Source organism: Mesorhizobium sp. B2-5-4, from assembly GCF_006441095.1.
Taxonomy (GTDB): Bacteria; Pseudomonadota; Alphaproteobacteria; order Rhizobiales; family Rhizobiaceae; genus Mesorhizobium; species Mesorhizobium salmacidum.
The window spans coordinates 110,972-168,058 of the sequence record NZ_VFUR01000010.1 but is presented as its reverse complement, the minus strand read 5'-3'; the positions used below and the strand labels follow the sequence as shown (position 1 = coordinate 168,058).

Below are 57,087 nucleotides of genomic sequence, written 5' to 3'. Positions count from 1 at the left end.
TGCACGCCGCCGGTGCCCCAGCCATAAGGCATCGGCATTTCGCGCGAGGCGAAGGGCACCTGGTAGCCGGGGATGGCGATGCCCTTGAGGATCGCGCGGCGGATCATCCGCTTGGTTTGTTCGTCGAGATAGGCGAAGTTGTAGGTGGCGATGTCGGTGGATTGCGCGGTCATTCCGCAGCCTCCTTCTTTTCTTCCGCCTTTGCTGGATTTTCGCGGGCCTCATATTCGGCGCGCATACGGCGCACGAGGTCGAGCTCGGCCTGGAAGTCGACATAGTGCGGCAGCTTCAGGTGCTCGACGAAGCCGGTGGCCTGGACATTGTCCGAGTGCGAGATGACGAACTCCTCGTCCTGCGCGGCGGCAACGACGTCCTCACCGAGTTCGGAGGCGCGCAGCGCCCGGTCGCAGAGCGCCATGGCCATCGCCTTGCGCTCGCTCTGGCCGAAGACGAGACCGTAGCCACGGGTGAATTGCGGCGGCGCCTTGGCCGAGCCCTTGAACTGGTTGACCATCTGGCATTCGGTGACGCGCACCGTGCCGAGCGGCACCGCGAAGGGCAGTTCGGGAACGTCGAGCTCCAGCTCGACCTCGCCGATGCGGATCTCGCCGACGAATGGATGGTTGCGGGCATAGCCGCGCTGGGTGGAATAGCCGAGCGCCAGCAGAAAACCCTCGTCGCCGCGCGACAGTGCCTGCAGGCGGATGTCGCGCGCCATCGGGAATTCCAGCGGCTCGCGGGTGATGTCGCCGGGGACATGATCCCCAGGCATGTCGCCATCGGGCTCGATCAGGCCTTCGCGGGCAAGGATCGCCGAGACACGCGGCATCGCCTGGGCTTCCGTCTCGCGCCGCAAGGGCTCGGCGACATCGGCACCGGCGGCGAGCTCAGGGTCGAGCAGGCGGTGCGTGTAGTCGAAGGTGGGACCAAGCAACTGGCCGCCGGGCAGGTCCTTGTAGGTCGCCGACACACGCCGCTCGACCAGCATTGTGCCGGTGTCGATCGGTCTGGAATAGCCGAAGCGCGGCAGCGTGGTGCGGTAGGCGCGCACCAGGAAGATCGCCTCGATCATGTCGCCCCGCGCCTGGACGATAGCGAGTGCCGCCAATTCACGGTCATAGAGCGAGCCTTCGCTCATCACCCGGTCGACGCCGAGCGCCAGCTGTTCGACGATCTGGTCGAGGCGCAATGCCGGCACCGAGCGGTCGCCACGCCGGCGGTCGGCAAGCAGGCTGTGAGCGTTGGCAATTGCGGCTTCGCCGCCTTTTACCGCGACATACATTCTTCAAGCCTCCCTAGTCTTGATGCGCGTCGTGCGCGGCAGGCAGGCTATGCCGTCCGATGTGGCGAGGATGATGTCGACGCCGCGCGGAAAGCGCTTGTTGTTTTGCTTCCACTGCTCGACGAAGTGACGCGGCATCTGCGCCGGCGCGATCGCGGCGCTGGTTTCGATGCCGGGGCCTTCGAGCAACAGCAGGGACCCTGAAGCGAGGTCGCCGACCTGCAGGATCAGCGTCGTCGAGCGGTCGGGATAATCCTGCGTGCCCTGCGAAAAACCGTCGAGCGCCATCATCTCGGCCGGTGTGGCAATAAACGCGAAATGCGCATCGGCCGATGTATTGGCCAGCGGCGCACCGGTGTGGAAGCCAAGCCAGGACCTGATCGCGGGGGACGCATGGAGGGCCGGGTCGAGCCAGAGCGGCGTGTCGTTGTCGCACAGCGCCAGTGCTACGGCGCCCGATGTCGCCGAGAGCGGCGCCGGCGGGCGGGCCAGGGCCGGTAAGGGCTGGACGCTGCCTGGCCGCGCCATGGCATCCATGACGGCCCGAAACACGGTCTGGGCGTTGAAGACCGGATCGGCGAAACCGCCCTCGATCGATTGTGCCGCGATATCCATCAATCTTCTCCGCGAACCATGGTGAAGAAATCCACTTTCGTCGCCGCCGTCTCGGCGCGGCGTTTTTCGTGGGCAGCGGTCAGAGCCGAGCGCAAGGGCGCAATGAGCCTGGTCTCGACCTCGGTGCGGCGGGCAGGGTCCTGCCAGAGCGCGTCGGCGATGGCTGCCAGCTTCGCCTTCTGCTTGTCGCGGCCAAGCGCGTAGCAATGGCCGACCTGCCCGGATGGCAGCCGGACGGTGGCACGCGTGACGGTCGCCTCGCCGACATTGAAGGGGGCGCCGCCGCCGCCGATGCGGCCACGCAGCGTGACCAGGCCGGTCTCGGGGCCGCGCAGCAGCTCGGCTTGCGAAGGCAGGCCGGCCTCGTTCCAGAGCCGCACGATGTCGTCGCCGCTCGATTGCGCCAAGGTGGCCATGGCGGCCTTGCGCTCGGCCTGGTCGCGGGCTTCCTGTCCTCGCATCGCCAACTTTCCTCTAAATTTGTCTATTGATATAGACAACTATACAAATTATACATATTACCTAGCGCGAGTCCATGACGGGTGCGTGACAGGCCGGGAGGCAAAAACATGACCGGGCAAGCGGCCGATACCATCGAGCGGCGCAGCGGCGTCTCACTTTGGCGCCAGATCGCCGACAGGATCCTGCAAGCGATTGCCATTGGCGATTTCGCCGAAAATGCCGCGCTGCCGCCCGAGGTCGCGCTGGCGGAGCGCTACGGCGTCAATCGTCACACCGTGCGTAGCGCCATATCGGCCCTCGTACAGGAGGGCGTATTGCGGGCCGAACAGGGGCGCGGCACGTTCGTCTTGTCGCGCAAGCGGCTGTCCTATCCGATCGGCGCGCGCACGCGCTTCTCTGCGGGGCTGCAGGGGCAGACCTCGGAACGGCACATCGTGCTGCTTGCTTTCTCGGTCGAGCCTGCCAGCCAGCGCGTTGCCGAGGGGCTTGGCCTTGCCCGGGGTGCCGAGGTAATCCGGCTGGAAACGCGCGGCGAGGCCGACGGACGGCCGGTGTCGCGCGCTGCCGCATGGTTCGAGGCGAAGCGCTTTGCCGGCATCGACAAGGCGATGGCGCAAACCGGTTCGATCACCGCGTCGCTCGCTCGTTTCGGTATCGACGACTATCTCAGGCAATCGACCTCGCTGTCCGCGCGCCATGCGGACGCCGCCGATCTCGCCGATCTCGATCTGCAGCCGGGCGCCATCGTGCTGGTGACAGTGGCGGTCAACGTCACGCCCGACGGCCAGCCAATCCAGTTTTCCGAATCGCGTTTTCCGGCCGAGCGAGTGGAGCTGAAGCTCTCGGCGCTATAACGCCCCGGCTATCCGATCTCGATCACGGCCTTTATCAGGCCCGACTTCTCGTGTGCCCAGCGTGCGAGATCCCCTGGCGTATCGGCCAGCGTGGTGCGGTGGGTGACGAGCTTGGCCAGCGGCACAGCACCATTGCGGATCGAGGCGGCGACATGATCGAAGTCGGCGCGCAACGCATTGCGGCTGCCGACCAATGTCATTTCGCGCTTGTGGAATTCAGGATCGGAAAAGACGATGTCGTCCTTGACGACACTGACCAGCACCAGCGCTCCGCCATGCGCGACATGGGCGAAGGCCGATTGCACCGATCGCGTGTTGCCGGTGGCGTCGAAGACCACGTCGAAGCCTTCGCCGCCGGTCGCATCACGCACCAGATCGGACACGGGTGTTTGCGAGCCGTCGAGAATCGAAAAGCCGAGCTCACTCGCCGCGAAGACCAGTCTTTCGGAGCTCATGTCGAGAAGTGTCACCTCGAGCCCGGCAATGCGTGCGAAGATGGCGGTGCCAAGCCCGATCGGGCCGGCGCCGATGACCAGCGTGCGTGCACCGGGCTCGGAACGCGCGCGGCGCACGGCATGCGCGCCGATGGCCAGGAATTCGACGGCGGCGGCGTCGGCGAGCGACAGACCATTTGTGGGATAGAGATTCTCAGCCGGCACCAGGATCTGTTCGCACATGGCGCCGTCGCGATGCACGCCGAGCACTTCGATCCTGACACAGCAATTTGGTTTGCCATGCCGGCAGGCGATGCATTTGCCGCAGGAGAGATACGGGTTGATGATGACCGGTTCGCCGACCGCAAGCCCGACTCCTTCGCCGACTTCGACGACGGTGCCAGACACCTCATGGCCCATGATGCGGGGGTAGGCGAGGAACGGGTGCTTGCCCTCGAAGATATGGTAGTCGGTGCCGCAGATGCCGACATGGCTGACCGCCACCAGCGCCCAGCCGGGAGGCGGCGAGCCGGGAGCCGGACGGTCTTCCAGAATGAGTTCGCCGGGCGAGCGGCAGACGACGGCTTTCATGTTTCAGTCCATTTTGGGTTTACGAAAACGCCGGCCCGTTTTGATACCGGGCCGGAGATCGTTTTTCGGCTCGTTGACTACTTGCCGCCGCGGCGGCGCAGGCCGTCGAAATAGACAATGACGATGATCAGCACGCCGGTGATGACACGCTGCCAGAAGGCGTTGACGTTGAGCAGGTTGGCGCCGTTGTTGATGGTGGCGAGAATGAAGGCGCCGAGCAGCGGCCCGTGCACCGAGCCGACCGCGCCGAACAGGGAGGTGCCGCCGATCACCGACGAGGCGATCGCCTGTAATTCCCAGCCTTCGGCCTGCGTCGGATTGCCGATGCCGATGCGCGAAGCCAAGAGCACGCCGACGAAGGCCGCGCAGAGACCCGACAGCGTGTAGGCCATGAAGATGGTGCGCTGGACGTTGACGCCGGACAGGCGCGAGGCCTCGGCGTTCGACCCGACCGAGAACAGGTACCGGCCCCAGCGGCTGTGATGCAGGAAGACATAGGCGGGTATGCCGACCAGCAGGACCATCCAGAACAGATTGGGAACGCCGAGGAAGGAGTTGCGCGAGAATTCCTGGAAAGCATCATTGTTGATCGAAATCGAATTGCCGTTGGTCATCAAGAGGCCAATGCCGCGCAGCGACGTCAGGGTCGCCAGCGTGATGATGAAGGGCGGCAGGCCCATCTTGACGATGCCAAAACCATGGAAGAGGCCGATGGCGACGCCGACCAGCAAGGTGAGCAGGATGGCGAGGAAGACCGGGACGCCGGCATTGATCAGCATCGCGGCGATGACGGTTGCGAAGCCGACCACCGCGCCGACGGACAGATCGATGCCGCCGGTGATGATGACGAAGGTCTGGCCGACAGCCAAAATGGCGATCATCGAACCCTGACGCAGCAGGTTCGAGATGTTGTTGGCCGACGCGAAGCTCGATGTGGACAACGACAGGATGACCCACAGCAGCACCAGCAGCGCCAGCAGCGTCAGTCCGAACAGGGCGTTGTAATTGCGCTTCGGTTTTTCGGCAGGAATCGCCTCGGTGCTCATGTCTTTCCTCCCAGCTTTTCTTGTTTCTCGGCGAGCGCCTGTGTGAGAATGTCCTCGTGATCGGCGGTGTGGAACCCGTGCGTGGCCACCAGCTTGCCGCGGCGGAACACGTGCAGCGTGTCGGCCAGTTCATAGACCTCCGGCAAATAGGACGAGATCAGGATGATGCCGGCGCCCTTCGACAAGAGCGCGCTGAACAGGCGGTAGATTTCGGCCTTGGTGCCGACATCGACGCCAACCGTCGGCTCGTCGAAGATGAACAGCTTGGCGCCGTGCGCCAGCCATTTGCCGATAACGATCTTCTGCTGGTTGCCGCCGGACAGGCTGGAAGCCAACGCATGGCGCGTCGGAGTCTTGATCCTGAGGCCAGCAATCTGGCGGTCGGCCTCGGCCTTCTCTTTCGCGTTCGAGATCAACAAATTGCTGGAGATGCGCTTGTAGATCGGCAGGTTGAGGTTGAGGCCAACCGGCAAATTGAGGCAGAGACCCTGGTCGCGGCGGCTTTCCGGCGCCAGCGCCATGCCGAGCTTGATCGCGTCATGCTCGGAGTTGATTTGGACATCCTTGCCTTGCCACAGGACCTGGCCGGCCGACTTCTTGTGCCGGCCGTAGAGCGTGGTGACGAATTCGCTGCGCCCGGCGCCGATCAGGCCGTAGAGCCCGACGATCTCGCCGGCACGGACCGTCATCGACACGTTTTCGAAGCCCTTGCCCGAGAGGTTCCTGGCCTCGATGATCGCCGCACCGGGAGTGAAATGCTCCTTGTGGTAGATTTGTTCGATCGAGCGGTTGATCATCAGCTTGACGAGTTCTGCATCGTTGGTCTCGCTGATGTTCCTGGTGCCGACCAGTGTGCCGTCGCGCAGCACCGAAACACGATCGGCGAGCTCGAACACTTCCTCCATGCGGTGGCTGATATAGATGATCGTCACGCCCTCGGTCTTCAGGCGGCGGATCAAGGTGAAGAGCTGGTCGGCCTCCTTGCGGGTCAGGTAGGCGGTCGGCTCGTCGAAGATCAGGAATTTGGTGCCACGCACGGTGGCGCGGGCGGCGGCGATCAACTGCTGCTGGCCGATGGTCAGATCGCCCAATGTGACATGCGCCGGCAAGTCGAAGCCGAGATCATCGATGATCTTCTGCGCTTCCTTGACCATGGCGCGCTGCTGCAGGATGCCGAAGCGCGAATTCTCCTCGCCGAGGAACATGTTGGCGGCGACCGTGAGGTGACGGCAGAGCACGACTTCCTGGTGGACGGCGTTGATGCCGAGCGCCATCGCCTCATGCGGGGTCGCCAGTGCAGCCGGTTGACCCTCCCAGATCACTTCTCCGGAGGTGCGCGGCATGACGCCGGTCAAAAGCTTGATGAGCGTGGATTTGCCGGCGCCGTTCTCGCCGACGATGGCGTGGATCTCGCTTGCCTTGAAGGCAAGGTCCACCGGCTTCAAGGCATGAGTGCCGGGATAACGCTTTTCCAGCCCACGCAATTCGAGGATGGTCCTGCCGGGCTCCAGCGCGGGAGCCGGATGCAGTTCGTGCGCCGTTGGCGTCATGGCGATCCTCCCAGATTGGCCCCGCGGCTGGCACCTGGCGAGGCTGTGATCGTCTTTTCAAACAGCCTAGCCGAAGCCGGCCGATTGCCAAGCCGCTCGTGGCGGCGGATGTTTCCGGGGCGCGACGCCCCGGAAACGGTTTTTGAACCCTGGCTGCTCAGAGCTTCGGATTGAGCAGCGCGTCGATCTTGGGATCCTTCATGTTATCCTTGGTCACGAGATTGGCACCGGTGTCGACATTTGCCTCCACCTTCTCGCCCTTCGAAGCGGCGAGCGCCGTCTTGATGCCGTCATAGCCCATCCGATACGGATCCTGGACGACGAGGCCCGAAATGACGCCGTCATTGAGGAACTTGATCAGCTTCTCGTCGCTGTCGAAGCCGATCAGTCCGACCTTGCCGGCAAGTTTGTTCTCGGCGATCGCCTGGCCGACGCCTTGCGCCATGATCAGGTTTGACGCGAAGATGCCCTTCAGGTCCGGATTGGCGGTGATCAGGTCGGTCGCGATGTTGAGGCCGGTGGTGGCCTGGCCGTCGGCGTATTTGTCGGCGATCAGTTCGAGGCCGGGATATTTGGCCTTGAGCTGTTCCTTGAAGCCTTGCGCGCGCTGTTCGAGCGAGCCAGCGCCAGGGAGCGCCGTGATAAGCGCAACCTTGCCTTCGACCTTGCCGCCGTTGGCGGCGCCGATCGCGGCGGCGAGACCGTCAGCGGCGACGCGGCCGCCCTGGACGTTGTCGGTGGTCAGGAACGAGGTGAAGGCCTTGGAGTCGGCGCCCGAGTCGATGCCGATGACCTTGACCTTGGCCGCGGCCTCGTCGATCGGCTTGCCGAGCGCCTTGGCTTCGGTCGGCGCGATGACGACGGCGGCCGGGTTGCCGGCGACGGCGTTCTCGAGGATCGAGATCTGGCCGTTGACGTCGGTCTCAGCCTGGGCGCCGAGTTCCGGCACATTGACGCCGAGATCCTTGCCGGCCTTGCGGGCGCCGGCCAGGACGATCTGCCAGTAGAAGGACGTGGTATCCTTGACGATGATCGGAATGGTCACGTCCGCCGCCGAAACCGGTGCGGTATGCATGACGCCGGTGAGCATCGAGGCTGCCGCCAGGGCCAGGACGGCGCGGCGGTTGAGAATGCTGGTCACGAATTTCATAGGATCCTCCCTAAGTCGCCTGGTGAAACGTTACGGAAGCCCGGTTCGGATAGGCGTGGCCCAAACAGAACTTTATCAATAAAAAACAGTTGCACTGTTTTGATAGTCCATCGATCCAGCCGATGCAAGCGGTGTTTCCGGCCAACTCTCCCAAAGGCCTGACAATGACTCCTACCGGCGTCGGCTCTCTCCAGTCTTGGTCGGGCGCTCCCGTTTCCGTTCTGAGGGAGTATGGAATATTAATTCCATACTCCAGTCAATATGGAATGTTCATTCTTCCAGATCGCGATATTGTGAAGCCGCCCGCGACCCTGTGGACATCGCGAAAGTGCGGGCTTCAAGGCAGTTCCTGCACCACGGTGTAGGGACGATACTTGGCATATTCTGTCTCCGGCACGTCGATATCGAGCAATTCGAGGTTGCGCGTCAGGTTCGCCAATTTTGCGGTGCCGGTCAGCACGGTGGCGACTGTTGGCTCGTGCAAAGGAAACTGGAACGCGGCCGCCGCCAGCGGATAACCGCCTTCACCGGCGATCTTCTCCATGGCGTCGACACGACCGAGCACATCGTGGCTGGCGGGTACGTAGTCGAAATGCGCGCCTTGCACCGGCCCGGTCGCCAATATGCCCGAGTTGAAAACACCACCGATCACCAGCGAGGTCTGTTGCGCGCGGCACAGCGGCAGCAGTTCGGCTTCCGCGCTGCGGTCGAGCAAGGAATAACGGCTGGCGAGCAGGGTGCAGTCGAGCGGCGCCCGGCGCATGACTTCGAGGCAGATCTGGACTTCGTTGACGCCGAGCCCATAGGCCGAAATCGTGCCGGCCCGCTTCAGCTCTTCGAGCGCCTTGAGCCCGCCGTCCATCAGCTGGCGAAAGTGCAGTTTGGTCTTCTCGACTCCGTGCGTGTAGACGCCGATGTCGTGCACATACAGGATGTCTATCCTGTTTAGCCCAAGGCGCGCATAGCTGAAGTCGACCGACCGCATGATACCGTCATAGGAATAGTCGTAGTCCAGCGCGAAGGGCAGCGGATCGACATAGGAGTGGTCGGGAACCTGGTCTTCCGGCACCGGGCGGAACAGGCGGCCGACCTTGGTCGACAGCACGTAGGAATCACGCGGCTTGTAGCGTAGAAAGTCGCCGAAGCGACGCTCCGACAGGCCGAAACCGTAGAAGGGCGCGGTATCGAAATAACGCAAGCCGGCTTCCCACGCGCCCTGCAATGTTTCCATAGCCGCCTCACGCGAACAGGCCCGGTATAGACCGCCGATCGCGGCGCCGCCGAAACTGACTTCGGTCACCTCCAGCGCTGTCTGGCCGATACGGCGTTTTTTCATCCACAACCTCCCTATTCCCGGCCACTTGTGCGGCCGGGCAGTCTACCAGATATCAGTCGAATTAGAGCGTTGCGCCGAGATGCCAGGGCACGAACTCGTTGTCGCCGTAGCCGAAATCCTCGCTTTTGGTCTTGCGGCCCGAAGCCGTCTCGACGATCAGTTCGAAGATCTCGCGGCCCATGCCGGCAATGGTCTTTTCGCCGGAGGCGATGACGCCGCAATTGACGTCCATGTCCTCTTCCATCTGGTTATACATGGTCGAGTTGGTGGCGACTTTGATCGAGGGTGTCGGCCGGCAGCCGAAGCAGGAACCGCGGCCGGTGGTGAAGACGATGACATTGGCGCCGCCCGCGACCTGTCCGGTGGCCGAGACCGGGTCGTAGCCGGGCGTGTCCATGAACACCAGCCCCTTGCCGGTGACCTTCTCTGCATAGCCGAACACGCCGTTGAGCGGCGTCTGGCCGCCCTTGGCGACCGCGCCGAGCGACTTTTCCAGGATCGTGGTGAGGCCGCCGCGCTTATTACCGGGCGAGGGGTTGTTGTCGATCGAGGCGCCATGCTTGGCGACGTGATCTTCCCACCATTTCACGTAGCCATCGAGTTTCTTGGCGATCTCGGGGCTTGCGGCGCGGTAGGCGAGCAGGTGTTCGGCGCCGTAGATTTCCGTCGTCTCGGAAAGGATGCCGATGCCGCCGACGCCGGCCAGGATGTCGACCGCCGCGCCCAGAGCCGGGTTGGCCGTGATGCCCGACATGCCGTCGGAGCCGCCGCATTGCAGGCCGACGACGATCTCGCTGACCGGAATCGGTTCGCGTTTCAACTGGCCGACTTCCTCGGCGATCTCGGCCAGCACGCCCATCGCCTTTTCCACCGATTTGCGCGACCCGCCGGCATCCTGGATGTTGAAGTGGCGCTTGCCGGCGGCGGCACCCTTTTGGCCGTAAAGCGTGAGCTGGTTGACCTCGCAGCCGAGGCCGACCATCAGCACGCCGCCGAAGTTCGGGTGGCGGGCATAGCCGGCCAAGGTCCGATGCAGCACCATCATGCCGTCGCCGGTGGCGCTCATGCCGCAACCCTGGCCATGGACGATCGGCACGAAGCCATCAATGCCGGGATATTTCGGCAGCAAGGTCCTGTTGGCGGTATCGGCGATCGAATGGCAGACGGTGGCCGAGCAATTGACGCTGGCGATGATGCCGATGAAGTTGCGGGTGCCGGCGCGGCCATCGGCGCGGCGATAGCCCATGAAGGTGCGGGCGCGGTCGGCCTCCGTCGCATGCTCGGCCTCGCTCGGCGGCACCACCGGCAGGCGGCCGGCCTCGAAGACCAGATTGTGCGAATGGACATGCTCGCCCGGTGCGATGTCCTGTGTGGCGCGGCCGATCGCCTGGGCGTATTTGACGACTGCTTCACCCGCGGCGATCGGCTTGATAGCCACCTTGTGGCCAGGCTCGATGACGGCGGCAGCGAGCGTGCCGCCCGGCAGCGTGGTGCCGATCTCGATACGGCCATTGGCAACGGCGACATTGTCGGCGGGGGACAGAAGAATGGTGTTCGAGACGTTCACGGGCGTTTCCTGGGTGATCCTGGGATGCGCGGATTGACACGCGCCTGTTAAGAGTTAATGTCTTTTATCGTGAAAAAACAGTTTTGCGTCAATTGTTTTTTCGCCGCAGTTCGCCCTAAGGCAAGTGGTGGTGCCGGAACAATGAACCGGACCCGGGGAAAGAGATTCCTGCTTTTCAGGGTCATTGGAACACATATTGCGCTTCAAGCCGGCCGCCGCAAGCGCGGGCATGAATGGATCAGGGGATGTCGAAGAGCAACAACGTCTATAAGGACGCCTATAACCGCTGCCTCAGGCTGCTCGACGAAACGCGCAGCCTGCCGTCGGAACCGGAGTTGGGCGCGGTGCTCGGCGTCAGCCGTACGACGGTGCGCAGCATCCTGGCGCGCATGGAAGAGACCGGACTGATCGCCTGGAACAAGCGCGCCAAGACGGTGCTGCGCGCTCCGCGTCCCGATGATTTCTTTCCCGAGGAAGAGACCGACACGCTGGCCGAGATTATCGAACGGTCGTTCATGCGCAGGCTGCTGGCCGGCGGCGCCGAGGCCGGCATGCAGATAAACGAGCTCGAACTGGCGCGCGAGATCGGCGTCGGCACCACCAGCGTGCGCGAGTTCCTGATCCGCTTCTCCCGCTTTGGCCTGATCGAAAAACGCCGCAACAGCCATTGGGTGCTGAAGGGCTTTACGCGGGCCTTCGCACTGGAACTGACCGAGATCCGCGAAATGTTCGAATTGCGCTCGGCCGCCGCCTTCACCGCGCTGCCGCAGGACAGTCCGGTCTGGGGCGATCTCGACCGGCTGGAGGGGGAACACCGCGTTCTGGCACGCGAGATCGCGACGCGCTTCAATGAGTTCTCGGAGCTGGACGAGCGCCTCCACCGGCTCATCCACCGCGCCTCGCGCAACCGCTTCATCGTCGATTTCTACGACGTCATCGCCATGATTTTCCACTACCACTACCAGTGGAACAAGGCGCAGGAACGCGAGCGCAACGAAGTCGCGATCGGCGAACATCTGGCCTATATCGAGGCACTCAAGTCGCGCGACCTCGGCAAGGTCGATGCCGCCTGCCGCAGGCACTTGAAGTCGGCACGCCAGACATTGCTGACCTCGATCCCGGAAAGCCGGTCATCCCAAAAGAGCTGATCCTGCCGTGTTGCCGCAGTGTCGATTTGGCGATTTTCGACCTGTCCCGGCCGTGGTAGGTATCGTCATCGATCGTTTGAAGAGGCAGATGGTTTGAGCCGCCGGGGGAGACAACGGTGCACGCCGGTCGCGCTTGTCGCGGCCTGTCTGCTGTTGCTCCAGTCGACACTTGGTGCGTTCGCCTTCAGCTCCGGGCCTGATACCGCGCAGCTCGATGCCTTCGGCAACGTCATCTGTACCCGCGACGGCGCCACCCAGCTTCCCGGCGGCGACCAGCACCCGTCACATTTACCGGCCTGCTGCACGCTCGGCTGCAGCATGTTTTCGCCGGCCTATGCGCCGCCGCCCGATGCGGGGCTCGCGCTTGCGTCCCTTTCCTTCGAGACCGTCGCCTTCGTCTTTCCGGCGACCACCCATCTCGACTTCGCCCGCGAACGCTCCCCATCGAACCCGCGTGCGCCGCCGCTTGCGGCCTGAGCCTGCTTGCTTGCGGAACCTTTCGCGAGCGTACTCATCCAAGATCAAAACCATTCGCGACCGGCGACGGCGCGATCATCACGTCATGGAGCAACCATGTCCCATTCTTTCCGTATGTCGGCGGGCACTGTGTTCGGCCGCATCCTGCCTCGGTTCAAAGCCGATCTCGGCATTGTCACGCTGGCCTTTGCCCTGTTGTTCGTCGGCGTCCAGGCCGTCCTGGCGCATGAATTCAAGGTGGGCGATCTCGAAATCGAACACCCCTGGTCGCGCGCCACCCCCGCCGGCGCCAAGGTGGCCGGCGGCTATTTCACCGTCATCAACAAGGGCAGCGCCGCGGACCGGCTGCTGTCGATTTCCTCCGACGTCTCTGAAAAAGCCGAGCTGCATCAAATGGGCGTCAAGGACGGCGTCATGACCATGCGGCCAGTTGACGGTGGCCTGGAGATTCCGGCCGGAGGCAAGGTGGCGCTGGCGCCCGGTGGCTATCACCTGATGTTCATCGGCCTGAAGCGGCAACCCAAGCAGGGTGAAAAATTCGCCGCCACGCTGATTTTCGAGAAGGCCGGCGCCGTCAGCGTCGAGTTCGCCGTCGAGGGCATGGGTGAAATGGGCGGCATGGACGACCACGCCAATTGATCGCGCCGATCCACCATTTTTTGAAATCAGAGGGACCATCATGATCAAGTATCTTTTGGCGGCCGGCGCGTTTCTCGTGCTGGGGACAAATGCCGCCTTGGCGCACATCACGCTCGAAACCCAGGAGGCGGCCGTCGGCTCGACCTACAAGGCTGTGCTGCGCGTGCCGCATGGCTGCGACGGCAAAGCGACGACCGCCGTGCGTGTGCAGATTCCGGAAGGGGTGATCGCGGTGAAGCCGATGCCGAAGCCCGGCTGGACGCTGCAGACCAAGAAGGGCAAATATGAAAAATCCTACCAGCTCTATGGCCAGGCGGTGGCCGACGGAGTCAAGGAAGTCGACTGGAGCGGCGGCAATCTGCCGGATGAATTCTACGACGAGTTCGTCTTCCGGGCGACGCTGACGGCCGATCTGCCCGCCGGCCAGAAGCTCTACTTCCCGGTGGTGCAGGAATGCGGCGATGCCGCCGCCCGCTGGATCGAGATTCCGGCGGCCAGACAGGATGAGGACGCGCTGGAGACCCCGGCGCCCGGCATCAAGCTCACGCCGAAGAAATGATTTTCTGGCGGCGCGCCCTGTCCGCAAGGTGCGCCGCCAATTCCATGGCGGCAGCATGAACCCAACATCCCCACTCCAAAGGACCGCAATGGCCGGCAAGCGATTCGGCCGGGCTGGTGGGCTCTTCGCGGTGCTCATGGCGCTCATCGTCATGGCCTCGACAAGCCAGGCCTTTGCCCATGCGGCGCTGATCAAGACCGACCCGGCCGACGGCGCCGTTCTGGCGCAGGCGCCGGCGCGGTTCTCGCTGACCTTCAGCGAGCCGGTCTCGCCGCTGGTGCTGACGCTGGTGACGCCCGGTGGTACGCCGATCCCGCTGACATCCTTCCGCCTCAGCGACCAGACGGTCGAGATCGACAATCCGCAAACACTCAAATCCGGCACGCATGTGCTCAGCTGGCGTGTCATCTCCGCCGATGGCCATCCGGTCGGCGGTTCGCTGCTGTTTTCCATCGGTGCGCCAAGCGAGCCTCCAGCGGTCTCCGAGGCAGTCGACTGGCCGTTGCGGTCGGCGATCTGGATCGGCAAGGTCGTTCTCTATGCCGGCCTTTTCCTCGGCACTGGCGGCGCTTTCGCCCTTGCCTGGCTGGCCGGGGATGGCCGCGCCGGTCAACGCTTTGTTGCCGGGACGATCCTGTGTGGGCTGGTGGCGGCACTCTTGTCGCTCGGCTTGCAAGGTCTCGATGCGCTCGGTGCGCCGCTCTCCCATCTGGCGCAGCCGGTGGTCTGGCGCACAGGGCTCGGCACCAGCTTCGGCTGGACGGTGCTGATCGCCCTGATCGCGCTGGGGCTTGGCCTGCTGTCGCTGGCCGGACCGCGCGCGGCCGCCAGGCAGCTTGCCCTTGCCGGGCTGGTCGGTGTGGGCGCAGCGCTTGCCGCCAGCGGCCATGCCAGTGCCGCCGAACCGCAATGGCTGACACGGCCGCTGGTCTTCGTCCATGGCGTCGGTATCGCCTTCTGGGCCGGCGCTCTGGTGCCGCTCGGCCTCTCGCTGAAGCGTCAAGCGGCCGGCGCCGTTGAATTCCTGCGCCGCTTCTCATGGGCAATCGTGCCTGTGGTCGCCTTGCTTGCCGTGGCAGGCATCGTGTTGGCCGTGATCCAGGTGCAGACGCCCTCGGCGCTGGTCGACACTGCCTATGGCCGGTTGCTGCTGATCAAGCTCGCGCTGCTGGTCTTCCTGTTCACGCTGGCCGCCGTCAATCGCTGGAAGCTCACCGCATCGGCCGAGGCGGGAGCGACCGAGGTGCAACGCAGGCTCACCCGCTCGGTCGGCGTCGAAGTGCTGATCGTGCTGGCGATCTTCGGGGTCGCCGCGGGCTGGCGCTTCACGCCGCCGCCACGGGCGCTGGCGATCGCTGCGGCCCAGCCGGTTTCGGTCCACGTCCACGCGCTGCAGGCGATGGCCGATCTCAGCATCACGCCTGGTCATGCCGGACCGGTCGCCGCCTCGATGATCATCATGAGCGGCGATTTCGGACCGCTCGACGCCAAGGAAGTGACGCTGGTGCTGTCGAAGCCCGATTCAGGCATCGAGCCGCTGAAGCGCGCGGCAACCAGGCCCGGCGATGGCAGCTGGCGTGTCGACAACCTCATCATCCCGGTTCCCGGCCGCTGGACGGTGCGCATAGACATACTGGTCTCGGACTTCGACATGGTGAAGATCGAGGCGCCGATCGACATCAGGCCGTAATGGCCGCGACAACACAATTGGGCGAGGCGGTTGACGCGGGCCTGAAGGCCCGTCAATCATCCAAGCAATAATGGGCATCGAGGCAAGAACGGGCTCGAGCTCGAAAACACCAGATCCGGAAACAGGGAAGAAACGATGGAAAAAGCCGAAATCGGCCTGATCGGCCTTGGCACGATGGGCTCCAACCTGGCGCTGAACATCGCCGAGCACGGGCACCGCATCGCCGTCTTCAACCGCACCAAGGCACGCACGGACGCTTTCGTCGAGAATGCCGGTGCGCTCAGGGACATGGTCATTCCTTGCTACAGTCTGGAGGAACTCGCCGCGGCGATCCGGCCGCCGCGCCCGATCATCATCATGGTGCTGGCCGGCAAGCCGGTCGACGAGCAGATCGAAGCCTTGCGCGGCGTGCTGTCCGACAACGACATCGTCATCGATGCCGGCAATGCCAATTTCCGCGATACGATGCGGCGCTTCTCGGAACTGTCCGGCTCGGGCTTGACCTTCATCGGCATGGGTGTCTCCGGCGGCGAGGAGGGCGCACGCCACGGACCGTCGATCATGGTCGGCGGCACCGAAGACTCCTGGAAGCGTGTCGAGAAGGTGCTGACCGCCATCTCCGCCAAGTTCAACGACGAGCCCTGTGCCGCCTGGCTCGGCACTGACGGCGCCGGACATTTCGTCAAGACCATCCACAACGGTATCGAATATGCCGACATGCAGATGATCGCCGAGATCTACGGCATCCTGCGCGATGGTCTGGGCATGGGGCCGAAAGAGATCGGCACGGTGTTTTCCAACTGGAACAAGGGCCGGCTCAATTCCTACCTGATCGAGATCACCGCCAAGGTGCTCGCCGCCGACGATCCGAAGACCGGCAAGCCGGTGGTCGACATCATCCTCGACCGCGCCGGCCAGAAGGGCACCGGCAAATGGTCCGTCATCGAGGCGCAGCAGCTCGGCATTCCGGCGACAGCGATCGAAGCGGCGGTGGCGGCGCGCGTGCTGTCGTCGATCAAGGACGAACGGCAGGCAGCCGAAAAAGCCTATGGCAATATCGGCGTGACGAAAATTTCCGGTGACAAGGACGCGCTGCTGAAGGACCTCGAACTGGCGCTGTTCGCCGGCAAGATCGCCGCTTACGCGCAGGGTTTTGCGGTGATGAGCGGCGCTTCGAAGGAGTTCAACTGGAACCTGCCGATGCCGACCATCGCCAAGATCTGGCGCGCCGGCTGCATCATCCGCTCGCAGATGCTCGACACGATGGCCGAAGCGTTCGGCAGCGGCGGCGCTTTGACCAATCTTTTGATGGCGCCGGCCTTTATCACCATGATGCAGGAGGCGCATCCGTCGCTGCGACGTGTCGTCGCGAGGGCTTCCGAGGCCGGTGCGCCGGTGCCGGCGCTGTCTTCGGCGCTTGCCTATTTCGACAGCTACCGCCAGGGCCGCGGTACCTCGAACCTGATCCAGGCGCAGCGCGACTTCTTCGGTGCGCATGGTTTCGAGCGCATTGGCGAGCAGGGTGCGTTCCACGGGCCGTGGGGCAGCGGCGCGGCTGGCTAGATCAATTCCAGGAGATTGCGTGGCGGTTTCCGTCCGGAATTGCGTAAAAAAGGAGTCTATTCGCCGAAGCGCCGATAGGCCACGACGCCCTTCGGCTCGCTCAGGCTCTGCAGCGAGCCGGGCGCGGCACCACCGATCCAGCCGAGCACCGAGCGGGCGAGTTCGGACCCGGCCAGCCGGAAGTCTTCGTTGACGACCAGCAATTCATGCCTGAACAGATGCAGCAGTTCCGACGATTGCTTCGACACAACGTCGACGTCGCGGCCGAGCTTCAGGCCGGCATCCTCGATGCCGGCGACGATAGCGAGCGTCGCGGCTGCAGCACTGCTGATGATGCCGTCCGGCCTGATGTCGCGCCGCATCAGCTGCGCCGTCCTCATCCTGATCTGCTCGATCGAGTGGTCGATAGAGACGGTGTTGAACGGCACCTCGCTGGCGCCGACTTCGCTCAGCGCGTCGGCAAAGCCGTCGACCGTATGACGGTAGTAGCTCAAACCGACCGGCGGCGTCACCAAAGCGAGCCGGCGGCGGCCCATGCCGGCGAGGTGGCGCACCGCCTCGGCCGCGAAGGCGTAGTTGTCGAAATCATGATAGGGATGCACCAGCCCCATATCGGTGCGGCCATGCGTGGCAAAGGGAATGCCGCGCTCCAGCATGTAGCGGGCCCGGGGATCGTTCGGCTGCGTGCGTGAAATGATGACGCCGTCGGCGGAGCCGGTCTCAACGAGATAGCGCACCGGATCCAGCGGATCCTGCGAGCGCGAATAGGGTGTGACGATCAGGTGGTAGGGCGTGTTGGCGATGACTTCCGTCACGCCATAGATGATGTCGGAGACAAAGCTCATGAGTTCGTGCTCGGTGTTGAGCACGAGGCTGATGACATTGGTCTTGCCGGTCCGCAGGCGCACGCCGGCGCGGTTCGGCCGATAGCCGATCTGCTTGGCCACGAGTTGGACACGACGCCTGGTCTCTGCGCCGATCTCGGGCGCGTCCTTCAAGGCGCGCGAGACGGTGGTGACGCCGAGGCCGGTCATGAAGGCAAGCGTCTTCAGCGTCGGCCGCTCCTGTGCCGTCGCCTCGTCATCCTTGTCCGTGCGTTGTCTGTCCATCCGTCCCGCCCATCAGGGCGCATAGCAGCCACCGGGCAGCCCGGCAATGTTGCGGGCCGCTTCCCATGGCGCGTCATCTGCATTGGAAGCAATATACTGAAACGTTACAGCTTGTCACGATCGGTGTAAAAGTGGGTGCTCGCGGACACGGAAAGACATCGTCAACCGCGTGGCGAAAAATCGTTGGATTCAGAGGGAAAGCATGCTCCTAGCAAGTTTCTTGCTGCTTTTGCTCATTGTGCGGCGCACTCTTGCTCATTGCGTAGCACAATAAGGCCGCAACGAAACGATTTTGTTCGCGGCTCGAAAAATATCAAACCGACTCTTGCCGGAAGGGGTTGCGCATAATCTTCAATTGCCGTATCGAAAATCTGTAACGTTTCAGATTTCTGGGAGGAAGCCGAAATGCGATATAGATTCCTGACCGCTGCGTTTGCAGCGACGGTTGCGCTCAACTTCGCCGGGCCGGCGGCCGCGACCGATCTGGAAGTCACCCATTGGTGGACTTCCGGCGGCGAGGCGGCAGCGGTCGCCGAACTCGCCAAGGCATTCGACGCCACCGGCAATCACTGGGTCGACGGCGCCATCGCCGGATCCGGCGGCACGGCGCGGCCGATCATGATCAGCCGCATCACCGGCGGCGATCCGATGGGGGCCACCCAATTCAACCATGGCCGGCAAGCGGAAGAGCTGGTGCAGGCCGGCCTGATGCGTGACCTCACCGATGTCGCCACCAAGGGCAAGTGGACGGAGGTGGTGCGGCCCAAGAGCCTGCTCGACTCGTGTACGATCGACGGCAAGATCTATTGTGTGCCGGTCAACATCCATTCCTGGCAGTGGCTGTGGCTGTCGAACGCGGCCTTCGAGAAGGCCGGCGTTCCGGTGCCGAAGAACTGGAATGAGTATGTGGCCGCGGCCCCGGCACTGGAGAAGGCAGGCGTCGTGCCGCTCGCGGTCGGCGGGCAGGCTTGGCAGGCATCGGGCGCCTTCGACGTGCTGCTTGCCGCGGTCGGTGGAACCGACGCCTTCCTCAAGGTCTACAAGGACAAGGACGCCAAGTTCGCCGCCGGTCCCGAAGTCGCCAAGGTCTTCAAGGCCGCGGACGACGCGCGCAAGATGGCCAAGAACACCAATGTGCAGGACTGGAACCAGGCCACCAATATGGTCATCACCGGCAAGGCCGGCGGCCAGATCATGGGCGACTGGGCGCAAGGCGAGTTCCAGGTCGCCGGCAAGACAGCCGGCAAGGACTATACTTGCCTTCCCGGCCTTGGCCTGAACGAGGTCATCGCCACGGGCGGCGACGCCTTCTACTTCCCGCTACTCAAGGACGCCGACAAGGCCAAGGCGCAGGAAGTGCTGGCCGAGACCCTGCTCGATCCCAAGACCCAGGTTGCCTTCAACCTCAAGAAGGGTTCGCTGCCGGTGCGCGGCGACGTCGACCTCAACGCGGCTAATGATTGCATGAAGAAGGGCCTCGCTATCCTGGCCAAGGGCGCGGTCATCCCATGGACGGACCAGCTGCTCTCGCAGGACAGCCAGAAGCAGAAGGAGGACCTTTTCTCCGAATTCTTCGCCAAGCCGGACATGAGCCTCGAAGATGCGCAGAAGCGCTTCGCCGACATCATCGCCTCGGCTGACTGACGACTGATGAGCCGCCTCGCTCCCGACCTTGCCAGGCAGGGCCGGGAGCCCAGGCGTGCTGACTTTCCGCCCTTATCCGATCCAGCACGACTGTACCGATGAGCAAGAGCGAACGCCCGAGCCAACTCTTCCGCAATCTCAATGCGAAGGTCGCTTCGATCCCGATGATCCTCACCGCAATGGTGGTCTTTGTCGGCGGCACCGCATGGACGGTGCTCTATTCCTTCACCAATTCGAAGCTCCTGCCGCGGCTGAATTTCGTCGGGCTCGACCAGTATTACCGGCTGTGGGCGACGCCGCGCTGGCTGATCTCGATCGAGAACCTTCTGATCTACGGCGTGATCTCACTGGTATTCTCGCTGGTGATCGGGTTTCTGCTGGCTGCCCTGCTCGACCAGAAGATCCGTTTCGAGGACACGTTCCGCACCATCTTTCTCTACCCCTTCGCACTCTCCTTCATCGTCACCGGCCTTGTCTGGCAATGGCTGCTCAATCCGGATTTCGGCGTCCAGGGCGTGGTACGAAGCCTCGGCTGGACCAGCTTCGACTTCAATCCGCTCTACAATTCCAGCATCGTCATCTATGGCATATCGATCGCGGCGCTCTGGCAAGGCACAGGGCTGATCATGTGCCTGATGCTGGCGGGCCTGCGCGGCATCGACGAGGACATCTGGAAGGCCGCACGGGTGGACGGGATACCCATGTGGAAGACCTATCTGTTCATCATCATCCCGATGATGCGGCCGGTGTTCATCACCACGCTAGTGATCATCGCGTCAGGCATCGTGAAGGTTTACGATCTCGTTGTCGCGCAGACCAGCGGCGGGCCGGGCATCGCCTCCGAAGTGCCGGCCAAATATGTCTACGACTACATGTTCTTCGCCCAGAACCTCGGCCAGGGTTTTGCCGCCTCGACCATGATGCTGCTGTCGGTGATGATCGTCATCGTGCCGTGGGCCTATCTCGAATTCGGAGGCCGCAAGCGTGTCTGACCATGCCGTCGCCTTGTCCGCCACGTCGTCAAACCCGCGGGATGATGCCGCCGGCCCGAGCGGGCCAAAGCCGCGGCACATGTTCTCGCGCCGCAACATTTTCCTCTACGGCACGCTTGTGGTGGTCGCGCTCTACTACCTTCTGCCGCTCTATGTGATGGTCGTCACCTCGCTCAAGGGCATGCCGGAGATCCGACTCGGCAACATCTTCTCGCCGCCGCTCGAGATCACCTTCGAGCCCTGGGTCAAGGCGTGGTCGCAGGCCTGCACCGGCCTGAATTGCGATGGGCTTTCCCGTGGTTTCTGGAACTCGGTGCGCATCACCGTTCCTTCAGTGATCCTGTCGATCGCCATCGCTTCGGTGAACGGCTATGCGCTGGCCAACTGGCGCTTCAAGGGCGCCGACACGTTCTTCGTCATCCTGATCGTCGGCGCCTTCATTCCCTATCAGGTGATGATCTATCCCATCGTCATCATCCTGCGCGAGATCGGCCTCTATGGCAGCCTTACCGGCCTGGTGATCGTGCACTCCATCTTCGGCATGCCGATCCTGACGCTTCTGTTCCGCAATTATTTCACCTCCATGCCGGAAGAGCTGTTCCGGGCGGCGCGCGTCGACGGTGCCGGCTTCTGGGGCATCTATCTGCGCATCATGCTGCCGATGTCGCTGCCGATCTTCGTCGTCGCCATCATCCTGCAGGTGACAGGCATCTGGAACGACTTCCTGTTCGGCGTCGTCTACACCCGCCCCGACACCTATCCGATGACGGTGCAGCTCAACAACATCGTCAACTCGGTGCAAGGCGTGAAAGAATACAACGTCAACATGGCCGCCACCATCCTGACTGGGCTGGTGCCGCTGATCGTCTACTTCATTTCCGGCAAATTGTTCGTGCGCGGCATCGCCGCCGGCGCGGTGAAAGGGTGACGGCGATGGCGGTGAACGGTACCAGTGTTTCGATCCAGGATCTGTCGCTGAACTTCGGCGCCATCTCGGTGCTGCAGACGCTCAACCTCGATGTCGCCGAAGGCGAGTTCATCGTGCTGCTCGGGCCCTCCGGCTGCGGCAAGTCGACCTTGCTCAACTGCATCGCCGGCCTGCTCGACATTTCCGAAGGCCGTATCTTCATCAAGGGCAAGAACGTCACCTGGGAAGAGCCCAAGGACCGGGGCATCGGCATGGTCTTCCAGTCCTATGCGCTCTATCCGCAGATGACGGTGGAGAAGAACTTGTCCTTCGGGCTGCGCGTCGCCGGCATCGCCAAGGCCGAGATCGCCAAGCGCATCGCGCGGGCCGCCGAGATCCTGCAGATCGAGCCGCTTTTGCAGCGCAAGCCGGCCGCACTCTCCGGCGGTCAGCGCCAGCGCGTAGCTATCGGGCGGGCGCTGGTGCGCGATGTCGACGTCTTCCTGTTCGACGAACCGCTGTCCAATCTCGATGCCAAGCTGCGTTCCGAACTGCGCGTCGAGATCAAACTTCTGCACCGTAAATTGCAGAACACGATGATCTACGTCACCCATGACCAGATCGAGGCGATGACGCTGGCCGATCGCATAGCGGTGATGAAGGGCGGTGTCATCCAGCAGCTCGACGCGCCGCAAACCATCTACAACCGTCCGGTCAACCGGTTCGTTGCCGGGTTCCTCGGCTCACCGGCGATGAACTTCGTCGAGGGGCAGTTGGAGACCGGCACGACGGCAGTGTTCAAGACCGGGGATTTGAACATACCGCTCGATCGCTACAGCTTCGACGGCACCGGCGACAAGAGCGGGCCTTGCGTGTTCGGGATCCGGCCGGAGCACGTTGTCTTTGGCGAGGTCGCGAATTCCATGCCCTTTGCCACCGATGCCGCCGTCGAGATCGTCGAGCCCATGGGCTCCGATACACTGGTGTGGACGAAGCTCGGCGGCCGCATTTTTTCCTTCCGTGTCGAGGCGGAAAAAACGCTGCGCAATGGCGATCCGATCCGAATCGGTTTCGATCCCGCCCGCGCCTCGCTGTTCGACACCCCATCCGGAAACCGCATGTAGCTCCCAAGAAAACCATCCTCCCAAAGACAATCCCAAGCAGAACGGACAGAGACGATGAACTGGTCATTCCAACTTTACAGCGCTCGCAATTTCTTGCCCTGGACCGATGTGCTCGAAATGCTCGGCAAGCTCGGTTACGCCGAGGTCGAAGGCTTCGGCGGCGTCTATGACGATCCCAAGGCCTTCCGCGCCGAACTCGACAAGAACGGCCTTTCGATGCCGACCGGGCATTTTTCCATCGATGCGCTGGAGAAGGATTTCGACGGCGTGCGCAGGATCGCCGAAACGCTCGGCGTCAAGCTTTTGATCTGCCCTTATCTGATGGCCGAGGACAGGCCATCCGACGCCGCCGGCTGGCGCGCCTTCGGCGAGCGTCTGGCCAAGGTCGGCGACGTGGCCTCGAAGGCCGGCTATGGCTTTGCCTGGCACAACCATGATTTCGAATTCAAGACGCTCGCCGACGGCTCGCTGCCGCAGGACCATATCCTGTCGTCCGCCCCCAATATTGGCTGGGAAATGGACGTTGCCTGGGTGGTGCGCGGCGGCGCCGACCCGCTACCCTGGATCGAGAAGCACGGCCAGCGCATCGTCGCCGTCCATGTCAAGGATATGGCGAAGCCTGGCGAGGGGCTGGATGAGGATGGCTGGTCGGATGTCGGGCATGGCACAATCGACTGGGCCGGCTTGATCAAGGTGTTGCGGGCCAAGAGCGCGGCAAAATACTTTGTCATGGAACAGGACAATCCCAACGACATCGAGCGCTTCGCCCGCCGCTCGATCGCAACCGTCAAGAGCTACTAGGAACAACCACCATGGCAAAGAAACTGGGTATTGGCGTCATCGGCTGCGGCAACATCTCGAAGGCCTATTTTTCGCTGGCGCCGCTGTTTCGCGGCATCGAGATGCGTGCCTGCGCCGACATCAACATGGATGTGGCCAGGGCGCGGGCGAAGGAATTCAAGCTCCGCGCCGAGACCGTCGAGGACCTGCTCAAGGCCGACGACATCGACATCATCGTCAACCTGACCATTCCGGCCGTGCACTACGAGGTGTCGAAGCAGGTGCTCGATGCCGGCAAACACGTCTATTCGGAAAAGCCGTTCGTGCTGTCGCTTAGGGAAGGCCAGGACCTCAAGGCGCGGGCCGAGAAGAAGGGGCTGCGCATCGGTTCGGCGCCGGACACGTTCCTGGGCGGCGCGCACCAGCTGGTGCGTGAACTGATCGACGAGGGGAGGCTGGGCAGGATCACCAGCGGCACCTGCCACGTCATGGGCCACGGCATGGAACACTGGCATCCGAATCCCGATTTCTTCTTCCAGCCGGGCGCCGGGCCGGTGCTCGACATCGGGCCGTATTACATCACCAATCTGATCCAGCTGATCGGGCCGGTGAAGCAGGTGGCGGCTTTCGCGACGACTCCGGCCAAGGAGCGGACCATCAGCTCAAAGCCTCGCGCGGGTGAAAAAATCCCGGTCAACACACCGACCACCATTCACGGCCTGCTCGAATTCGAGAACGGCGCCGTGGTGACGCTGAACACCAGCTGGGACGTCTGGGCTCACGGCCACGCGCCGATGGAACTCTATGGTGAGGCCGGGACGGTGTTCGTGCCGGATCCGAACTTCTTCGGTGGCGACGTGCGCTTCACCGAAGAAGGCAAGCCGGTCAAGAAGCTGCCGAAATGGAAGCACCCGCTCGGCATCCCCAATGAGATGCACGGCCAGGGCATGATGGCCAATTACCGCACATCAGGCCTCGCCGACATGGCGCTGGCGATCGCTGAAGGCCGGCCGCACCGCTGTTCGATGGAACTCGCGCTGCATGCCGTCGATGTCATGACCGGCCTCCTGCGCTCGGGCGAAACCGGCAAGTTCGTCGCCATGCAAACCACATGCGAGCGCCCGGCCGCGCTTGGCGTCAAGCAAGCCAAGGATCTTCTGGCCAAGAAGAAATAGGTCGCGAAGATTATCGATAATTTGCTTGCCCCTCTCCCCGTTCCTCCGGGGAGGGGGTAAAGGATGGGGTACGGGCATGCTCATCGCCTCTGCGATGACGGCGCCCTGTCCGTTCAGATTCGAGGATTTCCCATGACCTATGTCGCCGCTGAGAACCGCTACGAAAAAATGATCTACAACCGTTGCGGTCGGTCCGGCCTCAAGCTGCCGGCGATCTCGCTCGGGCTGTGGCACAATTTCGGCGACGATACGCCGCATCGGACCAAGCAGGCGATCGTGCGCAAGGCCTTCGACCTCGGCATCACCCATTTCGACTTGGCCAACAATTATGGGCCGCCGCCCGGCTCGGCCGAGGCGGCTTTCGGCGAGATCCTGCGCACCGATTTTTCCGCCTATCGCGACGAACTGATCATCTCGACCAAGGCTGGCTATGAAATGTGGGCGGGTCCCTACGGTGAATGGGGCGGGCGCAAATACATGCTGGCCAGTCTCGACCAGAGCCTGAAGCGGATGGGCCTCGACTATGTCGACATCTTCTATTCGCACCGCTTCGATCCCGACACGCCGCTCGAAGAAACCATGGGCGCGCTCGACCATGCGGTGCGTTCGGGCAAGGCACTCTATGCCGGCATCTCGTCCTACAATTCGCAGCGCACCCGCGAGGCCGCCGACATATTGAGGCAATTGGGCACGCCCTGCGTCATCCACCAGCCGAGCTATTCGATGTTGAACCGTTGGGTCGAGGAAGACGGCCTTCTCGATACGCTCGAAGGGCTCGGCGTCGGCTCCATCGTGTTCTCGCCGCTGGCGCAAGGCATGTTGACCGATAAATATCTCGGCGGCATTCCCGATGGCAGCCGGGCGTCCCAAGGCAAGTCGCTGAAGACAGCCTTCATCAACGACCGCACCATCGCCAACATCAAGGCGCTCAACGCGATCGCGGGCAAGCGCGGCCAGACGCTGGCGCAGATGGCGCTGGCCTGGGTGCTGCGCAGGGGCCGGGTTACTTCGGCGCTGATCGGCGCCAGCCGGCCCGAGCAGGTCGAGGACTGCGTCGGCGCGCTCAAGGTGCTCGATTTCAGCGATGCCGAACTGGCCGAGATCGATACGTACGCGCGCGAGTCCGACATCAATCTGTGGGCGGCCTCCGCCGAGCGCAAAGGCCCGCCGAGGAAATAGATGAAGCCGGCTAATAAAGGCTGGCGGAATTGCTCGCGCCGGCCTTTCACGGATGAAGTCCAGTCAGGGCGTGGCCGGCCTTCCTGAGGCGGCCTTGATCGCCGCGGGGGTCGGCCGGCCAATGGTGCCGGGCACACCCTTGGCTACCTTCGTCGAGATTTCCGCCAGTATCCTTGAACACCGTGGCGCTATCGATCCCGCCGTCACCAATGTGCCCGCGCGTCATCGACTGACCGGGACGGCAACAGAGGAGTAGCAAAGACGGCGGTTCGTCGCTATCTGAATGGGATCAGGCCGTTTGCACGAGCAAACAGCCTATGGATGGCGCAGGGCAGGTTGGAACAGAACCATGGCGGCAAGGGATGTGCTGACGAAAAACCAGTTGTGCGTGCTCGAGAAACTCGAGACCGCCAGCGGGCCGCTCAGCGCCTACACCTTGCTCGACCAGCTGCGCGAGCGCGGTTTTCGCGCGCCGCTACAGGTCTATCGCGCGCTCGACACGCTGGTGAAGTCGGGCTTCGTGCACCGGCTGGAAAGCATCAACTCCTTCGTCGCCTGTGCCGAGCCGCACGACCACAGCCACTCGATGACCGCTTTCGCCATTTGCGACGGCTGCGGGCAGGTGACCGAAATGTCCGACCACGATGTCGACCACCGGCTGAACGAATGGGTCAACTCGACCGGCTTCGCCGCCAAGAAGGCGGTGATCGAATTTCGCGGGACGTGCGCGAAGTGTTTGGCGCAGGCGGCCTGAGGGCATTCCGCAGAGCGGTTCAGCGATTGGTAGAATCGCCTAACCGCTCTAACTCTTTGTTTTAATGCAATTTCCAAGGAAAAGCGCTAAGCGCTTTTCCCGGGAAAACCGCTATACACTTCTCCTGAAATTGCTCTAGCGCGTCAGTGCGCCTCGTCCCAATTGTTGGCGGCCCGCGCGTCGACATGCAGCGGCACCGACATCGATACCGCCGGCATCGCCGCGTTTTCCATGACATGGCGCACGACCGGGATCGTCTCCTCGACTTCCGCCTCGACCGTTTCGAAGATCAGTTCGTCATGTACCTGGAGGAGCATGCGGGCGGACAGCTTGGCCTTGTCCAAGGCTTCCTCCATGCGGATCATGGCGCGGCGGATGATGTCAGCGGCGGTGCCTTGCAGGCGGGCGTTGATCGAGGCGCGCTCGTTGAACGCTCGTAGCGACGGGTTCGACGATCTGATGTCGGGATAGTGGATGCGGCGGCCGAAGATTGTTTCGACAAAGCCGTGCTCGCGGGCATAGGCCTTGGTCTCCTCGATATAGTCGCGGATGCCGGGAAAGCGCTCGAAGTACTTCTTGATGTAGGCGCTCGCCTCCTCGCGCGGGATAGACAGCTGGTTGGCGAGGCCGAAAGCCGAGATGCCATAGATGATGCCGAAATTGATCGCCTTGGCGCGGCGGCGCACTTCCGACGGCATGCCCTCCACGGGCACATTGAACATTTCAGAAGCGGTGATGGCGTGGATGTCAGCGCCATCCGCAAAGGCCTGCCGCAGTTGCGGGATTTCGGCGACATGGGCGAGCACGCGCAGTTCGATCTGGCTGTAGTCGGCTGACACCAGTCGGTGGCTCTTGTCGGTGATGAAGGCGGTCCTGATCTTGCGCCCTTCAGCCGTGCGCACCGGAATGTTCTGCAGGTTCGGGTCGGAAGACGACAGCCGCCCGGTCGTCGTCGCGGCCAGCGCGTAGGAGGTGTGGACGCGCTTGGTTTCGGGATTGACGAAGCCCGGCAGCGCATCGGTGTAGGTCGATTTCAGCTTGGTCAGCTGGCGCCAGTCGACGACTTTGCGCGGCAGTTCGTGACCTTCGGCGGCAAGGTCTTCGAGCAGCTGCGCCGAGGTCGACCACTGGCCGGTCTTGGTCTTGGAGCCGCCGGGCAGGCCCATGCGGCCAAACAGGATATCACCGAGCTGCTTGGGCGAGCCGATGTTGATGCGCTCGCCGATGAGCAGGTAGATTTCCTCTTCGAGCCGGGCTGCACCTTGCGCCAGCTCGCCCGAAAGCCGCGACAGGATCTGCCGGTCGACCGAAATACCGCGCTGTTCCATGCGCGCCAGCACCGGCACCAGCGGCCGCTCCAGGCGTTCATAGACCGAGACCAGGCCCTTGGCGGCAAGGCGGGGCTTCAGCACCAGCCACAGCCGCAACGTCACGTCGGCATCCTCGGCGGCGTGAGCCGTCGCCCTGTCGATGTCGACCTGATCGAAACCGACAGAGCTTTTGCCGGAACCGGTCACGTCCTTGAGCTGAAGGGGCCTATGGCCAAGCCATTTGTCGGCAAGGGCATCCATGCCGTGGCCGTGCGGAGTGCCGGCGTCGAGCACGTAGGAGATCAGCATGGTGTCGTCGAAGGGCGCGACATCGATGCCATAGCGGCTCATGATAACCACGTCATACTTCAGGTTGTGCGCGATCTTCAGCACCGACCTGTCCTCAAGCAGCGGTTTCAGGACCGCCAGCGCCTCGCGAAGCGGTATCTGGTTTTCGAGCGCGCCGCCGCCGAGCAAGTCACCATTGCCGCTCTTGTGGGCGAAGGGAATGTAGCCGGCGCAGCCGGGCGCTGTGGCCATTGCCATGCCGATCAGTTCGGCCTGCATCGGATCGGTCGACGTCGCCCTGACGTCGAAGGCAGCGATACCAGCCTCTCGCGCCTCGGCGACCCAGGCTTTCAGCGTCGCGATATCGCGGATGCACTGATAGGCCGAGGTATCGATCTTGCGTGTCGCCGCGCTCTCCAGCCGCAATGCGGCCAGGAGGGAAGGGGTGTCACCCTGTTTTGGCCTTTCCGTCGTCTCGGCTTCAGCAGCCTGGCCAGGTTCGGAGCCCGCCCCCTTTCGGGCAACGGGCGGTGTTCCGGCACCGACGTCGGGGCCATGTGCGTTATCGGCGCGTTCGACGGTCACAGTGACGGCCTGGACGTCGCCGGACTCGGTGCCGGTCGCTTCCGCGACGCGGCGGGTCAGCGAGGTGAATTCCATGGTCTTGAGAAAGCCGATCAGCTTCGGCCCGTCGGGCGCATGCAGCAGGAAATCGTCCAGCCCCTCGGCCACCGGCACGTCGTTCTTCAGCGTCACCAACTGGCGCGAGATGCGCGCCTTGTCGGCGTTGGCGATGATCGATTCCCGCCTTTTCTCCTGCTTGATCTCGCCGGCGCGGGCGAGCAATCCGTCGAGATCGCCGAACTGCTCGAGCAGTTGCGCCGCGGTCTTTGGCCCGATGCCGGGCACTCCAGGCACATTGTCGACGGAGTCGCCGGTCAGCGCCTGCAGGTCGATCATCTTTTCCGGCGGCACGCCCCATTTCTCGACGACTTCGGGGATGCCGATCTGGCGATCCTTCATCGGGTCGTACATGCCGACGGTGTCGCCAACCAGCTGCATCAGATCCTTGTCGGAGGAGATGATGGTGGTGTCGCCACCGGCCTCGCAGGCCAGCCGGCAGTAAGTGGCGATGAGATCGTCGGCCTCGAAGCCTTCCATCTCGACGCAAGGCAGGTTGAACGCCCTGGTTGCCTGGCGGATCAGGCCGAATTGCGGGATCAGATCCTCGGGCGGCGCCGAACGGTTCGCCTTGTATTCGGGATAGAGGTCGTTGCGGAAGGTTTTCGAGGAATAGTCGAAAATGACGGCAAAATGCGTCGGCACAATGCCCACATCGGTGTTGCGGGCATCCTGCATCAGCTTCCAAAGCATGTTGCAGAAGCCGGAAACGGCACCGACCGGCAGGCCGTCGGACTTGCGGGTCAGCGGCGGCAGTGCGTGATAGGCCCGGAAGATGTAGCCAGAGCCGTCAATGAGGAAGAGATGATCGCCTTTTTTCATGCCGGCAGGGATAGCGCGGCGCAATGGCTTGGTCCATGCCAAAGACATCGCCAGAGATAGGTTCCGTCAACACCCTGACAGATCGGGATCCTGACGGATCGGGGTTATACAAGCCCGCTCACGGGCACGTTACAAAAGTGTAACGTTGGTGCCCTTGAATCGCCACGTTCAGGGACCCAAATACAGTTCATCGGCAGTTTTCGCCGAAGTCCGGAGCAAGGCCCGTCCCCCGCCTATACCGGACAATTGCGGCAGCCTATCCCCCCCTCTCCGGGCTGCCGCATCGTTTCGAGTAAAAGGCCGCCGTGGTTCCCCCTCCACCACGGCGGCATTTTTTTGCCCGCGGCGACCGTCCCGGGCCGTGGTCCAATCGTCCCGGGCTTTTCGTTTCGCCGCTCTGCCTTTACGGTTCCGGCACTGAATCGAAAGGCTATGCAAATGTCCGCAGTTTCCCCTGTCCTCGACCGTCTCGACCAGAACCTCGACCAGAGCCTAGAACGGCTCTTCGGCCTGCTCGGGATCAAGTCGATCTCCACTGATCCAGCCTATGCCACCGACTGCCGCAAGGCGGCGGAATGGCTGGTGGCGGAACTCAAGCTGATCGGCTTCGACGCCAGCGTGCGCGACACGCCCGGGCACCCAATGGTGGTTGCGCATCACGACGGGCCGGCGGGCGCGCCGCATGTGCTGTTCTACGGCCATTATGACGTGCAGCCGGTCGACCCGATCGAGCTGTGGGAAAACGATCCCTTCGCCCCGGCGATCAAGGAGATTGCACCTGGTCACAAAATCATCACCGGGCGCGGCTCGGCCGACGACAAAGGTCAGCTGATGACTTTCGTCGAGGCATGCCGTGCCTGGAAACAGGTGTATGGTGGTCTGCCGTGCCGCGTCACCATCCTGTTCGAAGGCGAGGAGGAATCGGGGTCGCCCTCGCTGAAGCCGTTCCTCGAGGCCAATGCCGAGGAGCTCAAGGCCGACTTCGCGCTGGTCTGCGATACCAGCATGTGGGACCGCGACACGCCGTCGATCTGCGTCGGGCTGCGCGGTCTGGTCGGCGAGGAGATCACGGTTAAGGCCGCCGACCGCGACCTGCATTCGGGCCTCTATGGCGGCGCTGCCGCGAACCCGATCCGCATCCTGGCCAAGGTGCTGGCCGACATCCACGACAAGGACGGCCATATCACCATTCCGGGCTTCTATGACGGCGTCGAGGAAACGCCTTCGCAGGTGCTGAAATCATGGGAAACGCTGGGCGAGACGGCCGAGACCTTCCTCGGACCTGTCGGCCTGTCGATCCCGTCGGGCGAAAAAGGCCGCTCGGTACTGGAACTGACCTGGGCGCGGCCCACCGCCGAGTTCAACGGCATCATCGGCGGCTATACCGGCAAGGGTTTCAAGACGGTGATCGCCGCGGAAGCCTCGGCAAAGGTGTCTTTCCGCCTCGTCCACAAGCAGGATCCGAAGAAAATCCGCGCGGCTTTCCAGAAATTCGTCAAGGAGCGCATCCCGGCCGATTGCTCGGTCGAATTCCACGCTCATGGCGGTTCTCCGGCAATCCAGCTCTCCTACGACTCGCCGTTCCTGGCCAAGGCCAAGACCGCGCTTTCCGACGAATGGCCAACGCCCGCGGTGACGACCGGCAGCGGCGGCTCCATTCCGGTGGTGGGCGACTTCCAGACCTATCTCGGCATGGAATCGCTGCTGGTCGGCTTCGGTCTCGACGACGACCGCATCCACTCGCCCAACGAGAAATACGAGCTCAGCTCCTTCCACAAGGGCCAGCGCTCCTGGGCGCGCATTCTGGACGCGCTGACACGGTAAGGCGGACAACCCTGGACGGCGGAAAATCAACTTTCTGTTGATTTTTCCGCCGATCACGGCGAGGACGGGTCGACAGCGCAATTTGTTGGAGCGCGTGTGCGCTTCTTCGATGGATGCGCGACGCCGAAGGCCGCGACCCGGAGAAGACGATGAGCGATATCCGCTTCCATAAAAACGATCTGCCTGACCTCTCCCGCTACGATGTCGCTGCGGTGGCCATCGATACGGAAACGCTCGGCCTCAATCCCCACCGTGACCGGCTCTGCGTGGTGCAGATTTCGCCTGGCGACGGCAGTGCCGATGTCATCCAGATCGCGCCGGGGCAGAAGGAAGCACCGAACCTCGTCAAGCTGCTGGGAAACGACAGCGTGACCAAGCTGTTCCACTACGGTCGCTTCGACCTCGCTGTGCTCTACCATGCGTTTGGCGTGATGGCCGAGCCGGTGTTCTGCACCAAGATCGCGTCGCGGCTGACGCGCACCTACACCGACCGGCACGGGCTGAAGGACATCTGTTTCGAGCTTCTCGGCGTCGGCCTGTCCAAGGCGCAGCAATCGTCGGATTGGGCGGCCGAAACGCTGTCGCCCGAACAGCTCGAATACGCCGCCTCCGACGTGCTCTATCTGCATCGGTTGCGCGATGTGCTGGCCGGGCGGCTGGCGCGCGAGGGGCGCACGAAGGAGGCGGACGCCTGTTTCCGCTTTCTGCCGACGCGGGCCAAGCTTGACCTGATGGGCTGGGACGAAGAGGATATCTTCGCTCACAGCTGATGGCCCTCGTGGCGATCAACCGTCTGGAAGAAGGGGATGAGATGGCGGACAGAAAGCCGATATCGACCGCGCCGACCGACGGCTCCAAGGTCACCGTCACCTGGAAGGACAGCGATGGCGTCCTCAATGAATCCATCGCTCAATACCGCGACGACGGCTGGTGGGTCTACATCGACAGCCACACGCAAAAGAAGGTCGAGCCAACCAGCTGGCGGCCCGCCGCCGGCGACGACGACGACCAATGAGCGCGCCGCTGGCCGGGCGCTTTCGCATAGCCTGACGCTATTGAAATCGGGGCCGATTCGGAGCCTTCCGCTCCGCAACCGTGCGCCTGCTCGAAGAATCAAGTGCGAGTGTCTCGTCGCCTTGCTACGGCAGGCTGGTGATCCCGACTAACCGGACGTGAAATTCGAGCGGATTATGAAGAGACCCGGGTTGGGCCGCCAGCCTGCATCCGCATTCTGGCGGCAAAGGCCTTCATACCCTTCCTGCTCACCCTGCGCGCTTCATCGGCGTCGTGGGTCCGGGTCTGCTCTGAATGGAACTCCAAGGCGAAATGAATGTTCCATAAGACAGGCGGAGGATGTTTCAGGCATGACAACGGCTTCTCTGCACTTGCTCAAGGGGGTGGGTTATCTGATTTCCACCGCCAGTGTCGTCCTGCTGGCCATAGTCAGTTGGTCGAGCGCTTCAAAGAGCCCGCTGCTGGTCGTCTGCCTGCTTGTCGGCGCCGCCGCGTCGGTCATGGGTATGTTCTGCCGGTGGCTGAGCTACGAGATAGAAAAACGCCAAGGCCACAAATGAGGGCTCGCCACGAGCGTTCGGACGCCGACGGTGCTTCGGGTGCGCGGAGCCTGTCACATCCGTCGCGCTGCGACGCTGGCAATGGACAACAGATTAACAAATTCCTAACGGAATTCAGACGCTTGCGCGAAGCTCTGCTTAACCCGCCCTTAAATCGCCGCATCTACTCTTCAACCCGAGCGCCATTGGCACCGGGGACATCAAGCGCAGCGCATGGCGAACCGCAGAGACAGTCGCATCGAGCCCAGCTTCGAGGGACCGCCACGGGCGAAATCCCAGACGGGTCTTTCGGTGAGCGAGGAGGACCGCGTCGTGCCGAGCAATCGCAAAGCCTCCGCCAAACGCAAATCATCGAAGGGGAAATCGTCGCGGGGGAGGCGCGGAGGGAGTGGACGCGGCCTGTTCGGCGTGCTCGGCCGGCTGGTTTACTGGTGTTTCGTGCTCGCCATATGGGGCGGCATCGCAGTGGCGGGCGTCGTTATCTACTACGGCGCCAAGATGCCCGCGGCCACGACTTGGTCGATCCCCGACCGTGCGCCCAACATCAAGATCGTCTCGGCCGACGGGCAGCTGCTGGCCAATCGCGGCATGAGCGGCGGCGAAGCGGTCGGCCTGCACGAAATGTCGCCTTATATTCCCGAGGCGGTGATCGCCATCGAGGACCGCCGCTTCTATTCGCATTTCGGTGTCGATCCGATCGGCCTGTCTCGCGCCATGGTGACCAACCTCATCGGCGGGCACTTCTCGCAAGGTGGTTCGACGCTGACGCAGCAATTGGCCAAGAACCTTTTCCTGAAGCCCGACCGCACGCTGGAACGCAAGGTGCAGGAGGTGCTGCTGGCGCTGTGGCTGGAGCACAAGCACACCAAGGACCAGATCCTCGAAATGTACCTCAACCGGGTCTATTTCGGCTCCGGTGCCTATGGTGTCGAGGCGGCCTCGCGCCGCTATTTCGGCAAGAGCGCGCGCGACGTCACCTTGTCGGAAGCCGCACTCCTGGCTGGCCTGCTGAAGGCGCCGTCGCGGCTGTCGCCGGCGCGCGATCCCAAGGCCGCCGAGGAGCGCTCGCAGCTGGTGCTCGCCGCCATGCGCGAGGAGGGCAAGATCAGCGAGAAAGAGCTGAAGACGGCGCTGAGCGCACCGGCGACGCGCTCGCCATCCTACTGGACCGGCTCGGAAAATTACGTCGCGGACACAATCATGGAAGAGTTGCCCGACCTGATCGGCGATGTGCGCGGCGATATCGTCATCGATTCTACCGTAGACCTGAACCTGCAGAAACTCGCCGAACAGTCGATCCGCCGGCTGATCGACGACAGCGGCAAGAAGCTCAATGTCACCCAGGGCGCGCTGGTGTCGATCGACGATTCCGGCGCGGTGCGCGCCATGGTCGGCGGCTATGACTATTCGACCAGCCAGTTCGACCGCGCCTCCGAGGCGCGCCGGCAGCCGGGCTCGGCGTTCAAGCCGTTCGTCTACATGGCTGCGCTCGAGGCCGGCCGCACGCCCGACAGCATCCGCAACGACGCACCGATCAAGATCGGCAACTGGACACCCGACAATTACGGCGGCAAGTACTTTGGCAAGGTCACCTTGGCGACGGCGCTGGCCAAGTCGCTCAACTCGGTTGCCGCGCAGTTGACCATGGAAGTCGGGCCGAACGCGGTGGTGGAAGCCGCGCACCGCATGGGCATCCAGTCCGACCTGCTGGCCAACACCTCGATCGCGCTCGGCACCTCGGAAGTGACGCCGCTGGAACTGACCTCGGCCTATGTGCCCTTCGCCAATGGCGGCTACAAGCCCGACATTCATTTCATCCGCCGCGTCACGACATCCGACGGCAAGGTGCTCTATGACAGCGCTGGCGGCAGCGCACCGCGCGTGATCAAGCCCGAGATCGTCGGCATGATGAATTCGATGATGACCGGAACGGTCGAGGTCGGCACCGCCAAGAAGGCGGCCTTCGCCTGGCCGTCGGCCGGCAAGACCGGCACCAGCCAGAATTCGCGCGACGCCTGGTTCGTCGGCTACACCGCCAATCTGACCACCGGCGTGTGGTTCGGCAATGATGACGGCACGGCGATGAAGAAGGTTACCGGCGGCGCGCTGCCCGCGCAGGCCTGGCACGAATTCATGGTCGCCGCGCATGAGGGCGTGCCGGTGCGGCCGCTGCCCGGCACCTGGAAGTCGACGCCGGCGGACACCATCGTGCCCGACGACATTCCCTCGGCCGACAACAACCAACCGGCACCGGTTCCCTCGGCTTCGGTTGGACAGCAGGCGCCGGCCGCGCAGGCGGCGGCACCGCCGGCGCCGGTCCGTGCGGCGCGGCCTGCCCAGACCGTCGATGCCGATGGCTTCAACATGCCAGCGGATGGCGGCACCACGGCTTCGGTCGGGCACCCGGTGCCGCCAGGCAGCGTCGGCGGTCGGCTCAAGAAGCGGCAGACCTCGATCCTGGATATTCTTGGCGGCGGCTGAGCAGCCGGCTAGGGGCGTCAACCGCCTCTCGCCACCCCGGCGGCATTCGGCTACATGTCCTGCCTGGAGACCGCGACATGACCGAGACAGACACCAGAAAAACCATCGTGCTGACCGGCGCCAGCCGCGGTATCGGCCATGCCACGGTGAAACGCTTTTCGCGCGAAGGCTGGCGCGTCATCACCTGCTCGCGCCAGGCCTTTGCCGAGGACTGCCCGTGGCCGGCCGGTCCGGAGGACCACATCAAGGTCGATCTCGCCGATCAGGAAGATGTCGGTATTGCGGTGTCGGAAATCCGTCATCGGCTCGAAGCGCATGGCGGGCAGTTGCACGCGCTGGTCAACAATGCCGGCATTTCGCCCAAGCTCAAGGATGGCAACAGCCGGATGGACTCGATCGACACGCCGATGCATGTCTGGCGCGACGTGTTCCAGGTCAATTTCTTCGCGCCGATCATGCTGGCGCGCGGCCTGTTCAAGGAATTGGCGGCTGCCAGAGGCTCGATCGTCAATGTGACGTCGATCGCCGGCACCCGCGTGCATCCCTTCGCCGGCACCGCCTATGCGACGTCGAAGGCCGCTCTCGGCTCGCTGACGCGCGAGATGGCGCATGATTTCGGCCCGCACGGCATCCGTGTCAACGCCATCGCGCCGGGCGAGATCGACACCGCGATCCTGTCGCCGGGCACGGAAAAGATCGTCGAGACCATTCCGCTGCGGCGCCTGGGCACCACGGCGGAGGTCGCCGACATCATTTTTTTCCTGTGCTCCGGGCAGGCGTCCTATGTGACCGGCTCGGAAATCCACATCAATGGCGGCCAGCACGTATGAACTGGTCGACTTCAGGCTAGGGCCGGCTCACCCGCCTATGGTGACGACAGCCTTGCCGCTGAAGCTGCGCTGTCGCAGTGCGTCCAGGGCTTGGCCGATGTTCGTCCATGGCACGGTCAAGGCAATGCGGGTGTCCAGCCGACCAGCGGCGACCAGGGCGAGCAGCGCGGCGATGTCGGCGCCGATGGCTGAACCGGACGTGTAGTAGGCGAACGTCTGAAGCCTCGCGCCTTCGTGACCCGGAACGAACTGACGGAACCCAACCGGCGTGAGTTCACCGCTGCTCGAGCCGAACATGACAATTGTGCCGGCAGGGGCGACGCGTTCGATCGCGTGTGCGAGGCTTTCGCCGCCGACCGACTCGGTGATCAGCGAAAACGGCCCCTCGGCCTGCTCGATCGACTCCACGATCTGCTCGGCTCCGAGTTCGCGCAAATCCTCGTGGTGCCTGGCGGCGGCGATGGCGGTCACCGACGCACCCCGCTCGCGGGCGATCTGGATCTGGAAGCGACCGACGGCACCGCTTGCACCGGTGATCAGGACCTTTAGGCCGGCCAGGTCACCGCCGTGGCGCAAAGTCCTGAGCGCGGTCGTGCCGGCGACCGGAAGCGTGGCTGCCGAGGCGAAGCTGACCTCATCCGGCAGGACGGCGAGACGGTCTGTTGAAACGGCGACCCGTTCAGCCCATCCGGCCTGGTCGACCAAAGCCGCGACCCTGGTGCCCGTGATCGGCCCGGAGCCATCGGCGGCTGCGCGTTCGACAATTCCGACGATGTCCTGGCCGAGTGTCCAGCCGTTCGGACGGATGGTGAGCAAGCGCAGTTCACCCCGGTTCAACGAAGTTGCGTGGACCGAGACGAGCGCCTCGTTCGCGAGGGGCCGAGGTTCTTCGACCCGGGCTAACCTCAATCCCGTGGCGCTGTCGGAAGATATGACTAAGGCGAGCATGGGAGCGTACCTTCTTGCTGGAGGCCGAACTTATCGGCTTCCCTGCTCGAACTAAAATCAGTCAATCATGAGACAGCCGCTTCGCTACCCATGGGTCAATTTCGATGTCGATGACGTGCTGGCGCCAGCCATCGCCGTGCGTGTCGACGTCACCGAGACCAGCGCGGAAGTGCCGGCCCATTGGCACCGCAAAGGCCAGCTCGTCTTTGCGCTCGGAGGCGGCGTCACATGCCGCGTTCCGAGCGGCCTTTGGATGGTGCCGCCGCATTGCGGCGTATGGATTCCCGGCGGCATGGAGCACAGCAACATCGCGACGGCCAACGCGCGGATCTTCTTCGTCTATATCGAGCCGGGAGCCGCCGAATTGCCGGACCGGTGCTGCACGCTTTCGATCTCGCCGCTGCTGCGCGAACTGATCGTCGAGCTGTCCGACAGCGTGCAGGACGACCAGGCAAGGAATGAGCTCCTGACCAGGACCCTGCTTGCAGAACTGCCGCGCATGCCTGTCCAGCAGCTGCATCTGCCGATTTCATCCGAGCCGCGCTTGAGGCGGATCGCCGAGGCGCTGGCGCAAGACCCTGCCGATCGCAGTACGTTGGCACAATGGGCCAACCGCGTCGCGCTCAGCGAAAGCAGTCTGGCGCGTCTCGTCGTCAAGGAGACTGGCTTGAGCTTCAGGCGCTGGCGCCAGCAATTGCAGCTGATCGTCGCCATTCGGGAGCTGGCGTCCGGTGCCAGCGTGCAGCAAGTCTCGGGCGACCTCGGCTATGGCTCGGTTACCGCCTTCATCACCATGTTCAAGAAGGCGCTTGGCAAGCCCCCGGCAAAATATCTCGGCGGTGTCGCGCAAAATGGCGGCTCGGCATTCGTGGCATGATTGAACGCGCTTGTGGGTTGCGTCGACTCAGGCAGCGGACGGTTCAGAAACCCGCGGCTCGTGGCCAAGCACCTCTTCGACAATGCCGCGCGCGATCTCGCGTTCGCCCATGATCACGGTATCGGCGCCGAGTCCCTTCAGATGCTCGACCTCGGCGTCGGAATGGGCGCGGGCGATGACATTGATGTTGGGATTGGCGGCGCGTGCCCGCAGCACGATCTGGCCGGCCTCGAAGGCGTTGGGGATGGCAAGGATCAGCCGCTTTGCGCCTTCAGGATTGGCCGCGGCGAACACTTCGGCATTGGCGGCATTACCGGCGATGGTTTCGATGCCGTCTGCTTTCAGCCTCGTCAGCGTCTTATCGGCATCCTCGATGACGAGGAAAGGCTGTGCCGCTTCCTTCAGCGCGGCACCGACGAGGCCACCGACCCGGCCATAGCCGATCAGGATGGCATGACCGGCAAGCGTCGTAGTCGGCGGCGGGCCGTCTTCCTTGCTCAACGTTGCGGCGACCGAGGCTACCTGGCCCGGTTCCGTCGCCGGGCCGACCGGCTTGGTATCCGCTGGTTGCGCCGTCCTGATGGCGCGGGCCTCCAGCCACGGCTTCATCCAGTCGATAACCAGAAACATCAACGGGTTGAGCACGATCGACAGGATGGCGCCGGCCAGGATCAGATCGCGGCCTTGCTCGGGCAGAAGTTTCAGCCCGACGCCGAGTTCGGCCAGGATGAAGGAGAACTCGCCGATCTGGGCAAGGCTGGCCGAAATCATCAAGGCCGTGGCCAAGGGATAGCCGAAGGCTACGACGATCACGAACGCCGCCAGCGACTTGCCGATGACAATGATGGCCAGCGTCGCCAGGATCGGCAGGCCGTTGCTGATCAGGCTGAACGGATCGAACAGCATGCCGACGGAGACGAAGAACAGCACCGAGAAGGCATCGCGCAGCGGCAGCGATTCTTCGGCCGCGCGGTGGCTGAGCTCGGATTCGCTCATGATCATGCCGGCGAAGAACGCGCCCAGCGCCAGCGAGACGCCGAACAGTTTTGCCGCGCCGAAGGCGACGCCGAGCGCAATGGCGAGCACGGAGAGACGGAACAGTTCGCGCGACCCGGTATGGGCAACGTAGTGCAGGATCCAGGGAATGACCCGGCGGCCGACCACCAGCATGACCACCACGAAGGCGGCGACCTTGGCCAGCGTGATGCCGACGACACCCCATATGCCGTAGCTGGCCGGCAGCGACAGCAGGTCGCCCGAATGGGCATTGGCGTGTTCCTGGCCGCCGAGTACACCGGCAAGCGCCGGCAGCAACACCAGCGCCAGCACCATGGTCAAGTCCTCGACGATCAGCCAGCCGACGGCGATGCGGCCGCGCTCGGTCTCGATCAGGCGGCGTTCCTGAAGCGCGCGCAGCAGCACAACGGTCGAGGCGACCGACAGCGCCAGTCCGAACACCACGCCCGCGCCCATCGACCAGCCGAGCATCCAGGACAGCCCGACGCCGAGCGCGGTGGCAAAGCCGATCTGAACGATGGCGCCAGGCACGGCGATAGCGCGGACCGACAGAAGGTCCTTGAGCGAGAAATGCAGGCCGACACCGAACATCAGGAGAATGACGCCGATTTCAGCCAATTCGTTGGCAAGCCCTGCATCGGCGACGAAACCGGGCGTGTTCGGGCCGACCAGAACGCCGGCTACGAGATAGCCGACCAATGGGGGAATACGGAAGCGATTGGCGAGAGCGCCGAAGACAAAAGCGAGCCCCAGACCGGCGACGATGGTGGCGATAAGGGGCGTGTCATGCGGCATTGTCTATGGAGCGCCTTTCAAGCTAGCGATGTCGGATATGCGGCGCCCGAAAGCCGTCGCCTGTTTCGCAATATGGTGGAAGGGGCAACGGTGATGCAACCCGCAAGGTGCGAAAAGCGACGGCGCGGCGACAAAATGCCGGACCGGCGACCGGGGTGCCGCCGTTCTGTTTGAGCTCGCTATGGCATTCGCCTTGTTGCCAGCGATCAGGCTGCCTGCAACAGGGCCTCGATCTCGGGGATGCCGTGGTTGGTCATGGTCTTCGGGATTTCGGCCGTCACCTTGTCACCAACCTCCTTGTGCAGCTTCTTGCGCATGGCGCCGAGCACCACTGGTGGGGCGACAAGCACGATGCTATCGAACTCGCCGTCATGGGCAAGCTTGTAGAGCCGGGCGGCAATCTCCTCGGCGAAGCGTTCCTTGCCGATACGGTGCCAGTCGGTCTCCTCGACCGCGCTGCGGTGCACGGATGGGCCGTCATTGTACCGGCCGGGACTGTCGCTTCCCTGTTCGCGTGTGGGCGGGTTTTCCTGTTCCATCAGATGCACGACTTCAAGGTTAGGAAACTTGGTGTCGCCGACGTTCTTGAGCAGGAGCGCCTTTTCACCGTCTGCCACCAGAACCCAAATGCCATGCTTCAGTTTGATCGTGTTCATGAGGGACGCTCCTTGTTGAGTGGTGGTTATACCGGGAACGCGTTTCAGCCCGTCAACGTTCCAACTCACGCGGCGCACCGAACAGCCGTGCAGGCCGGGCGCTGAACATGAAATCGCCACCGGACGGCTTTAATCTACTAAATTAATAGAAATTAGAAAAAACTGTTTTGCGGGACAGGTCGCCGGCAGCTAAAAGCGCCTGAAATCAGGGCCGATTTCGGCGACCCGGCGTGCCCATGGGCATGGGCGTGGAATATTTTTCTCCTGCCCTTCGCGGTTGCGAAAAAGCGATTGCCTGCCATCACCGGATGCGCGAGTGCTTTGCTTCTGCTTTTTTACGCCTCGGCGTAAAACTGCGAAACTGTCCCGGATCGCTATTATCATGCCGCAAGCCACCACCAAGCTCAACGCCTTTCCCGTCTTCCTGCGGGTCGAGGGCGAAGCCGTGGCCATTGTCGGCGGCGGCGAGGAGGCTCTGGCCAAGGCGCGGCTGATTGCCCAGTCGAGTGCCGTTCTGCACATCATCGCCAGAAATGCCGAACCGGAGTTGTTGACCTTCATCGCCGAAGCCGGCGCGAAGCATGTGGCCGCCGCGTATGATGCCTCGCAGCTCGAAGGCGCCGTGATGGTGTTTGCCGCCAGCGGCGACGAAGCGCTCGATCGCCGCGTGGCCGCCGACGCGCGCCGACTGGGCATTCCCGTCAACGCCGTCGACCGGCCGGATCTCTGCGATTTCTTCACCCCGGCGCTGGTCAACCGCGCACCGGTCGCCATTGCCATCGGCACCGAAGGTGCAGGTCCGGTGCTGGCGCAGATGCTGCGTGGCCGCATCGACCGCATGCTGTCGCCGTCGCTTGGCGCGCTGGCGGCGCTTGCAATGTCGTTCCGCAATGCCGCCGAGAGATTACCCCGGGGCAATGTGCGCCGGCGTTTCTGGAGTGACTTCTTCGGCGGAGCGCCGGCGCGCGCCCTCGAGGCCGGCGATTTTTCGCAGGCGCACGAAGCCGCCACCGATCTGCTGTCGTCCGACGCGCCCATTTGCGGCCACATCGCCCTGGTGGGCGCCGGTCCCGGCGCCGAGGACCTCCTCACCCTGCGGGCGCATCGCCTGCTGATGGAGGCCGACGTTATCGTCCATGACGCGCTGGTGCCGGAGGCGGTCGTCGCCATGGGTCGCCGCGATGCCGAGCGCCTGCCGGTGGGAAAGCGCAAGGGCTGCCATACAAAGAGCCAGGCCGAAATCAATGCGCTGCTGGTGGAGCTTGGCCGTGAGGGCAAGCGCGTCGTGCGGCTGAAATCGGGCGATCCGCTGGTGTTCGGCCGCGCCGGCGAGGAGATGGCAGCACTTCGCGATGCCGGCATCGCCTATGAGGTGGTTCCGGGCGTTACCGCGGCCTTCGCCGCTGCCGCCGATTTCGAACTGCCGCTGACGCTGCGCGGTGTGTCGTCGTCGATGGTGTTCACCACCGGCCACGATCTCAAGGGCAATTCGTTGCCGGACTGGGCCAAGCTCGCCATTTCCGGCGCTACCGTCGCCGTCTACATGGGCCGCTCGGTCGCCGCCGAAGTTGCCGGCCGGCTGATCGAGGCCGGCCTGTCGCCGGACACGGCGGTCGCGGTGGTCGAGAATGCCAGCCTGACCAATCGCCGACGCTTCCACGGCACGCTTGCCGACCTGCCGTCGCTGGAGGCGCGCGCCGATCTGTCGGGCCCGGTCATGACCATCATCGGCGACGCTGTCGCCGGCGCCAATTTCGAGCGGTCCGAGGCGCTCGCGGCACACAGGCATGAAAGTGCGCCCGTAGCGGCCGCCGAGGGAGTTCAGCCATGAAGATACTGACCGCCAATCGCCTCGGCGACGGCATTGCCGTCTGGTACGCCGATGGCGGCTGGGCCGAGACGGTGGACCATGCAGACCTTGCCCATGACAAAGCGGCCGTGGATCGGCTGGAGGCGATCGGCGCCAAGGCCCACGCCGACAATGAAGTGGTCGACGTCAATCTGATCGACGCGGAAGTCGTCGACGGCGTTGTCGAGCCGGTGCGGCTGCGCGAGAAGATCCGCGCCGCCGGTCCCACCATCCGCAACGATCTCGGCAAGCAGGCTGCGCGGGCAATCTAACCAGCCACGGGCGGACGCGCCCTGAAAGACGAAATATGTACCGTTACGATGAGTTCGACCACGATTTTGTCCAGGCCCGCGTCGCCGAGTTCAGCGACCAGGTTGAGCGCCGGCTGTCCGGCGAGATCACCGAGGACCAGTTCCGGCCACTCCGGCTGATGAACGGCGTCTATCTGCAACTGCACGCCTATATGCTGCGCATCGCTGTGCCTTACGGCACACTGAACGGCAAGCAGCTGCGCATGCTGGGCCACATCGCCCGCAAATACGACAAGGGCTACGGCCACTTCACCACGCGCCAGAATATCCAGTTCAACTGGCCGGCGTTGTCGGACATTCCGGCGATCCTGGCGGACCTGGCCAGCGTGGAGATGCACGCCATCCAGACCAGCGGCAATTGCATCCGCAATGTGACCGCCGACCATTTTGCCGGGGCGGCCGCCGACGAGGTCGCCGATCCGCGCCCCTATGCGGAAATCCTGCGGCAATGGTCGTCGGTGCATCCGGAATTCTCGTTCCTGCCGCGCAAGTTCAAGATCGCGGTGACGGGAGCCGAGCGCGACCGAGCCGCCATCCAGACGCATGACATCGGCCTGCACCTGAAGAAGAACGCCGCCGGCGAGCTCGGCTTCGCCGTCTATGTCGGTGGCGGCCAGGGTCGCACGCCGATGGTGGCGAGGAAGATCCGCGACTTCCTGCCGGAAGCCGACCTTCTGTCCTACTGCACGGCGATCCTGCGCGTTTACAATCTCTATGGCCGCCGCGACAACAAGTACAAGGCGCGCATCAAGATCCTGGTCCACGAGACCGGCGCCGAGGAAATCACCCGCCAGGTCGAGGCCGAGTGGCAGGAGTTGAAGGACGCGGAGCTGAAGCTGCCGGAGGCCGACATTCGCGCCATCGAGGCCTATTTCGCCCCGCCGGCGCTGACCGGGCGGCCGGACGGCGACACGGCGGTCAAGGTGGCGCGCCTGGATTCCAAGGGCTTCTCTGACTGGCTCGACCAGAACGTGGTGACGCACCGCCACCCCGACTACGCGGCGGTGACGATCTCACTCAAGGGTATCGGCGAGGTGCCGGGCGATGCGACCGACAGCCAGATGGAAGCAGTCGCCGACATCGCCGAAAAATACGCTTTCGACGAGCTTCGCGTCAGCCACGAGCAGAACCTGATCCTGCCGCATGTGGCGCGCGCCGACCTCAAGACGGTCTATGACGCGCTGGTCGACATCGGGCTGGCGACGGCCAATTCCAACCTGATCTCGGACATCATCTCGTGCCCGGGTCTTGACTATTGCGCGCTGGCGACCGCGCGCTCGATCCCGATCGCACAGGAAATCTCGCAACGCTTCGCTTCGCTGGAGCGGCAGCGCGAGATCGGCGAGCTGAAGCTGAAGATCTCCGGCTGCATCAATGCCTGTGGCCACCACCATGTCGGTCATATCGGCATCCTGGGTGTCGAGAAGAAGGGCTCCGAACTCTACCAGGTGACGCTCGGCGGTTCCGCCGACGAAAACACCTCCGTCGGTGAGATCATCGGCCGCGGCTTCTCTTCGGAAGAAATCACCGACGCCATCGAGACGATCGTCGATACCTATCTCGGCCTTCGGCTCAACCCACACGAAATATTCATCGACGCCTACCGCCGTGTCGGTCCCGCGCCGTTCAAGGAGGCGCTCTATGCTGGCGAAGCCAAGGCCGCTTGACCATATTGTCGACGTCGAGGACGGCGCCGCCGCCAAGGCGGCGGGGTTTGACGCGCTCTACGGTCATCTCAGCCCGATCGAGATCATCGAACGATCGGCCAATGAGCTGTTTCACGACGAGATCGCCGCCGTGTCTTCGTTCGGCGCAGATTCGGCGGTGCTGCTGCACATGATCGCCAAGATCGACCGCACGCTGCCGGTCGTCTTCCTCGATACCGGCAAGCATTTCGAGGAGACGCTCGGCTATCGCGACGCGCTGGTCGCCGATTTCGGGCTGACCAACATCCGGGTGATCAAGCCCGACGAAGCGGCGCTCGAACGGATCGATCCGACCGGCAATCTGCACCAGAACAACACCGATGCCTGCTGCGACGTGCGCAAGGTCGAGCCGCTGGCACGTGGCATCGCACCCTTCCGCGCCTGGTTCACAGGCCGCAAGCGCTTCCAGGCCTCGACGCGGGCCGCACTTCCAGTGTTCGAGGCGGTCGGCCCGCGCATCCGCATCAATCCGCTGGCGCGCTGGACGACGTCGGATCAGGCCGGCTACATGCGCGCGCATGCGCTGCGCGAAAATCCACTGGTCGCCTATGGCTATCTGTCGATCGGCTGCTTTCCCTGCACGCAGCCGGTGCAGCCGGGCGAGGACGCGCGCAGCGGCCGCTGGGCCGGTCACGCCAAGACCGAGTGCGGCATTCACCTGTCGGGACTGGAAGTGTCGCTGACCGACGCATCACTATAGGGTATGTTGAAATTCAGGTGAGGCCGGCCTGCAAACGGCAGTTTCCTGAGCTTCCGGTGCTCATGTACTTCAAGTACGCTCCGCTCCGGTTTTCGGAAACAACCGTTTTCGACGCGGCCTGGCCTGAATTTCAACACACCCTTGAGCGCTTCGAATTTTTGGGAATTTTGATGACTGAACCGACGACACCGGAGACCCGGCTCTGGACCCCGGAGGGTTTTCGCGAGGACGAGTGGATCCATGCCGAAAGCGCCGATGCGCTTTCCGGCAATGACCGCTTCATCCTGCCGCTGCAGGCGTTCCTCGACCTCGACCCGGAGGTGCGCCGCTCGGCGAAGGAGCGGCTCGGCGCCCTGCTGCAGCCCGGCGATCAGCTCGAGAAGATCGCCGATCTGCTCGACCAACTGTCGCTGGTGGCGCTGGCCTTCCCGGCCTTCGGTGACGGCCGCTCCTTCTCCAAGGGCGAACTGCTACGCAGCCGCTATCATTTCACGGGCGCGCTGCGTGCCACCGGGCAAGTCCTGGTCGACCCGTTGCCGCACATGCTGCGGCTTGGCTTCGACGAGTTCGAGGTCTCGAATCCAGTGCTCTTGAAGCGCCTGGAAGAGGGCCGCACCGGCGGGTTGGGACTTTACTACCAGCCTGCGGCCATAGCGGAGCCCAAGGGTCCGAAATATTCCTGGCGGCGCCTTCGCAGCAGCTGACGCGTTTTCTAGGAAGGCCCAAAGCTCTCTCTCAATCGAGGAAGACGCAAACTGGTCGTACCAATTGTGCGATTTGCGCTTTTCCTTACGTGATCCTGTCCTTAGGATAATGCTCTTATTTCGCAACCTGAAATAATGGCCACAAGGGAGGAACCGGGAATGGCTGGCAAGAAGATATTGATGCTCGTTGGCGAGTTCAGCGAGGAATATGAAATTTTCGTCTTTGAACAGGCCATGCATGCCGTCGGCCACACCGTGCATGTCGTCTGCCCGGACAAGAAGGCCGGCGACGTGCTGAAGACATCGCTGCACGATTTCGAAGGCCACCAGACCTACACCGAAAAGCCCGGCCACGATTACATCCTCAACAAGACGTTTTCCGACGTGGATCCGGCCCAGTACGATGCCGTTTACGCGGCGGGCGGCCGCGGTCCCGAATACATCCGCATCGACAAGCGCGTGCAGGCGCTGGTGCGGCACTTCCATGAGACAGGCAAGCCGATCTTCACCATCTGCCATGGCGTGCAGATCCTGATCGCGGTCGACGGCGTGGTGCGGGGCAGGGAAGTGGCGGCGCTTCACTATTGCGAGCCGGAGGTGACGCTGGCGGGCGGCATCTATATCGACGTCGCGCCGAACGGAGCCCATGTCGACGGCAATCTCGTTTCGGCCAAGGGCTGGCCGGGCTTGTCCAATTTCATGCGCGAATGCCTGAAGGTGCTGGGCACTGAGATCCGCCATGGCGAGATCCTGATGCGCGACGAGCGGCAGGCGGCCTGAGGCTTTGAGGACTGGCCGGACGGTTGAGAAGCTTTGCGCTGCCTCTCATCCGGCCCTTTGTCCGCTGCGTGGACCGCGCCTATAGCGCCGCGTGTGCCTCGCGGAACGATATCAGCTTGCTGCGGCCTTCGTCCCACAAGGCCAGTTTGACGCAGCGCAGGCTCTCGAGCAGCGTGACGCGGCCGATACCGCGCAACTCGGGATAGTCCCGCAGCACTTCCTGCAGCCGGTAGCCGGGCACCCTGGCGGAGAGGTGGTGGACGTGGTGAACGCCGATATTGCCGGTGAGCCAGTTCAGCACCGGCGGCAGGTCGTAATAGGACGAGCCGTGCAGGGCGGCGTGCTGGAACTCCCATTCCCCATCCTTCGCCCACTCGGTCTCCTCGAACTGGTGCTGGACATAGAACAGCCAGATGCCGGCCGAACCGGCGAGAATGACGATCGGCAGATGGACAATCAGGAACGCGCCGGGACCGATGACCCAGATGAGGATGGCCGCGGCAAGCGCGATGCCAAGATTGGTGGTCATTGACGAAACCCAGGGCGTCAGGCCGCCGCGCATCATGCCGACGGGCAGCCTTTGCGAGAAGATGAACAGCCAGACCGGCCCCAGGCCGAACATCACCAGGGGATGGCGGTAGAGACGGTAGGCCAGACGGCCCCGCCAGGACATCCGCCGGTATTCGGCGACGGTCAACGTCCTGATGTCTCCCATGCCGCGCTCGTCGAGATTGCCGGCGCTGGCATGATGCGTGGCATGGGCGCGCCGCCAGCAGTCGTAAGGCGTCAGCGTCAGGATGCCCAGCGCACGACCGATCCAGTCATCGGCATGGCGATTGGCAAAGAAGGAGCCATGGCCGCAATCGTGCTGGATCATGAAAATCCGCACCAGGAATCCGGCCGCGGGCAAGATGAGGATCAGTCCCCACCAATGACCATAGGCATAGGCCGCGGACGACAGAGCCCACAGAGTGGCGAAGGGAATGAGGGTGATGGCAAGTTCGAGTGCGCTGCGCCGCCTGTCAGGCTTCTTGTAGCGCGCCAGAATCTTGAGCCAGGCGCGCTTGCTATTGGCCGCCGCTTCGGGGGAAATCATGTTCATCAGGAAGCATAGGCGGGGTGCGCCGCCACCGCAAGCCGATGATCACGTAAAGTTACTGTGCGTAATTGTCGCGTAAGGCCTAGTCGACCCTCACTGCCCGTCGCCAGCCGACGTCGCCATCCTCGACCCTGTCGAGGTGGTCGAGCAATTGTCCGAAGCGGTCCGGGATGTCGGTTTCGGTGCGGAAGGCTGGCAAGGTGCGCAGAAAGCGCTTCATCGCCTCGGCGCCGATCTGGCGCCGAACCTCCGCAGCGAGCCTTTCTGTTTTTTCGAGCTTGTTGCGGGTCATCGGTTCAAATCCTGCGTCGGGTCCCAAACTCCTCCAGCGACGGAATGGTTCCCGCATCACGGCCTTGTGGCAAGCAAAGCCGGCAAGCACGGTAAAATTTGAATTAAAATCGGACTACCGCCTTGGTGCCTTCCAGGTCCGGTGAAAGGTCCTTACGGTCGCTTTCCCCTTGATTTTTGGCCCGCGAACCTCGATATCGGGCACAAATCCATACCATTCGAGATGACGGGAAACGGCGATGAGCGACCAGGCAAAAGACGAACGCGCGCCCAGTGAAGCCGAGGCGGCCGAGGCCAATGTCGAGCGTACGGAAGGCAGCATCGATGGCGACTATGAAGCGCTTGTGCGCCTGCTGAAGGAAAACGAAGAGCTGAAGGACCGCGCACTACGCGTCGCGGCCGAGATGGAGAACCTGCGCCGCCGCACTGCGCGCGACGTGCACGACGCGCGCACCTACGCGGTGGCGAATTTTGCCCGTGACATGCTGTCGGTGTCAGACAATCTGCGCCGCGCGCTGGATGCCATTCCCGCCGAGGCCAAGGCGTCGGGGGATGCCGGCTTCAAGGCACTGATCGAAGGCGTCGATCTGACCGAGCGCGCCATGCTGTCGGCGCTGGAACGGCATGGAGTCAAGAAACTCGCTCCGGAAGGCGAGAAGTTCGATCCCAATTTCCACCAGGCGATGTTCGAAGTTCCCAATCCCGATGTCCCTGCCAACACCGTGGTCCAGGTCGTGCAGCCGGGCTATTCGATCGGCGAGCGAGTGCTGCGCCCAGCCATGGTCGGCGTCGCCAAGGGCGGCCCGAAAATCGCGGCCGACGCGCCGGTCGAGCCAGGGCCGGTCAATGAGCAGGCCGAGAAGGATGCGTGAGTAGGGAAATAGGGAGTAGGGGAGTAGGGAAAAAAACAGGAAGCCGTATGAATCAAGCGGCTTCGTGCTAAACATATTCCCCTATTCCCCTATTCCCCTATTCTCCTACTCCCCTAACCCATGAACCCCATCGCCCTTCTCGACTATGCCGGCGTTGCCGTCTTCGCGGCGACAGGGGCGTTGGCGGCGTCGCGCAAACAGGTCGACATTATCGGTTTCCTGTTCCTGGCCAGCGTCACCGGTATCGGCGGCGGCACGCTTCGCGACGTCATCCTCAATCTGCCGGTTTTCTGGGTCGCCAACTCCAGCTACGTGCTGATCTGCGCGGCGGTCGCGGTGCTGGTGTTCTTTGGTGCGCACCGTGTCGAATCCCGCTGGAAGTGGCTGCTCTGGCTCGACGCCATCGGGTTGGCCGCTTTTTCGGTGATGGGTGCGGCCAAGGGTCTGGCCATTACCAGTTCGCCGGTCGTTTCCGTCGTCACCGGCGTGCTCACCGCCACGTCGGGCGGCATCTTGCGTGATCTGTTGGCGGGTGAACCCTCGGTGCTGCTGAGGCCGGAGATCTATGTTACGGCCGCTCTCGCGGGCGCTGCAATCTTCACGGCTGGCGACGTCACAGGATTGCCGCCGATCGTTTCAGAGCTGGCCGGCTTCGCCGCCGCGTTCGCGGTGCGCGGCGGTGCGCTCCGTTTCGGCTGGACCTTTCCATCCTACAAGAGCCGGCCCGGCCGGCGACCGGAAGACATTCCGTGAAAAGAAGGGAGTAGTGGGTAGCGAATAGGGTTGGCAGAACGCATGGTTGCGGCGCAGCTCTCGCTATTCGCTATTCGCTATTCGCTATTCGCTATTCGCTATTCGCTAGCGTCACGCGGCGAAGCGCTGCGCTTCCCCGCCATAATAATTGACGTAGCGTGCGCCGATCTCCTTGACCGGCATCACGACGAAAATGTCGACCGTGGAGAATTCGCGGTCGATGACGCAACCATCGCCGATGCGAGCGCCTACCCGCAGATAGCCCTTGACCAGAGGCGGCATCGCCGCGATCGCCGCCTTGGTGTTGACCGCCTCGATCGGCATCAGGTCCATGGAGCAATAACGTTCGGACACAGCCCGCACGTCCCAGGCCGAGTTTGTGCGGCAATGATGAGCGAGATAGGTGAGCGCCTCGGCATGCGCCGCAGGCACGGTGCCGTGGAATGAGGCACAACCGGTCATCACGCCGATTTCGTAATGATTGATATAGGCCCAGATGCCTTGCCACAGCGCCTCGATGGTGCGCTTCGAACGGTATTCGGGTAAAACACAGGAGCGGCCGAGTTCGAGGAAACGCTGGCCGGGATGACGGGCGATGAGCTTGGTCAGCTCGAATTCGCCTTCGGAATAGAAGCCGCCGGCGGTTGCTGCGATTTCTTGCCGCAGCAAGCGATAGGTGCCGACGATGCGGCGGTGCTCAGGGCCGGAAAGTGTGGTATCAAGGACGAGCAGATGGTCGCAGAGCGGGTCGAAACGGTCGGCGTCGCGGCGGTCTTGCGCCTGGAACAGATCCTTCCTGGCGCCAAGCTCATCATAAAATACACGGTAACGCACTTCCTGCGCGGCCGCGATCTCGGCCTCGTTGCGGGCAAGCCGCACTTCGAGGTTGCCGATACGGCCGAGCGCTGCGCCTTTTATGACGGAATCGACATTACGTCCGGCGAGCAAGGCGCTGCTGGCGTTCGGCCGAGTGTCACATTCCGGCATAACTGTATGCACGAGTGATTCTCCTTCGAGCCATCCCTCTTGGCACGGGGATACGGTGTAGGTGCAACAGGATTGTGACAGTACCGTGATACGGCGTCGCGGGCAATACTTCGTCGGCTGGCGAAAACGGTCAACCGGCTATGTTGCGTCACAAGGCCCCAGGTGCGTCGTGTTCGCGGGCGCCGAAACCGTGCTGATTTTTTGGTGGTCTTCGTCAGCCACGCACCGGCAAAAGGCGGCTCAAGCGGCGACCTGGCCTTCGACGGCGCTGACCAGCGCCTCAGGGTCAAGCGGCTTTGTGACGAAGCCGCTGGCGCCGTGGGCAAGCACCGCATGGCGGGTCTTTTCCTGGCTATCGGCTGACAGCACCATGATCGGCACGGGGGGCACGGATGTCTCCTCCTCATGGCGACGAATCGCGGCAATGGCGTCCAGCCCGTCCATGACCGGCATATGCAGATCCATCAGCACCACGTCGAAACGGCGGTTGTGGCCGGCGCCCGTGACCGCCTCGACGGCGGCCTTGCCATTGCCGACCACCTTGACGCGATGTCCGGCTTTCAGCAGCGTTGCACGGGCCAGCATGGCATTGATGTCGTTGTCCTCTGCGATCAGCACGGACAGGCCCTGCTGGCGTTCGCCTGACGCGCGAAGCGCCGGTGCGCGGCGTTTTTCCGGCTGCGGCGTGGCAAGGACCGGTGCGTGGCTGCTCAAAAGGACACGCAAGAGTGTTCCTCCGCGCACTGGCCGGGCAAGGAATGTCGCGTAGCCGCTGCCGCGAAACTCGCCAAGCATGCCGCGGTCGGTGGGGGCAATCAGCGTGATGGCTTCGCAACTAGCGAACCCATGTTGACGAAGCCGCTTGAGCAGCCTTCCGTCACTCTCTTCCAGGGCCGCGTCGACCAGAAGCACGTCGCAGCCGTCGGCAAAGGAAGCGGCCTGAGCCACGGTGGTGGCCATGCCGGCCGCGCCGCCATTGGCGCGGATGGTGCGGGCGATGGCGTCGGCCTCGACGGTGTTCTTGGACAGGATCACGGCGCGTCGCCCGGCAAGCGCGTTCAACCGGCCCTGCGGCGGCTCGGTGGCTGATATGGCGGGAATTTCGAAGACGAATTCCGATCCCTGGCCAAGCCGGCTGGAAACCGAAATCGCGCCGCCCATGGCGGCCACCAGGCGCTTGGAGATGGCAAGTCCCAGTCCGGCACCGCCATGCGGGCGCGTCGAGGTGCCGTCGGCCTGCTCGAATTCCTCGAAGATGCGCTCCATGTCCTCGTCGCGCAGGCCGGGACCGGTATCGGCGATGGTGAAGCAGATGCGGTCGGTGGTCTCGGTGCGGGCGCGCGCGACGCTGACCAGAACGCCGCCGCTGTCGGTGAACTTGATGGCGTTGCCGATGAGGTTGAGCAGCACCTGCCTGACACGGCCCGGATCGGCTGTGATCAATTGCGGCACATCCGGTTCGACATGGCAGCCGAGGCCAATATTCTTGGCGAAGGCGCGTGCGGCCATCAATTCGATGATGTTGTCGGCGATCTCGCGCACGGACATCGGCTGCGGTTCGGGATCGAAGCGTCCGGCCTCGATCTTGGAATAGTCGAGCAGGTCCTCGATCAGGGCAAGCAAGGCGCTGGCCGAAGTCGAGATGGCGCCGACATAGGTCTGCTGCTCCGGCGACAGCCTGGTGTCGGCGAGCAGTCTGGCCATGCCCATGATGCCGTTCATCGGCGTGCGGATCTCATGGCTGACCGTGGCGAGGAAGCGCGACTTGGCCTGGCTTGCGAACTCAGCGCGCTCGCGCGCGGTGATCATGGATGATTCGGCGCGCTTGCGTGCGGTGATGTCGCGGGCGATGGCGCGATGCGAGACGGCATTGCTGTCCTTGTCGCGCACCGACAGCTCGATCCACGAGAACCAGCGCGGGCCGGTCGGCGTGCGGATTTCAACGTCGGTGGAACTCAGGCATTCATGGTCGGAGAAAGCGGCATCGGGAACGATACCGACCTCGATGCCGAGCTCGGCCAGCGTCTTGCCGGCAAGGTCGCGCTGATCGGTTTCGACAAGGTCGGCGAACACCTTGTTGGCATAGACGATGTAACCGTCGCGGTCGCGATGGATGACGAGGTCGCCGAGCGCATCGATGAGACCGCGAAAGCGCTCCTCGCTTTCCTGCATCTCCCACATGCGATCGGCCAGCGTCTCGATCTCGGCGCGGTTGCGGGCTGTGGTTTCGTCAAGCATGACCGTATTGCGGCGCACGCTGCGTCTGGCGTGCAGATGCATGGCCAGGCCGGCAAGGCCGGTTACCAGCAACGCCACGCTGATGAAGGCCGGGCCCCCGGTCAGGTAGGAGAGGCCTGCCAGCGCCATGACAACGAAGGTCAGGATCGGCAGGCCTTCCCGCTTGGCCGGTTGTTGATCGGGCACCAGCGGCGGCGCGGCGATAAACCGCCGCGCAGACGCCGGCGCTTGCGCCGGTGCCGCATCGATGTCGTCACCGGCATCGATACCGTCGCCTGCGTCGACCGGTTGGCTGTCGGATTCCGCGATCATGCGAAATCCTTTGCCAGACAGAGATTATGGAAAGTTGCGGGGGATCGTTCGAATTTTAGCGGATTGGGCGTTTTTGCCTCGGCGGCGACGGATTTACCAGCTGATGTGGCAATTCCGTCCGGCGCCCGCGACCCCTTAGACGGGTCACATGTCGACGACGACGCGGCCGCGGATCTTGCCATCGACGATGTCGTGTGCCGCACCGATGATGCCGTCGAAGCCGATGGTCGTGGACAGGCTGGCGAGCTTGTCGACATCGAGATCGGCACCGATGCGCCGCCACGCCTCGAGGCGTACTGCCTTCGGCGCCGCCACCGAATCGATGCCGAGCAGGGAGACGCCACGCAGGATGAAGGGCGCCACGCTCGACGGCAGATCCATGCCGCCGGCCAGGCCGCAAGCGGCGACCGCGCCGCCATAGGAGGTCATCGACAGGACGTTGGCCAGCGTGTGGCTGCCGACCGAATCGATGCCGCCGGCCCAACGCTCCTTGGCCAGCGGCTTGGCGGGCTGGTTGAGCTCGTCGCGCGATATCACTTCGGCGGCGCCGAGGTTGATCAGATAAGGGCTTTCGGCATTGCGGCCGGTCGAGGCAATGACATGGTAGCCGAGGCTGGACAGGATCGAGACCGCGACCGAACCGACGCCGCCGGCAGCGCCCGTAACCACTACAGGGCCGCGATCGGGCAGGATGCCGTGCCGCTCCAGGGCCATGAGGCAGAGCATGGCCGTGTAGCCGGCGGTGCCGACCGCCATGGCATCATGCGCGCTCATGCCTTCCGGCAGAGGCACCAGCCAGTCGCCCTTCACGCGGGCGCGCCCGGCATAGGCGCCGAAATGGGTCTCGCCAACGCCCCAGCCATTCAGGATGACCTTGTCGCCCTTGCGCCAGTCGGGATTGGAAGAGGAGATGACGGTGCCGGCAAGGTCGATGCCCGGCACCAGCGGCCATCGGCGGATCACCGGCGCCTTGCCCGAGATGGCCAGTCCATCCTTGTAGTTCACCGTCGTCGCCTCGACCGCGATGGTAACGTCGCCCTCCATCAGATCGGCGTCGGTAAGATGAGTCACGGCGACCGACTGTTTTTTCTCGGCATCGCGCGAAACGAGGATGGCTTTGAAGGTTTCGGTCATCTTTTTCTCCGCGAACTTGCTTGGCGTGTGACTGTGCGGCGATGGCAGCGTGGGGTCAATCCTTGGAAGGCTTGGCGTTCGGAGGCGTGGGTTCACGCCGCCAGCCGATGAGTTCGTCGAAGACGACCAGCGCCGCGCCCACGGAAATGAAGGCGTCCGCAAGGTTGAAGACGGCGAAGGACCAGACCGGCGTGTGAAACAGGATGTAATCGATGACATGGCCGTAGGCGGCACGATCGATCAGATTGCCCAGCGCGCCGCCGATGATCAGTGCAAAGCCGATGCGGGCGATGACATGGCCCGATGGCGTGCGCGTGGCGAGGTAAAGCACGAAGGCGACGACCAGCGCGGCGATGACCACGAGACCGGTGTCGCCGAAGGAGGAGAACATCGAGAAGGCGATGCCCGTGTTATAGGTGCGAAACAGCGCCAGGAAGGGCAGGAGGTCGAGCTTTTCCTGGAAGGGCAGGCCGGCCTCGACCAGTGCCTTTATCCATTGGTCGAGCGCGATGGCCACGATGACGAGCAGCGCGTAGGGAGACCATGATTTCACGATTGGGCAACCCTTATTGCTGGTCCGGGATTGGTTCGAGTTTCAACGCACCGCGCCTGATCTCGAACAGCATGATGCCGGTGGCGACCGCGAGATTGAGCGAATCGGCGCGGCCCGCCTGCGGAATCCTGAGCAGCCTGTCGCAGCTTGCCGCCAGGCTTTCGGGCAAGCCCTGCTGCTCGTTGCCCATCATCAGCAGCACCGGCCCGCGGGAGAAATCGACCGAGCGGTAGTCGACCGCGCCTTTCAGATGCGTGCCGGCAACGAGACCCGAAAAGCCGCCGCGCCAGGCCAGGAATGCCTCGGTCGTTGCCTTCGCCACAGGCACGGCGAAAATGGAACCCATGGTGGCGCGTACAGTTTCCACAGAAAACGGATCGGTGGTATCGCCGACCAGAATGATGCCCCTGGCGCCGACGGCATCGGCGGTGCGGATGACGGTGCCGAGATTGCCTGGATCGCGCACCCGGTCGAGCGCCACCCAGACATCGCCATTGTCGGCACGGATGTCCTTCAGGGCCAGCAATTTTTGCGAGAAGACGCCGACCACCATTTGCGGATTGTCGCGGCGGGTGATGGCGACAAGCACCTTTTCCGATACTTCGAGCACGGTGCCGCCGGCGGCAACGGTGCGCGCCGCGACCTTTTCCACGGCCGCGTTACCGCGTCCGGCCTTGGCGAAAACAAGCGTCCTGATCTGCCAGCCCAAATCGAGCGCATCGATGACCAGCTTCAGCCCTTCGGCCATGAAGGCGTTCTGCTGGTCGCGAAACTTCTTCAAGGCAAGTGCCTTGATGTCCTTGACCAGCGGATTGGCAAGGCTGGTGACTTCCTTCACCTGGCCTGGTGCGCCGGCATGCCGTTCGTTCATGTCAGGCCACCCAGCGCGAAAACAGTGAAGTCGAAAGCGCCCGGCCGACGGACTTTTCACGGATGATCAGCTCGCCCGATTCAACCTTGCCGCCCATGCCGGCAAAGGTGTCGCGCATCAGAGCGTGGATGGCGAAGAAGGAGGCACGGATCGAATAGGCGGTCAGAACCACGGCGAGCGGTTTTGGGGTCAGGATCGAGCGACAGAGGTCCGTCAAATCAGGCAGGTCCTCGAACAACTGCCACACTTCGCCCTTGGGGCCGCGGCCATAGGCCGGCGGGTCGAAGAGGATGATGTCGTAGCGGCTGCCGCGACGCTCCTCGCGTTCGGCGAACTTCACCGCGTCGTCGACGATCCAGCGGATCGGCTTGGCCCCAAGACCGGCAATCTCCTGGTTTTCGCGCGCCCAGCCGATCGCCTTCTTCGAGGCGTCGACATGGGTGACCTCCGCACCCGCGCGCGCCGCCACCAGCGAGGCAAGGCCGGTATAGCCGAACAGGTTGAGCACCTTGACGGGGCGCCTGGCCGCCGCGATCAGGTCCGCCATATGGTCCCAGTGCGAGGCCTGCTCGGGAAAGACGCCGACATGGCGAAACGAGGTGAAACGGCCGAGATAGTCGATGCCGTCATGCTTCATCGGCCAGGTTTCGCCGAGCGGTGTCTTGGGAAAACGCCAGCGGCCGATGCCCTCCTCGTCGGTGTCTCCGGTAAAGATCGCGTCGGCCCGCTCCCAGTCCCTTGCCGGCAGAGCCTTCTGCCAGATCGCCTGGCCTTCGGGCCGCACGATGCGGTAGGGACCGTATTGTTCAAGCTTTTGGCCGGCACCGCTGTCGAGCAGCGCGTAATCTGCGTTGGGAGCTACTTCGAGGATTACCGGAAGGTGCTCAGCGGGCAGGGCGCCTTCGCGGCGGGCGAGGATGCGCGGCGCGGATTTCGGCTCGAACCGGTTTTCCGGTTTCACATTGTGTTGTTCACCCGGCCTGGCATCTGGCTTGACCGCGGAACGATCCTCGGCCGGGCGCGGCTGTACGGTCCCGCTCTTCGCTGGGTGCGGTCGGCCGTCGCGGCGTTTGACGCGAAAAGACTTCAAGAGGCAGCTTCTCCGGCGGTTCGGCCCGCTTCTGCCACAGCTATGCCCATCGGCGCAACAAACCCGCGCGACATTGCGATTGCGGAGGCTCAGCCACGCCCGATCGA

The 57,087-nt window shown here is 63.5% G+C and carries 54 protein-coding genes (2 of these 54 only partly in view); 30 read left to right on the top strand and 24 right to left on the bottom strand.

Going from position 1 to position 57,087, the window contains the following annotated elements; translation table 11 throughout:
* The 4 genes in view from FJ492_RS15310 to phnG are tightly spaced (at most 3 nt apart) and all read right to left on the bottom strand, a layout consistent with a single transcriptional unit that may run on beyond the window.
* Nucleotides 1–173, bottom strand: the 5' portion of a protein-coding gene (locus FJ492_RS15310) for an alpha-D-ribose 1-methylphosphonate 5-phosphate C-P-lyase PhnJ (RefSeq protein WP_140770703.1). Its footprint begins 739 nt before the window's first position; 173 of the gene's 912 nt are visible here — the first part of the coding sequence; it begins with the start codon at nt 171–173; the stop codon falls past the left edge of the window.
* Nucleotides 170–1,282, bottom strand: coding sequence for a carbon-phosphorus lyase complex subunit PhnI (locus tag FJ492_RS15305; protein ID WP_140745135.1), 1,113 nt, complete (start codon nt 1,280–1,282; stop codon nt 170–172). Before FJ492_RS15305 ends, FJ492_RS15310 begins: the two co-directional genes overlap by 4 nt.
* A 3-nt stretch (nt 1,283–1,285) precedes the next feature.
* Nucleotides 1,286–1,897 (bottom strand): phosphonate C-P lyase system protein PhnH, encoded by a 612-nt coding sequence (gene phnH, locus FJ492_RS15300; protein WP_140770700.1) that lies wholly within the window; start codon nt 1,895–1,897, stop codon nt 1,286–1,288.
* A complete protein-coding gene (gene phnG, locus FJ492_RS15295; protein ID WP_140756376.1) occupies nt 1,897–2,358 on the bottom strand; it encodes a phosphonate C-P lyase system protein PhnG in 462 nt (153 codons plus the stop codon). The genes phnH and phnG overlap by 1 nt, the downstream gene beginning before the upstream one ends.
* A gap of 108 nt (nt 2,359–2,466) precedes the next feature.
* Between phnG and phnF the strand changes: the two genes are divergently transcribed.
* Nucleotides 2,467–3,213: a phosphonate metabolism transcriptional regulator PhnF gene (gene phnF / locus FJ492_RS15290; protein ID WP_140712106.1), complete on the top strand. Its 747-nt coding sequence runs from the start codon at nt 2,467–2,469 to the stop codon at nt 3,211–3,213.
* 8 nt (nt 3,214–3,221) lie between these two features.
* Here phnF and FJ492_RS15285 read toward each other — a convergent pair whose 3' ends face one another.
* The 6 genes from FJ492_RS15285 to FJ492_RS15260 all read right to left on the bottom strand — a co-directional run bounded on the left by FJ492_RS15285 (nt 3,222) and on the right by FJ492_RS15260 (nt 10,887).
* Nucleotides 3,222–4,238, bottom strand: a complete 1,017-nt coding sequence (locus FJ492_RS15285) for a zinc-binding alcohol dehydrogenase family protein (RefSeq protein WP_140770698.1) — start codon at nt 4,236–4,238, stop codon at nt 3,222–3,224.
* Nucleotides 4,239–4,315: 77 nt separating this feature from the next.
* Nucleotides 4,316–5,284 carry an ABC transporter permease gene (locus tag FJ492_RS15280; RefSeq protein ID WP_027144667.1) on the bottom strand — a complete coding sequence of 323 codons (969 nt, stop codon included), beginning with the start codon at nt 5,282–5,284 and terminating at the stop codon, nt 4,316–4,318.
* Nucleotides 5,281–6,834, bottom strand: a complete 1,554-nt coding sequence (locus FJ492_RS15275; RefSeq protein ID WP_140712102.1) for a sugar ABC transporter ATP-binding protein — start codon at nt 6,832–6,834, stop codon at nt 5,281–5,283. Before FJ492_RS15275 ends, FJ492_RS15280 begins: the two co-directional genes overlap by 4 nt.
* Nucleotides 6,835–6,991: 157 nt before the next feature.
* Nucleotides 6,992–7,984, bottom strand: coding sequence for an ABC transporter substrate-binding protein (locus tag FJ492_RS15270; RefSeq protein ID WP_140745149.1), 993 nt, complete (start codon nt 7,982–7,984; stop codon nt 6,992–6,994).
* Between the two features lie 337 nt (nt 7,985–8,321).
* Entirely contained in the window at nt 8,322–9,320 is a 999-nt protein-coding gene (locus FJ492_RS15265; RefSeq protein ID WP_140712100.1) for an aldo/keto reductase, read from the bottom strand.
* Nucleotides 9,321–9,381: 61 nt separating this feature from the next.
* Nucleotides 9,382–10,887, bottom strand: a complete 1,506-nt coding sequence (locus tag FJ492_RS15260; RefSeq protein ID WP_140770696.1) for an altronate dehydratase family protein — start codon at nt 10,885–10,887, stop codon at nt 9,382–9,384.
* A gap of 245 nt (nt 10,888–11,132) precedes the next feature.
* Here FJ492_RS15260 and FJ492_RS15255 point away from each other — a divergent pair, with 245 nt between their 5' ends.
* The 6 genes from FJ492_RS15255 (at nt 11,133) to gndA (ending at nt 16,963) form a co-directional block, all read left to right on the top strand.
* A complete protein-coding gene (locus tag FJ492_RS15255) occupies nt 11,133–12,035 on the top strand; it encodes a GntR family transcriptional regulator (RefSeq protein ID WP_140503048.1) in 903 nt (300 codons plus the stop codon).
* Nucleotides 12,036–12,128: 93 nt separating this feature from the next.
* Complete coding sequence (locus tag FJ492_RS15250) at nt 12,129–12,512, top strand: DUF2946 family protein (RefSeq protein ID WP_140770694.1); 384 nt, start codon at nt 12,129–12,131, stop codon at nt 12,510–12,512.
* 96 nt (nt 12,513–12,608) lie between these two features.
* Nucleotides 12,609–13,151, top strand: a complete 543-nt coding sequence (locus FJ492_RS15245) for a copper chaperone PCu(A)C (protein WP_140770692.1) — start codon at nt 12,609–12,611, stop codon at nt 13,149–13,151.
* Nucleotides 13,152–13,191: 40 nt separating this feature from the next.
* A complete protein-coding gene (locus FJ492_RS15240) occupies nt 13,192–13,710 on the top strand; it encodes a YcnI family protein (protein WP_140770690.1) in 519 nt (172 codons plus the stop codon).
* An 88-nt stretch (nt 13,711–13,798) separates the two neighbouring features.
* A complete protein-coding gene (locus tag FJ492_RS15235; RefSeq protein WP_246676032.1) occupies nt 13,799–15,400 on the top strand; it encodes a copper resistance CopC/CopD family protein in 1,602 nt (533 codons plus the stop codon).
* Between the two features lie 135 nt (nt 15,401–15,535).
* The gene (gndA, locus tag FJ492_RS15230) at nt 15,536–16,963 is read left to right on the top strand and encodes an NADP-dependent phosphogluconate dehydrogenase (protein ID WP_140712088.1); all 1,428 of its coding nucleotides are present in this window, start codon (nt 15,536–15,538) and stop codon (nt 16,961–16,963) included.
* Between the two features lie 56 nt (nt 16,964–17,019).
* Here the strand turns inward: gndA and FJ492_RS15225 are convergent, their stop codons facing one another.
* A complete protein-coding gene (locus FJ492_RS15225) occupies nt 17,020–18,072 on the bottom strand; it encodes a LacI family transcriptional regulator (RefSeq protein WP_140770687.1) in 1,053 nt (350 codons plus the stop codon).
* Nucleotides 18,073–18,477: 405 nt separating this feature from the next.
* Here FJ492_RS15225 and FJ492_RS15220 point away from each other — a divergent pair, with 405 nt between their 5' ends.
* From FJ492_RS15220 to FJ492_RS15185, 8 genes are all read left to right on the top strand, one after another.
* Nucleotides 18,478–19,716 (top strand): ABC transporter substrate-binding protein, encoded by a 1,239-nt coding sequence (locus FJ492_RS15220; RefSeq protein ID WP_140770685.1) that lies wholly within the window; start codon nt 18,478–18,480, stop codon nt 19,714–19,716.
* A 98-nt stretch (nt 19,717–19,814) separates the two neighbouring features.
* Nucleotides 19,815–20,708 (top strand): sugar ABC transporter permease, encoded by an 894-nt coding sequence (locus FJ492_RS15215; protein WP_015315676.1) that lies wholly within the window; start codon nt 19,815–19,817, stop codon nt 20,706–20,708.
* Nucleotides 20,701–21,636: a carbohydrate ABC transporter permease gene (locus tag FJ492_RS15210; protein ID WP_140503031.1), complete on the top strand. Its 936-nt coding sequence runs from the start codon at nt 20,701–20,703 to the stop codon at nt 21,634–21,636. The genes FJ492_RS15215 and FJ492_RS15210 overlap by 8 nt, the downstream gene beginning before the upstream one ends.
* A gap of 5 nt (nt 21,637–21,641) precedes the next feature.
* Entirely contained in the window at nt 21,642–22,739 is a 1,098-nt protein-coding gene (locus FJ492_RS15205) for an ABC transporter ATP-binding protein (RefSeq protein WP_140770683.1), read from the top strand.
* A 54-nt stretch (nt 22,740–22,793) separates the two neighbouring features.
* Nucleotides 22,794–23,540 (top strand): sugar phosphate isomerase/epimerase, encoded by a 747-nt coding sequence (locus tag FJ492_RS15200; protein ID WP_140745167.1) that lies wholly within the window; start codon nt 22,794–22,796, stop codon nt 23,538–23,540.
* A gap of 11 nt (nt 23,541–23,551) precedes the next feature.
* Complete coding sequence (locus tag FJ492_RS15195; protein ID WP_140503027.1) at nt 23,552–24,694, top strand: Gfo/Idh/MocA family oxidoreductase; 1,143 nt, start codon at nt 23,552–23,554, stop codon at nt 24,692–24,694.
* A gap of 132 nt (nt 24,695–24,826) precedes the next feature.
* Nucleotides 24,827–25,873, top strand: coding sequence for an L-glyceraldehyde 3-phosphate reductase (gene mgrA / locus FJ492_RS15190; RefSeq protein WP_140745171.1), 1,047 nt, complete (start codon nt 24,827–24,829; stop codon nt 25,871–25,873).
* A gap of 349 nt (nt 25,874–26,222) precedes the next feature.
* A complete protein-coding gene (locus tag FJ492_RS15185) occupies nt 26,223–26,627 on the top strand; it encodes a Fur family transcriptional regulator (RefSeq protein WP_140712072.1) in 405 nt (134 codons plus the stop codon).
* Between the two features lie 143 nt (nt 26,628–26,770).
* On the opposite strand, the gene polA is transcribed toward FJ492_RS15185, so the two are convergent.
* A complete protein-coding gene (gene polA / locus FJ492_RS15180; protein WP_181166664.1) occupies nt 26,771–29,728 on the bottom strand; it encodes a DNA polymerase I in 2,958 nt (985 codons plus the stop codon).
* A 432-nt stretch (nt 29,729–30,160) separates the two neighbouring features.
* Between polA and FJ492_RS15175 the strand changes: the two genes are divergently transcribed.
* The 6 genes from FJ492_RS15175 (at nt 30,161) to FJ492_RS15150 (ending at nt 36,437) form a co-directional block, all read left to right on the top strand.
* Nucleotides 30,161–31,552: a M20/M25/M40 family metallo-hydrolase gene (locus tag FJ492_RS15175; protein ID WP_181166663.1), complete on the top strand. Its 1,392-nt coding sequence runs from the start codon at nt 30,161–30,163 to the stop codon at nt 31,550–31,552.
* Between the two features lie 149 nt (nt 31,553–31,701).
* Nucleotides 31,702–32,322 (top strand): ribonuclease D, encoded by a 621-nt coding sequence (locus FJ492_RS15170; protein WP_027143068.1) that lies wholly within the window; start codon nt 31,702–31,704, stop codon nt 32,320–32,322.
* A gap of 41 nt (nt 32,323–32,363) precedes the next feature.
* Nucleotides 32,364–32,567, top strand: coding sequence for a hypothetical protein (locus FJ492_RS15165; protein WP_140770679.1), 204 nt, complete (start codon nt 32,364–32,366; stop codon nt 32,565–32,567).
* A 349-nt stretch (nt 32,568–32,916) separates the two neighbouring features.
* Nucleotides 32,917–33,126, top strand: a complete 210-nt coding sequence (locus FJ492_RS15160) for a hypothetical protein (RefSeq protein WP_027143066.1) — start codon at nt 32,917–32,919, stop codon at nt 33,124–33,126.
* Between the two features lie 213 nt (nt 33,127–33,339).
* Entirely contained in the window at nt 33,340–35,607 is a 2,268-nt protein-coding gene (locus FJ492_RS15155) for a transglycosylase domain-containing protein (protein WP_027143065.1), read from the top strand.
* A 77-nt stretch (nt 35,608–35,684) separates the two neighbouring features.
* Nucleotides 35,685–36,437: an SDR family oxidoreductase gene (locus FJ492_RS15150; RefSeq protein WP_140503016.1), complete on the top strand. Its 753-nt coding sequence runs from the start codon at nt 35,685–35,687 to the stop codon at nt 36,435–36,437.
* A gap of 27 nt (nt 36,438–36,464) precedes the next feature.
* Here FJ492_RS15150 and FJ492_RS15145 read toward each other — a convergent pair whose 3' ends face one another.
* Nucleotides 36,465–37,385: a zinc-binding dehydrogenase gene (locus FJ492_RS15145; RefSeq protein ID WP_140770678.1), complete on the bottom strand. Its 921-nt coding sequence runs from the start codon at nt 37,383–37,385 to the stop codon at nt 36,465–36,467.
* Nucleotides 37,386–37,452: 67 nt separating this feature from the next.
* Here FJ492_RS15145 and FJ492_RS15140 point away from each other — a divergent pair, with 67 nt between their 5' ends.
* Entirely contained in the window at nt 37,453–38,262 is an 810-nt protein-coding gene (locus FJ492_RS15140; protein WP_140770676.1) for a helix-turn-helix transcriptional regulator, read from the top strand.
* A gap of 27 nt (nt 38,263–38,289) precedes the next feature.
* On the opposite strand, the gene FJ492_RS15135 is transcribed toward FJ492_RS15140, so the two are convergent.
* Both FJ492_RS15135 and FJ492_RS15130 read right to left on the bottom strand, forming a co-directional pair.
* Nucleotides 38,290–40,074, bottom strand: a complete 1,785-nt coding sequence (locus FJ492_RS15135; protein WP_140712064.1) for a cation:proton antiporter — start codon at nt 40,072–40,074, stop codon at nt 38,290–38,292.
* 206 nt (nt 40,075–40,280) lie between these two features.
* The gene (locus FJ492_RS15130; RefSeq protein ID WP_027143060.1) at nt 40,281–40,730 is read right to left on the bottom strand and encodes a host attachment protein; all 450 of its coding nucleotides are present in this window, start codon (nt 40,728–40,730) and stop codon (nt 40,281–40,283) included.
* Between the two features lie 382 nt (nt 40,731–41,112).
* Between FJ492_RS15130 and cysG the strand changes: the two genes are divergently transcribed.
* The 6 genes from cysG (at nt 41,113) to FJ492_RS15100 (ending at nt 46,780) form a co-directional block, all read left to right on the top strand.
* On the top strand, nt 41,113–42,561 hold the full coding sequence (cysG, locus tag FJ492_RS15125; protein ID WP_140770673.1) for a siroheme synthase CysG: 1,449 nt from the start codon (nt 41,113–41,115) through the stop codon (nt 42,559–42,561).
* Nucleotides 42,558–42,851, top strand: coding sequence for a DUF2849 domain-containing protein (locus FJ492_RS15120; RefSeq protein WP_140770671.1), 294 nt, complete (start codon nt 42,558–42,560; stop codon nt 42,849–42,851). The genes cysG and FJ492_RS15120 overlap by 4 nt, the downstream gene beginning before the upstream one ends.
* 35 nt (nt 42,852–42,886) lie before the next feature.
* Complete coding sequence (locus FJ492_RS15115) at nt 42,887–44,557, top strand: nitrite/sulfite reductase (RefSeq protein ID WP_140712056.1); 1,671 nt, start codon at nt 42,887–42,889, stop codon at nt 44,555–44,557.
* Entirely contained in the window at nt 44,532–45,296 is a 765-nt protein-coding gene (locus FJ492_RS15110) for a phosphoadenylyl-sulfate reductase (RefSeq protein WP_027143056.1), read from the top strand. Before FJ492_RS15115 ends, FJ492_RS15110 begins: the two co-directional genes overlap by 26 nt.
* A 170-nt stretch (nt 45,297–45,466) precedes the next feature.
* Entirely contained in the window at nt 45,467–46,000 is a 534-nt protein-coding gene (locus tag FJ492_RS15105) for a DUF934 domain-containing protein (RefSeq protein ID WP_140770669.1), read from the top strand.
* Between the two features lie 159 nt (nt 46,001–46,159).
* Nucleotides 46,160–46,780: a DJ-1/PfpI family protein gene (locus tag FJ492_RS15100; protein ID WP_140770667.1), complete on the top strand. Its 621-nt coding sequence runs from the start codon at nt 46,160–46,162 to the stop codon at nt 46,778–46,780.
* A 79-nt stretch (nt 46,781–46,859) separates the two neighbouring features.
* Here FJ492_RS15100 and FJ492_RS15095 read toward each other — a convergent pair whose 3' ends face one another.
* Together FJ492_RS15095 and FJ492_RS15090 are read right to left on the bottom strand one after the other, a co-directional pair.
* Nucleotides 46,860–47,882 carry a fatty acid desaturase gene (locus FJ492_RS15095; RefSeq protein WP_140770665.1) on the bottom strand — a complete coding sequence of 341 codons (1,023 nt, stop codon included), beginning with the start codon at nt 47,880–47,882 and terminating at the stop codon, nt 46,860–46,862.
* Nucleotides 47,883–47,961: 79 nt separating this feature from the next.
* On the bottom strand, nt 47,962–48,171 hold the full coding sequence (locus tag FJ492_RS15090) for a hypothetical protein (RefSeq protein ID WP_140770663.1): 210 nt from the start codon (nt 48,169–48,171) through the stop codon (nt 47,962–47,964).
* Between the two features lie 238 nt (nt 48,172–48,409).
* On the opposite strand from FJ492_RS15090, the gene grpE reads away from it, so the two are divergent.
* Entirely contained in the window at nt 48,410–49,042 is a 633-nt protein-coding gene (grpE, locus tag FJ492_RS15085; protein WP_027143051.1) for a nucleotide exchange factor GrpE, read from the top strand.
* 120 nt (nt 49,043–49,162) lie between these two features.
* Nucleotides 49,163–49,795 carry a trimeric intracellular cation channel family protein gene (locus FJ492_RS15080; RefSeq protein WP_140745200.1) on the top strand — a complete coding sequence of 211 codons (633 nt, stop codon included), beginning with the start codon at nt 49,163–49,165 and terminating at the stop codon, nt 49,793–49,795.
* Nucleotides 49,796–49,906: 111 nt separating this feature from the next.
* Here FJ492_RS15080 and FJ492_RS15075 read toward each other — a convergent pair whose 3' ends face one another.
* The 7 genes from FJ492_RS15075 to FJ492_RS15045 all read right to left on the bottom strand — a co-directional run.
* A complete protein-coding gene (locus tag FJ492_RS15075; protein WP_032935138.1) occupies nt 49,907–50,782 on the bottom strand; it encodes a GNAT family N-acetyltransferase in 876 nt (291 codons plus the stop codon).
* 240 nt (nt 50,783–51,022) lie between these two features.
* Complete coding sequence (locus FJ492_RS15070; protein ID WP_140770660.1) at nt 51,023–53,332, bottom strand: PAS domain-containing hybrid sensor histidine kinase/response regulator; 2,310 nt, start codon at nt 53,330–53,332, stop codon at nt 51,023–51,025.
* A 144-nt stretch (nt 53,333–53,476) separates the two neighbouring features.
* Complete coding sequence (locus FJ492_RS15065; RefSeq protein ID WP_140770658.1) at nt 53,477–54,466, bottom strand: MDR family oxidoreductase; 990 nt, start codon at nt 54,464–54,466, stop codon at nt 53,477–53,479.
* A gap of 55 nt (nt 54,467–54,521) precedes the next feature.
* Entirely contained in the window at nt 54,522–55,019 is a 498-nt protein-coding gene (lspA, locus tag FJ492_RS15060; protein ID WP_140770656.1) for a signal peptidase II, read from the bottom strand.
* Nucleotides 55,020–55,032: 13 nt separating this feature from the next.
* Nucleotides 55,033–55,890 (bottom strand): RNA methyltransferase, encoded by an 858-nt coding sequence (locus tag FJ492_RS15055; protein WP_140770654.1) that lies wholly within the window; start codon nt 55,888–55,890, stop codon nt 55,033–55,035.
* A gap of 1 nt (nt 55,891) precedes the next feature.
* Nucleotides 55,892–56,980: a class I SAM-dependent rRNA methyltransferase gene (locus FJ492_RS15050; RefSeq protein WP_140770652.1), complete on the bottom strand. Its 1,089-nt coding sequence runs from the start codon at nt 56,978–56,980 to the stop codon at nt 55,892–55,894.
* An 89-nt stretch (nt 56,981–57,069) separates the two neighbouring features.
* Nucleotides 57,070–57,087, bottom strand: partial view of a DUF1772 domain-containing protein gene (locus tag FJ492_RS15045; protein ID WP_140770650.1) — the 3' portion only. 468 nt of this gene lie beyond the right edge of the window; the window shows 18 of its 486 coding nt (coding positions 469–486); its start codon lies off the right edge, out of view; the stop codon is at nt 57,070–57,072.

Coding starts and splice junctions, on each gene's coding strand:
- FJ492_RS15070 (WP_140770660.1), bottom strand. CDS start 53,332: ATGATCGCGGAATCCGACAGCCAACCGGTCGACGCAGGCGACGGTATC.
- FJ492_RS15115 (WP_140712056.1), top strand. CDS start 42,887: ATGTACCGTTACGATGAGTTCGACCACGATTTTGTCCAGGCCCGCGTC.
- FJ492_RS15160 (WP_027143066.1), top strand. CDS start 32,917: ATGACAACGGCTTCTCTGCACTTGCTCAAGGGGGTGGGTTATCTGATT.
- FJ492_RS15150 (WP_140503016.1), top strand. CDS start 35,685: ATGACCGAGACAGACACCAGAAAAACCATCGTGCTGACCGGCGCCAGC.
- FJ492_RS15080 (WP_140745200.1), top strand. CDS start 49,163: ATGAACCCCATCGCCCTTCTCGACTATGCCGGCGTTGCCGTCTTCGCG.
- FJ492_RS15105 (WP_140770669.1), top strand. CDS start 45,467: ATGACTGAACCGACGACACCGGAGACCCGGCTCTGGACCCCGGAGGGT.
- cysG (WP_140770673.1), top strand. CDS start 41,113: ATGCCGCAAGCCACCACCAAGCTCAACGCCTTTCCCGTCTTCCTGCGG.
- FJ492_RS15200 (WP_140745167.1), top strand. CDS start 22,794: ATGAACTGGTCATTCCAACTTTACAGCGCTCGCAATTTCTTGCCCTGG.
- FJ492_RS15235 (WP_246676032.1), top strand. CDS start 13,799: ATGGCCGGCAAGCGATTCGGCCGGGCTGGTGGGCTCTTCGCGGTGCTC.
- FJ492_RS15145 (WP_140770678.1), bottom strand. CDS start 37,385: ATGCTCGCCTTAGTCATATCTTCCGACAGCGCCACGGGATTGAGGTTA.
- FJ492_RS15285 (WP_140770698.1), bottom strand. CDS start 4,238: ATGAAAGCCGTCGTCTGCCGCTCGCCCGGCGAACTCATTCTGGAAGAC.
- FJ492_RS15135 (WP_140712064.1), bottom strand. CDS start 40,074: ATGCCGCATGACACGCCCCTTATCGCCACCATCGTCGCCGGTCTGGGG.
- FJ492_RS15120 (WP_140770671.1), top strand. CDS start 42,558: ATGAAGATACTGACCGCCAATCGCCTCGGCGACGGCATTGCCGTCTGG.
- FJ492_RS15155 (WP_027143065.1), top strand. CDS start 33,340: ATGGCGAACCGCAGAGACAGTCGCATCGAGCCCAGCTTCGAGGGACCG.
- FJ492_RS15205 (WP_140770683.1), top strand. CDS start 21,642: ATGGCGGTGAACGGTACCAGTGTTTCGATCCAGGATCTGTCGCTGAAC.
- FJ492_RS15305 (WP_140745135.1), bottom strand. CDS start 1,282: ATGTATGTCGCGGTAAAAGGCGGCGAAGCCGCAATTGCCAACGCTCAC.
- FJ492_RS15165 (WP_140770679.1), top strand. CDS start 32,364: ATGGCGGACAGAAAGCCGATATCGACCGCGCCGACCGACGGCTCCAAG.
- FJ492_RS15225 (WP_140770687.1), bottom strand. CDS start 18,072: ATGGACAGACAACGCACGGACAAGGATGACGAGGCGACGGCACAGGAG.
- phnG (WP_140756376.1), bottom strand. CDS start 2,358: ATGCGAGGACAGGAAGCCCGCGACCAGGCCGAGCGCAAGGCCGCCATG.
- gndA (WP_140712088.1), top strand. CDS start 15,536: ATGGAAAAAGCCGAAATCGGCCTGATCGGCCTTGGCACGATGGGCTCC.
- polA (WP_181166664.1), bottom strand. CDS start 29,728: ATGAAAAAAGGCGATCATCTCTTCCTCATTGACGGCTCTGGCTACATC.
- FJ492_RS15090 (WP_140770663.1), bottom strand. CDS start 48,171: ATGACCCGCAACAAGCTCGAAAAAACAGAAAGGCTCGCTGCGGAGGTT.
- FJ492_RS15130 (WP_027143060.1), bottom strand. CDS start 40,730: ATGAACACGATCAAACTGAAGCATGGCATTTGGGTTCTGGTGGCAGAC.
- FJ492_RS15095 (WP_140770665.1), bottom strand. CDS start 47,882: ATGAACATGATTTCCCCCGAAGCGGCGGCCAATAGCAAGCGCGCCTGG.
- FJ492_RS15280 (WP_027144667.1), bottom strand. CDS start 5,284: ATGAGCACCGAGGCGATTCCTGCCGAAAAACCGAAGCGCAATTACAAC.
- mgrA (WP_140745171.1), top strand. CDS start 24,827: ATGACCTATGTCGCCGCTGAGAACCGCTACGAAAAAATGATCTACAAC.
- FJ492_RS15175 (WP_181166663.1), top strand. CDS start 30,161: ATGCAAATGTCCGCAGTTTCCCCTGTCCTCGACCGTCTCGACCAGAAC.
- FJ492_RS15055 (WP_140770654.1), bottom strand. CDS start 55,890: ATGAACGAACGGCATGCCGGCGCACCAGGCCAGGTGAAGGAAGTCACC.
- FJ492_RS15245 (WP_140770692.1), top strand. CDS start 12,609: ATGTCCCATTCTTTCCGTATGTCGGCGGGCACTGTGTTCGGCCGCATC.
- FJ492_RS15275 (WP_140712102.1), bottom strand. CDS start 6,834: ATGACGCCAACGGCGCACGAACTGCATCCGGCTCCCGCGCTGGAGCCC.
- FJ492_RS15100 (WP_140770667.1), top strand. CDS start 46,160: ATGGCTGGCAAGAAGATATTGATGCTCGTTGGCGAGTTCAGCGAGGAA.
- FJ492_RS15270 (WP_140745149.1), bottom strand. CDS start 7,984: ATGAAATTCGTGACCAGCATTCTCAACCGCCGCGCCGTCCTGGCCCTG.
- FJ492_RS15220 (WP_140770685.1), top strand. CDS start 18,478: ATGCGATATAGATTCCTGACCGCTGCGTTTGCAGCGACGGTTGCGCTC.
- FJ492_RS15065 (WP_140770658.1), bottom strand. CDS start 54,466: ATGACCGAAACCTTCAAAGCCATCCTCGTTTCGCGCGATGCCGAGAAA.
- phnH (WP_140770700.1), bottom strand. CDS start 1,897: ATGGATATCGCGGCACAATCGATCGAGGGCGGTTTCGCCGATCCGGTC.
- FJ492_RS15215 (WP_015315676.1), top strand. CDS start 19,815: ATGAGCAAGAGCGAACGCCCGAGCCAACTCTTCCGCAATCTCAATGCG.
- FJ492_RS15075 (WP_032935138.1), bottom strand. CDS start 50,782: ATGCCGGAATGTGACACTCGGCCGAACGCCAGCAGCGCCTTGCTCGCC.
- FJ492_RS15170 (WP_027143068.1), top strand. CDS start 31,702: ATGAGCGATATCCGCTTCCATAAAAACGATCTGCCTGACCTCTCCCGC.
- phnF (WP_140712106.1), top strand. CDS start 2,467: ATGACCGGGCAAGCGGCCGATACCATCGAGCGGCGCAGCGGCGTCTCA.
- FJ492_RS15265 (WP_140712100.1), bottom strand. CDS start 9,320: ATGAAAAAACGCCGTATCGGCCAGACAGCGCTGGAGGTGACCGAAGTC.
- FJ492_RS15185 (WP_140712072.1), top strand. CDS start 26,223: ATGGCGGCAAGGGATGTGCTGACGAAAAACCAGTTGTGCGTGCTCGAG.
- FJ492_RS15110 (WP_027143056.1), top strand. CDS start 44,532: ATGCTGGCGAAGCCAAGGCCGCTTGACCATATTGTCGACGTCGAGGAC.
- FJ492_RS15255 (WP_140503048.1), top strand. CDS start 11,133: ATGTCGAAGAGCAACAACGTCTATAAGGACGCCTATAACCGCTGCCTC.
- FJ492_RS15140 (WP_140770676.1), top strand. CDS start 37,453: ATGAGACAGCCGCTTCGCTACCCATGGGTCAATTTCGATGTCGATGAC.
- grpE (WP_027143051.1), top strand. CDS start 48,410: ATGAGCGACCAGGCAAAAGACGAACGCGCGCCCAGTGAAGCCGAGGCG.
- FJ492_RS15195 (WP_140503027.1), top strand. CDS start 23,552: ATGGCAAAGAAACTGGGTATTGGCGTCATCGGCTGCGGCAACATCTCG.
- FJ492_RS15240 (WP_140770690.1), top strand. CDS start 13,192: ATGATCAAGTATCTTTTGGCGGCCGGCGCGTTTCTCGTGCTGGGGACA.